This window comes from Curtobacterium sp. MCLR17_059 (genome assembly GCF_003234665.1).
Lineage (GTDB): Bacteria > Actinomycetota > Actinomycetes > Actinomycetales > Microbacteriaceae > Curtobacterium > Curtobacterium flaccumfaciens.
Genome location: NZ_QKSU01000005.1, coordinates 56,334 through 114,004, shown reverse-complemented (window position 1 = coordinate 114,004; position 57,671 = coordinate 56,334). Strand labels below are relative to the sequence as shown.

The 57,671-nt window shown below is 71.1% G+C and carries 47 protein-coding genes (2 of these 47 cut by a window edge); 13 read left to right on the top strand and 34 right to left on the bottom strand.

The window, feature by feature from the left end:
* Positions 1 to 539: the 3' portion of a UDP-N-acetylglucosamine 4,6-dehydratase family protein gene (locus DEJ12_RS08990; RefSeq protein ID WP_110864239.1), read on the top strand. It extends 496 nt beyond the left edge of the window; the window shows 539 of its 1,035 coding nt (coding positions 497-1,035); its start codon lies beyond the left edge, outside the window; its stop codon occupies positions 537 to 539.
* Positions 540 to 635: 96 nt separating this feature from the next.
* Here DEJ12_RS08990 and DEJ12_RS08985 read toward each other — a convergent pair whose 3' ends face one another.
* The 17 genes from DEJ12_RS08985 to DEJ12_RS08905 form a co-directional block, all read right to left on the bottom strand.
* Positions 636 to 2,723, bottom strand: coding sequence for a fructose-specific PTS transporter subunit EIIC (locus DEJ12_RS08985; RefSeq protein WP_111029737.1), 2,088 nt, complete (start codon positions 2,721 to 2,723; stop codon positions 636 to 638).
* 79 nt (positions 2,724 to 2,802) lie between these two features.
* Entirely contained in the window at positions 2,803 to 3,798 is a 996-nt protein-coding gene (locus DEJ12_RS08980; RefSeq protein ID WP_111029736.1) for a 1-phosphofructokinase family hexose kinase, read from the bottom strand.
* Complete coding sequence (locus tag DEJ12_RS08975; protein WP_071404329.1) at positions 3,795 to 4,583, bottom strand: DeoR/GlpR family DNA-binding transcription regulator; 789 nt, start codon at positions 4,581 to 4,583, stop codon at positions 3,795 to 3,797. Before DEJ12_RS08975 ends, DEJ12_RS08980 begins: the two co-directional genes overlap by 4 nt.
* Before the next feature lie 112 nt (positions 4,584 to 4,695).
* Complete coding sequence (locus tag DEJ12_RS08970) at positions 4,696 to 5,583, bottom strand: carbohydrate ABC transporter permease (RefSeq protein ID WP_239001397.1); 888 nt, start codon at positions 5,581 to 5,583, stop codon at positions 4,696 to 4,698.
* The gene (locus tag DEJ12_RS08965; protein WP_111029735.1) at positions 5,580 to 6,605 is read right to left on the bottom strand and encodes a carbohydrate ABC transporter permease; all 1,026 of its coding nucleotides are present in this window, start codon (positions 6,603 to 6,605) and stop codon (positions 5,580 to 5,582) included. Before DEJ12_RS08965 ends, DEJ12_RS08970 begins: the two co-directional genes overlap by 4 nt.
* A 3-nt stretch (positions 6,606 to 6,608) precedes the next feature.
* Positions 6,609 to 7,934: a sugar ABC transporter substrate-binding protein gene (locus DEJ12_RS08960; protein WP_220034809.1), complete on the bottom strand. Its 1,326-nt coding sequence runs from the start codon at positions 7,932 to 7,934 to the stop codon at positions 6,609 to 6,611.
* Between the two features lie 287 nt (positions 7,935 to 8,221).
* On the bottom strand, positions 8,222 to 9,409 hold the full coding sequence (locus tag DEJ12_RS08955) for an ABC transporter permease (protein WP_181433164.1): 1,188 nt from the start codon (positions 9,407 to 9,409) through the stop codon (positions 8,222 to 8,224).
* On the bottom strand, positions 9,406 to 10,152 hold the full coding sequence (locus DEJ12_RS08950; RefSeq protein ID WP_258370617.1) for an ABC transporter ATP-binding protein: 747 nt from the start codon (positions 10,150 to 10,152) through the stop codon (positions 9,406 to 9,408). Before DEJ12_RS08950 ends, DEJ12_RS08955 begins: the two co-directional genes overlap by 4 nt.
* A complete protein-coding gene (locus tag DEJ12_RS08945; protein ID WP_111029733.1) occupies positions 10,149 to 11,285 on the bottom strand; it encodes a peptidoglycan-binding protein in 1,137 nt (378 codons plus the stop codon). Before DEJ12_RS08945 ends, DEJ12_RS08950 begins: the two co-directional genes overlap by 4 nt.
* On the bottom strand, positions 11,282 to 11,812 hold the full coding sequence (locus DEJ12_RS08940; RefSeq protein ID WP_111029732.1) for a hypothetical protein: 531 nt from the start codon (positions 11,810 to 11,812) through the stop codon (positions 11,282 to 11,284). The genes DEJ12_RS08945 and DEJ12_RS08940 overlap by 4 nt, the downstream gene beginning before the upstream one ends.
* Positions 11,809 to 13,017: a HAMP domain-containing sensor histidine kinase gene (locus tag DEJ12_RS08935; protein ID WP_111029731.1), complete on the bottom strand. Its 1,209-nt coding sequence runs from the start codon at positions 13,015 to 13,017 to the stop codon at positions 11,809 to 11,811. Before DEJ12_RS08935 ends, DEJ12_RS08940 begins: the two co-directional genes overlap by 4 nt.
* Positions 13,014 to 13,667 (bottom strand): response regulator transcription factor, encoded by a 654-nt coding sequence (locus tag DEJ12_RS08930; RefSeq protein ID WP_111029730.1) that lies wholly within the window; start codon positions 13,665 to 13,667, stop codon positions 13,014 to 13,016. Before DEJ12_RS08930 ends, DEJ12_RS08935 begins: the two co-directional genes overlap by 4 nt.
* A gap of 45 nt (positions 13,668 to 13,712) precedes the next feature.
* On the bottom strand, positions 13,713 to 14,267 hold the full coding sequence (locus DEJ12_RS08925) for a DUF2231 domain-containing protein (RefSeq protein WP_111029729.1): 555 nt from the start codon (positions 14,265 to 14,267) through the stop codon (positions 13,713 to 13,715).
* A gap of 74 nt (positions 14,268 to 14,341) precedes the next feature.
* Positions 14,342 to 16,510, bottom strand: a complete 2,169-nt coding sequence (locus tag DEJ12_RS08920) for an ATP-dependent Clp protease ATP-binding subunit (RefSeq protein ID WP_084740532.1) — start codon at positions 16,508 to 16,510, stop codon at positions 14,342 to 14,344.
* 53 nt (positions 16,511 to 16,563) lie between these two features.
* Complete coding sequence (locus DEJ12_RS08915; RefSeq protein WP_111029728.1) at positions 16,564 to 17,982, bottom strand: MFS transporter; 1,419 nt, start codon at positions 17,980 to 17,982, stop codon at positions 16,564 to 16,566.
* A gap of 104 nt (positions 17,983 to 18,086) precedes the next feature.
* On the bottom strand, positions 18,087 to 18,371 hold the full coding sequence (gene tatA, locus DEJ12_RS08910; RefSeq protein WP_111029830.1) for a twin-arginine translocase TatA/TatE family subunit: 285 nt from the start codon (positions 18,369 to 18,371) through the stop codon (positions 18,087 to 18,089).
* Between the two features lie 151 nt (positions 18,372 to 18,522).
* Positions 18,523 to 21,237 (bottom strand): glycoside hydrolase family 2 protein, encoded by a 2,715-nt coding sequence (locus tag DEJ12_RS08905; protein WP_111029727.1) that lies wholly within the window; start codon positions 21,235 to 21,237, stop codon positions 18,523 to 18,525.
* A gap of 238 nt (positions 21,238 to 21,475) precedes the next feature.
* On the opposite strand from DEJ12_RS08905, the gene DEJ12_RS08900 reads away from it, so the two are divergent.
* Both DEJ12_RS08900 and DEJ12_RS08895 read left to right on the top strand, forming a co-directional pair.
* Positions 21,476 to 21,895, top strand: coding sequence for a hypothetical protein (locus DEJ12_RS08900; RefSeq protein WP_027464885.1), 420 nt, complete (start codon positions 21,476 to 21,478; stop codon positions 21,893 to 21,895).
* Positions 21,896 to 21,968: 73 nt separating this feature from the next.
* Complete coding sequence (locus DEJ12_RS08895; protein ID WP_111029726.1) at positions 21,969 to 22,799, top strand: aldo/keto reductase; 831 nt, start codon at positions 21,969 to 21,971, stop codon at positions 22,797 to 22,799.
* A gap of 72 nt (positions 22,800 to 22,871) precedes the next feature.
* On the opposite strand, the gene DEJ12_RS08890 is transcribed toward DEJ12_RS08895, so the two are convergent.
* Entirely contained in the window at positions 22,872 to 24,017 is a 1,146-nt protein-coding gene (locus DEJ12_RS08890; RefSeq protein WP_258370615.1) for a class I SAM-dependent methyltransferase, read from the bottom strand.
* A 121-nt stretch (positions 24,018 to 24,138) separates the two neighbouring features.
* Here DEJ12_RS08890 and DEJ12_RS08885 point away from each other — a divergent pair, with 121 nt between their 5' ends.
* A complete protein-coding gene (locus DEJ12_RS08885) occupies positions 24,139 to 26,184 on the top strand; it encodes a hypothetical protein (protein ID WP_111029724.1) in 2,046 nt (681 codons plus the stop codon).
* A gap of 76 nt (positions 26,185 to 26,260) precedes the next feature.
* On the opposite strand, the gene DEJ12_RS08880 is transcribed toward DEJ12_RS08885, so the two are convergent.
* Positions 26,261 to 27,604, bottom strand: coding sequence for a right-handed parallel beta-helix repeat-containing protein (locus tag DEJ12_RS08880; RefSeq protein WP_181433163.1), 1,344 nt, complete (start codon positions 27,602 to 27,604; stop codon positions 26,261 to 26,263).
* A 234-nt stretch (positions 27,605 to 27,838) separates the two neighbouring features.
* On the opposite strand from DEJ12_RS08880, the gene DEJ12_RS08875 reads away from it, so the two are divergent.
* Positions 27,839 to 29,764: a hypothetical protein gene (locus DEJ12_RS08875; RefSeq protein ID WP_111029722.1), complete on the top strand. Its 1,926-nt coding sequence runs from the start codon at positions 27,839 to 27,841 to the stop codon at positions 29,762 to 29,764.
* A gap of 79 nt (positions 29,765 to 29,843) precedes the next feature.
* Complete coding sequence (locus DEJ12_RS08870) at positions 29,844 to 30,368, top strand: hypothetical protein (protein WP_111029721.1); 525 nt, start codon at positions 29,844 to 29,846, stop codon at positions 30,366 to 30,368.
* Between the two features lie 77 nt (positions 30,369 to 30,445).
* On the opposite strand, the gene DEJ12_RS08865 is transcribed toward DEJ12_RS08870, so the two are convergent.
* The 4 genes from DEJ12_RS08865 to dnaK all read right to left on the bottom strand — a co-directional run bounded on the left by DEJ12_RS08865 (position 30,446) and on the right by dnaK (position 34,555).
* On the bottom strand, positions 30,446 to 30,856 hold the full coding sequence (locus DEJ12_RS08865; protein ID WP_110865490.1) for a heat shock protein transcriptional repressor HspR: 411 nt from the start codon (positions 30,854 to 30,856) through the stop codon (positions 30,446 to 30,448).
* 125 nt (positions 30,857 to 30,981) lie between these two features.
* Entirely contained in the window at positions 30,982 to 31,986 is a 1,005-nt protein-coding gene (locus tag DEJ12_RS08860; protein ID WP_017886377.1) for a DnaJ C-terminal domain-containing protein, read from the bottom strand.
* A gap of 41 nt (positions 31,987 to 32,027) precedes the next feature.
* Positions 32,028 to 32,687, bottom strand: a complete 660-nt coding sequence (locus DEJ12_RS08855; protein WP_082046895.1) for a nucleotide exchange factor GrpE — start codon at positions 32,685 to 32,687, stop codon at positions 32,028 to 32,030.
* A gap of 2 nt (positions 32,688 to 32,689) precedes the next feature.
* Complete coding sequence (gene dnaK, locus DEJ12_RS08850) at positions 32,690 to 34,555, bottom strand: molecular chaperone DnaK (RefSeq protein ID WP_071404963.1); 1,866 nt, start codon at positions 34,553 to 34,555, stop codon at positions 32,690 to 32,692.
* 400 nt (positions 34,556 to 34,955) lie between these two features.
* On the opposite strand from dnaK, the gene DEJ12_RS08845 reads away from it, so the two are divergent.
* The 6 genes from DEJ12_RS08845 (at position 34,956) to DEJ12_RS08820 (ending at position 42,589) form a co-directional block, all read left to right on the top strand.
* The gene (locus tag DEJ12_RS08845; protein WP_146245081.1) at positions 34,956 to 37,442 is read left to right on the top strand and encodes a hypothetical protein; all 2,487 of its coding nucleotides are present in this window, start codon (positions 34,956 to 34,958) and stop codon (positions 37,440 to 37,442) included.
* A 92-nt stretch (positions 37,443 to 37,534) separates the two neighbouring features.
* Positions 37,535 to 37,963 (top strand): DUF3060 domain-containing protein, encoded by a 429-nt coding sequence (locus tag DEJ12_RS08840; RefSeq protein ID WP_111029719.1) that lies wholly within the window; start codon positions 37,535 to 37,537, stop codon positions 37,961 to 37,963.
* A 122-nt stretch (positions 37,964 to 38,085) separates the two neighbouring features.
* The gene (locus DEJ12_RS08835) at positions 38,086 to 39,450 is read left to right on the top strand and encodes a polysaccharide biosynthesis tyrosine autokinase (protein ID WP_111029718.1); all 1,365 of its coding nucleotides are present in this window, start codon (positions 38,086 to 38,088) and stop codon (positions 39,448 to 39,450) included.
* 14 nt (positions 39,451 to 39,464) lie between these two features.
* Positions 39,465 to 40,106, top strand: a complete 642-nt coding sequence (locus DEJ12_RS08830) for a sugar transferase (RefSeq protein WP_111029717.1) — start codon at positions 39,465 to 39,467, stop codon at positions 40,104 to 40,106.
* A complete protein-coding gene (locus tag DEJ12_RS08825) occupies positions 40,103 to 41,389 on the top strand; it encodes a glycosyltransferase family 4 protein (RefSeq protein WP_181433162.1) in 1,287 nt (428 codons plus the stop codon). The genes DEJ12_RS08830 and DEJ12_RS08825 overlap by 4 nt, the downstream gene beginning before the upstream one ends.
* Positions 41,390 to 41,446: 57 nt before the next feature.
* Entirely contained in the window at positions 41,447 to 42,589 is a 1,143-nt protein-coding gene (locus DEJ12_RS08820; protein ID WP_111029715.1) for a glycosyltransferase, read from the top strand.
* 1,624 nt (positions 42,590 to 44,213) lie between these two features.
* On the opposite strand, the gene DEJ12_RS08815 is transcribed toward DEJ12_RS08820, so the two are convergent.
* The 7 genes from DEJ12_RS08815 to DEJ12_RS08785 all read right to left on the bottom strand — a co-directional run bounded on the left by DEJ12_RS08815 (position 44,214) and on the right by DEJ12_RS08785 (position 52,172).
* Positions 44,214 to 45,623: a right-handed parallel beta-helix repeat-containing protein gene (locus DEJ12_RS08815; protein ID WP_111029714.1), complete on the bottom strand. Its 1,410-nt coding sequence runs from the start codon at positions 45,621 to 45,623 to the stop codon at positions 44,214 to 44,216.
* On the bottom strand, positions 45,620 to 46,798 hold the full coding sequence (locus DEJ12_RS08810; RefSeq protein WP_111029713.1) for a glycosyltransferase: 1,179 nt from the start codon (positions 46,796 to 46,798) through the stop codon (positions 45,620 to 45,622). The genes DEJ12_RS08815 and DEJ12_RS08810 overlap by 4 nt, the downstream gene beginning before the upstream one ends.
* Before the next feature lie 72 nt (positions 46,799 to 46,870).
* Positions 46,871 to 48,136, bottom strand: coding sequence for a lipopolysaccharide biosynthesis protein (locus DEJ12_RS08805; protein WP_181433155.1), 1,266 nt, complete (start codon positions 48,134 to 48,136; stop codon positions 46,871 to 46,873).
* 4 nt (positions 48,137 to 48,140) lie between these two features.
* Positions 48,141 to 49,448: a nucleotide sugar dehydrogenase gene (locus DEJ12_RS08800; RefSeq protein ID WP_111029711.1), complete on the bottom strand. Its 1,308-nt coding sequence runs from the start codon at positions 49,446 to 49,448 to the stop codon at positions 48,141 to 48,143.
* Entirely contained in the window at positions 49,445 to 50,461 is a 1,017-nt protein-coding gene (locus DEJ12_RS08795; protein ID WP_111029710.1) for a Gfo/Idh/MocA family protein, read from the bottom strand. The genes DEJ12_RS08800 and DEJ12_RS08795 overlap by 4 nt, the downstream gene beginning before the upstream one ends.
* Entirely contained in the window at positions 50,458 to 51,555 is a 1,098-nt protein-coding gene (locus DEJ12_RS08790) for a DegT/DnrJ/EryC1/StrS aminotransferase family protein (protein ID WP_111029709.1), read from the bottom strand. The genes DEJ12_RS08795 and DEJ12_RS08790 overlap by 4 nt, the downstream gene beginning before the upstream one ends.
* Positions 51,552 to 52,172: an acyltransferase gene (locus DEJ12_RS08785; RefSeq protein WP_111029708.1), complete on the bottom strand. Its 621-nt coding sequence runs from the start codon at positions 52,170 to 52,172 to the stop codon at positions 51,552 to 51,554. The genes DEJ12_RS08790 and DEJ12_RS08785 overlap by 4 nt, the downstream gene beginning before the upstream one ends.
* Positions 52,173 to 52,316: 144 nt before the next feature.
* Between DEJ12_RS08785 and DEJ12_RS08780 the strand changes: the two genes are divergently transcribed.
* Complete coding sequence (locus tag DEJ12_RS08780) at positions 52,317 to 53,504, top strand: ankyrin repeat domain-containing protein (RefSeq protein ID WP_146245079.1); 1,188 nt, start codon at positions 52,317 to 52,319, stop codon at positions 53,502 to 53,504.
* Between the two features lie 107 nt (positions 53,505 to 53,611).
* Here DEJ12_RS08780 and DEJ12_RS08775 read toward each other — a convergent pair whose 3' ends face one another.
* The 4 genes in view from DEJ12_RS08775 to DEJ12_RS08760 are tightly spaced (at most 24 nt apart) and all read right to left on the bottom strand, a layout consistent with a single transcriptional unit that may run on beyond the window.
* Entirely contained in the window at positions 53,612 to 54,808 is a 1,197-nt protein-coding gene (locus DEJ12_RS08775; protein ID WP_111029706.1) for a glycoside hydrolase family 1 protein, read from the bottom strand.
* Between the two features lie 24 nt (positions 54,809 to 54,832).
* The gene (locus tag DEJ12_RS08770) at positions 54,833 to 55,705 is read right to left on the bottom strand and encodes an alpha/beta fold hydrolase (protein WP_111029705.1); all 873 of its coding nucleotides are present in this window, start codon (positions 55,703 to 55,705) and stop codon (positions 54,833 to 54,835) included.
* Complete coding sequence (locus tag DEJ12_RS08765) at positions 55,702 to 57,498, bottom strand: ABC transporter ATP-binding protein (protein WP_111029704.1); 1,797 nt, start codon at positions 57,496 to 57,498, stop codon at positions 55,702 to 55,704. The genes DEJ12_RS08770 and DEJ12_RS08765 overlap by 4 nt, the downstream gene beginning before the upstream one ends.
* Positions 57,495 to 57,671, bottom strand: partial view of an ABC transporter permease gene (locus DEJ12_RS08760; protein WP_111022713.1) — the 3' portion only. 774 nt of this gene lie beyond the right edge of the window; only the last 177 of its 951 coding nucleotides appear in the window; its start codon lies off the right edge, out of view — the gene reads right to left on this strand; its stop codon occupies positions 57,495 to 57,497. The genes DEJ12_RS08765 and DEJ12_RS08760 overlap by 4 nt, the downstream gene beginning before the upstream one ends.

Genomic DNA, 57,671 nt, shown 5'->3' with positions numbered 1-57,671 from the left:
CGAACCCGACGAGCGTGCTCGGGTCGACCAAGCGCATCGCCGAGCGGTTGACCGCCTGGACCGCCGCCGACACGGGCCACGACTACGTGTCGGTCCGGTTCGGCAACGTCCTCGGCAGCCGCGGTTCGATGCTCCCGCTCTTCGCGGAGCTGATCCGTGCCGGACGGCCCCTCACCGTCACCCACCCCGACGCCACCCGCTACTTCATGTCCATCCCCGAGGCGTGCCACCTCGTGATCCAGTCGGCTGCGATCGCCCACCCCGGCGAGGTCCTCGTGCTCGACATGGGTGCACCGGTCCGGATCCTCGACATCGCACGGCGCATGCTCCAGGCGACGGGGAGCCCGTCCGACATCGTGTTCACGGGCCTGCGGGCGGGCGAAAAGCTCCACGAGGACCTCATCGGACGCGGCGAGACCGAACGCCGCCCCGTGCACCCGAAGATCACCCACACCTCGGTCGCGCCGATCGCGCCGTGCGACGTCGACGAGTGCGTCCCCGGCCAGGTCGACCCGTCGGCACTCGCGATGGCCGCCTGACCGGCGCACGTCCGGCCCGCGACGCAACCGGACGACGGACGGGAGGCCCGGTGCCAGCTGGCACCGGGCCTCCCGTCCGTCGTGTTCTGCGGTCGACTACGCGGCGACCGGTGCGCGCTGGCCCACCGTCTCGCCTGCCACGGCAGCCTCGCTGCCCGCTGCGGCCTCGTCGACGGGGCGACGACGGACCCACTTCTTCAGGGCGACGAGCACCAGCGCGGACACCACGGTCCCCGCCAGGATCGCGACGACGAACATCAGGACGTCACCGATCGCGAAGAAGACGAAGATCCCGCCGTGCGGCGCTCGCGAGGTCACGCCGGCAGCCATCGAGATCGCACCCGTGATCGCGGCACCGACCATCGACGCCGGGATGACGCGCAGCGGGTCGGCTGCGGCGAACGGGATCGCACCCTCGGAGATGAAGGACGCGCCGAGGAGCCACGCGGCCTTGCCGTTCTCGCGCTCCGGCTTCGTGAAGCCCTTGCGGTAGAGCACGGTCGAGGCGAGCGCGAGTGCGAGCGGCGGCACCATGCCGGCCGCCATGACGGCGGCCATGATCTCGAACGGCACCACGTTCGTGGCGGTCCCGGCACCGAGCCCGGCGACGGCGAACGCGTACGCCACCTTGTTCACCGGACCACCGAGGTCGAACGCCATCATCAGCCCGAGGATGATCCCGAGCAGGACGGCCGAGGCACCCGACAGGGAGTTGAGCCAGGCGGTGAGCTCGGTCATGACCCAGGCGATCGGGCCACCGAGCACCAGGAGCATGAGGCCCGAGGCGATGATCGACGCGAACAGCGGGATGATCACGACCGGCATCAGGCCACGCAGCCAGCGCCAGGTCGGGATCCGCCCGATCCAGTACGCGGCGGCGCCGGCGATGAGGCCACCGACCAGGCCACCGAGGAACCCGGCGTTCATGAAGACCGCGATCGACCCGGCGACGAAGCCCGGCGCGATGCCCGGACGGTCGGCGATGGCGTACGCGATGTACCCGGCCAGTGCGGCGACCAGGAACCCGAGCGACACCTGTCCGATCTGGAACGCGGCGGCGCCGAGGTAGTAGCCGAGGCCCTCCGGCGGCAGGTTCAGCAGCGTCGAGTTCGTCAGCGTGTAGGCGGCGTTGCTCATGCCCGAGTCGCCGTGGTTCAGCGCGATGCCGTACCCGGAGAGCAGGAAGCCGAGCGCGATGAGCAGCCCGCCGCCGGCCACGAACGGGATCATGTAGCTGACGCCGGTGAGGAGCCAGCGCTTGAGCGACTGGCCGAAGTGCTCGTTCTTGGCGGGGGACTCGCCCTCGACGGCGGCACCACCCTGCACGCGTGCGGCGTGCGGGTCCTCCGAGGCGCGGATGGCCTCGGCGATCATCTTGTCGGGCTCGTCGACACCGCGCTTGACGGGCCCGGACACCAGCGGCTTGCCGGCGAACCGACCGCGGTCGCGGACGTCGACGTCGACCGCGAACACGACGGCGTCGGCACGGGCGATGAGGGCCGGGTCGAGGGGTTCGACCTGCGAGGACCCCTGCGTCTCGATGTGCATCTCGGCACCGGCACGCTGGGCGGCGGCGACGAGGGCGTCGGCCGCCATGTAGGTGTGCGCGATACCGGTCGGGCAGGCGGTGACGCCGACGAAGACCTTGCGGCCCGCCTCCGGCGCGGTGGCCGGTTCGGAGGCACCACTCGCCTTCCCGACGCCTGCCTCGGCCACTTCGCCGCTCACCTCGTTGTCGACCAACCGGACGATCTCGTCGGGGGTGGTCGCGGCACGGAGCGCGGCCGTGAAGTCCTCGCGGATGAGCGCGCGGGCCAGGGTCGAGAGGACCGTCAGGTGGTCCTTGTCCGCCCCCTCGGGCACGGCGATCATGAAGACGATGTCGGCGTCGCCGTCCGGGGCGCCGAACGGTACCTTCCGGGCCAGGCGCGAGAACGCCAGCGTCGGCTCGGACACCGACGCCGACCGGGCGTGCGGGATGGCGATGCCACCGGGGACGCCCGTTCCGACGCTCGCCTCGCGCTTGATGGCGTCGTCGGCGAGTGTGGCACCGTCGGCGGCGCGGCCGGTCGCGGCGACGCGGTCGGCGAGCACCCGGATGACGTCGGTCGACGTGGCGCCGAGGTCCTCGTCGAGGCCGACGAGCTGTGCGCTGATGAGGCGCGGACTCGAGTCTGCGGACATGTGCTTGCTCCTTCGCAATGGCGCTGATCGCGCGGTGGTGCAGGTGTTCGTGGGGTGGTCGGGCGGGGTGGGGAGGGGATCAGGCGGGCTCGGGGGCCGGGTGCGTGCGGAGCACCCGGACGGAGACCGCCGTCGGGTCGGTGTGGTCGAGTGCCGGCACGTCGCTGCCGGGCAGTGCTGCGGCCGCGGCACCGGTGGCGACGGCCTGTGCGAGACGCTGCTCGGGTGCGGCTCCGGCGACCTCGGCGAGCAGGTAGCCGGCGAGGGAGGAGTCCCCCGCTCCGACGGTCGACCGGGCGACGATCTTCGGTGCAGCGGCGGCGAACGCGCCCTCGTCGGAGACCAGCACGGCGCCGGCGCTGCCCAGGGTGAGCAGGACCGTGCCGACGTTCTTCCGCCGCAGCCGCTGGGCTCCGGCGACCGCGGCGTCGAGGTCGCGCTCGTACTCCTCGGGGTCGCCGCCGACGACCTCGGCGAGTTCCTCGGCGTTCGGCTTCACCAGGTCGATCCGTTCGCCGGACTGCAGCAGCGCGGTGAACGGCACCCCGGACGAGTCGACGGCGATCCGGACGTCCGCACCGTGGCGGGCACGGACGGCCCGGACGAGCACGGCGAGTGCGTCGTCGGGCAGACCGGGCGGCAGCGACCCGGCGACCACGACCCAGCGTGCGGCGGGGCCGGTGGCGGTCGCAGCGGCGGTGTCGGCGACGAGCGCAGCGAGGTCGTCGAGGCGGCCGGCGAGCGAGGGGCCGGGTTCGTTGAGCTTCGTCGTGGTGCCGGTCGGCTCGGTCACGGTGACGTTCGAGCGGAGGGGCGCCCCGATCGGCAGCGCGGCGGTCGGGATGCCGCGGGTGGCCAGGCCGAGCAGGACCGGGTCGAGCTCGTCGCCGGGCAGGACGGCGACGGTGTCCCCGCCGCTCGCGACGACCACGCGGGAGACGTTGACGCCCTTGCCGCCGGGTTCGGCGGTGGACCGGGTCGCACGTTGGACGGCGCCACGCTGCAGTTCACCGGCGAGCTCGATCGTGCGGTCGAGGGACGGGTTCGGGGTGACCGTGACGATGCGGGCGTTCATGCGACGACCACCTCGACGTCGGCGTCGGCGAGCGCGCCGGCGAGGTCGGCCGGGGGCTGTTCGTCGGTGACGAGCGTGTCGATCTCGTCCAGGCGCGCGAACCGCATCAGGGCCTCCACGCCGTGCTTGGCGGCGTCGGCGAGCACCACGGCCCGTCGGGCGGCGAGCACGTAGGCGCCCTTCACGGCGGCCTCGTACTCGTCCGGGGTGCTCAGACCGAAGCCGGCGGACAGGCCGTTCGTGCCGATGAACGCCACGTCGGGCCGGAGCGCACCGATCTGCTCGACGGTGGCCGTGCCGACGGCGGCGCTCGTGACGCCACGGACGCGGCCGCCGAGCAGGTGCAGTTCGAGGTGCTCGCTGTGCTGCAGGGTCGCGGCGATCGGCACCGAGTTCGTGATGACGGTGATGGTCGAGCCGGCGACCTCGGGCTCCCAGCGGGCGAGTTCGGAGGCGACGGCGGCGCAGGTGGTGCCGGCGTCGAGGGCGATCGAGCCGGTGAAGGTCGGCGGCACCAGGCGCATCGCGGCGCGGGCGATGGCGGACTTCGCGGTGCCGTGCTGGCCCTCGCGCTCGGCGACGCTGAGTTCGACGACGCTCGAGCGGCCGACGGGGACCGCTCCCCCGTGCACCCGGCGCAGGACCCCGGCGGACTCGAGGGCGTCGAGGTCACGGCGAACGGTCTCGGTGGTGACGTCGAAGTGCTCGGCCAGACCGGCGACCGACACGCGACCGGCGGACTGCAGCTCGGCGGCGATGGCGGTGTGCCGCTCGGTTGCGTACATGCCCGAACTCCTTCGTTCCGTTGGGTTTCGAGCACTGTACGTCTGAAACCCACAAGAACGCAACCGTTCCGTCACGCAACCAACACGTCCACAGGTGCCGGTCGTCCGAGCGCTACCCCTTCACGGCACCCGCCGTCATCCCGCTCACCAGCCGGCGCTGCACGATGAGGAAGAACACCACGACCGGGATCGAGAACAGCACGCTCGCCGCCATCAGCCCACCGAAGTCGGTCCCCTTGTTCGTCGAGAACCCGGCGAGCCAGACCGGCAGCGTGTACATCCCCTGGTCCTTGAGCATCACGTACGCGATCAGGTAGTCGTTCCACGCCGCGATGAACGCGAACACACTCGTCGCGATGACCCCGGGCATGACGAGCGGGAACAGCACGCTCCACAGGATCCGGAAGGTGCCGGCGCCGTCCACCTTCGCGGCCTCCTCGATCTCGACGGGGACGGCCACGAAGAAGCCGCGCATCACCCAGATCGAGAACGGCAGCACGCTCGCCACGTACGCCAGGATCAGCCCGACGTAGCTGTTCAGCAGCCCCAGGGTCTGGAACGACAGGAAGAGCGGGATGAGCAGTGCGCCCGACGGGATCATCTGCACGAACAGGATCGCGACCAGGATCGCCCGCCGTCCGCGGAACCGGAACCGCGACAGTGCCGCCGACGCCAGGAACCCGACGACGATCGACAGCAGCACGGCCGCCACCACGACGATGGTGGAGTTCCGCAGGTAGACGAGGAAGCCCTCCTGCGTGAGCGCCCGCGTGAAGTTGTCGAGCGTCGGGTGCAGCGGCGCCCAGATCGGGGTCATCGTGGTGACCTCGTCGGCGGGCTTGAAGGCCGTGTTCACCATCCAGTAGATCGGGAACACCCAGACCAGGCAGAACACCACGGCGATGGTGTTCGCGACGATGCGCGGCTTGCGTTTGCGCACCCGCACGGGGCCCGGCGCGGAGACGCTGCCCGCGCGGGGCGCCGTTCTCGAGACGGTCACAGGTCCTCCTCACCGCTGCGGACGAGCCGGCGGATGTAGTAGCTGGTGAGCACCCCGAGGATCAGGGTCGAGATCACGGCGATCGCCGCGCCCTGCCCGTAGGCGTTGGACACGAACGACTGCACGAAGGTCCAGATGCCGAGGGTCAGCGTGGCCTCCTCCGGTCCGCCGCGGGTGAGCAGCCAGATCTGGTTGAAGACGTTGAAGTCCCAGATCACCGACAGGATCGACACGAGCAGCAGCGTCGGCGCGAGGGCCGGCAGCGTGATCGCGCGGTACATCGTCCACACCGAGGCCCCGTCGAGCGCACCGGCCTCGTAGTACTCCGGCGCGATCTGGGACTGCGCGGCGTACAGCGTCAGCGCCACGAACGGCACGGCCTGCCAGATGACGAGCGTCAGCACGATCGTGTACGCCTGCCCCGGATGCGAGGCCCAGTTGTCCTGCGTGTGGTCGCCGAACACCCGCAGCTGCGTGATGAGCCAGTTGAGCACGCCGTAGAACGGCTGGAAGAGCCACTGCCAGACCAGGCTCGAGGCCACGTTCGGCATCGCCCAGGCCAGCACGAGCACGACACTGACGACCGTGCGCATCGCGACCCCGAGACGGGTGAGCAGCTGCGCCACCCCCATGCCGATGACGATCGTGCCGAGGACCATCGCGCCCGTCACGAGCACGGTGCGCAGGATGACCGGCCAGAACGACGCGTCGGTCAGGACGTCCGTGTAGTTCGTCAGCCCGGTGAACCCGGCCTGCCCGGTGAAGATCGCCCGCAGCCCGTAGTCCTGGAACGAGATGACGACGAGCCGGACGAGCGGGTAGACGACGAGGGCCAGGAGCAGCAGCGCCGCCGGGGCCAGCAGGACGAGCGGCGCCCGCGACCCGACCGGCGACCGACGACCCGTGCCCCGCCCGCCTCGACGGGAACCCCGCGACGGACCCTGAACCGGTCCGCCAGCCCGCCCGCCGGTGACCGGCGCGGACTGCTCCGCGTCGGTCACCGGCTCCGCAGTGGACGTCATCGCCTACGGCTGCGCGTTCAGCGCGGTCGTGAGGTGCTTCGAGAAGCCCTCGGCGGCCTGCTCCGGCGACTTCCGACCGGTGGCGACGTCGGCGAACATCGACTGGAACGAGGCGTCACCCTCGATGGTGGCCCAGCCCGGTGTGGCCGGGGTTGGTCGGCTCGTACCGGCCGCCTCGAAGTACGGCTTGTGCGGCTCGTCGACGTCGCCGGCGACCGCGTCGAGCAGCTCGGTGGAGTTCGGCTCCCAGCCGTCGACCCCGAACACCTGGTCCTGCTGGAACTCCTTCGAGGTCAGGATCTTCAGGTAGTACAGCGCGAGCTCCTGGTTCTCCGCCTTGGCCGGGACCCCCAGGTCGGAGCCGCCGAGGAACACCGGCTGCGTCTTCCCCGCCGTGGACGACGGCATCGGGAACGTGCCGATGCGGTCCGCGAGCTCCGGCTTGGCCGTGGTGATCGAGCCGATCTCCCAGGCGGACCCGAGGAACGCCGAGGTGTTGCCCTGTGCGAAGACGTCGCTCTGCGAGGGCTTGTCGGTGTTGATGTCCTGGGTGGACTTCGCCGAGTACGCGTTCTGGAAGTCCTTCCAGGCGGTCAGGCCCTTCACCGCGTCCGCGGAGTCGAGCGTGCCGGTCCACTTGCCGCCCTTGTCCGTGGCGATCTCGCCACCGGCGTCCCAGACCCACTGCAGCCCGCCGTACCAGTACTGCCCGGGCATGTAGAAGGCGGAGAAGTCACTGGCCGGGTTGGCGGCCTTGACCTTGTCGAGGTCGGCCGTGAGCTCGTCGTAGGTGGTCGGCACGTCGGTCACACCGGCGTCCTTCCAGACCTGCTTGTCGTAGACCACGGCCCGGTTGCCGGCGAACAGCGGCGCCCCGTAGAGCTTGCCGTCGACGGTGGCGGGGCCCTCGAGCCCGGTGAGCCAGGTCTGGCCGTCCTTGAGCTCGTCGCGGTACGGCGTCAGGTCGGTCAACCCGCCGGCTGCCGCGTAGACCGGCACCTGCGTGTTGCCGAGGTCGACGACGTCGGGGGCGTCGCTCTGCGCGAGCGCCGTGGTGAGCTTGGTGGTGATCCCGTCCCACTGCTGGGTCTGGATCTTCACCTTCGCCCCGGTGTCGGCGGTGAACTGCTTGCCGGCGGCGTCGAGCACCTTGTCGCTCAGGTCGCCGTTCATCATCCAGACGGTGATGGTCTTGCCCGTGCCATCGGGTGTGCCGATGGACTTCGTGCCGCCGTCGGAAGCGGCGTTGCTCCCGGCGGAGCACCCGGTGAGGGCGAGCGCGCCTGCGAGGGCGAGCGCACCGAGTGCGGCGAAACGCGTTCGTGTCACGATGACTCCCTTGGTCCGACCTTTATGAAAGGACGTTGCGTATTCGCAATAGAAGACCCTGCACGGCCCCTTGTCAACCGTTGGATCGGTCCCTGTGACCGCTTTCGATCCGCGTGTTTCCGGGGCATCACGGATGTCGAACAGATCGACGCAGATGCTTGACCAGGTGGTCATGACCAGGCATGATCTGCGACTCGCGTCCGGCGTGTGGAAGCGACCGCCTGGAGGCCCGGTGCCGGTCCGCCGGACCGGCACCGGGCCTCCCGTGCGCGCCTCCACCGCACGCGTCAGACGGCCGCCAGGGCGGACGTCGGCGGGATCCGCGCCGCGCGTGCCGCCGGGTAGAGCCCGGAGACCCCGCCGATGACGACCGTGGCACCGAGTCCCCCGACGACGGCCCACACCGGCAGTGCGACCGGCCAGCCCTGCGTGACGGCGAAGACGACCGTCACCGCGACGCCGAGCACGACGCCGGCCAAGCCGCCCAGGAACGACAGCAGCAAGGACTCGACCAGGAACTGGTCGCGGATGCTCCGACGACGGGCCCCCAGCGCACGGCGGACGCCGACCTCGGCGCGGCGTTCCAGGACGGTGATCACCATCGTGTTCGCCACCCCGATGCCCCCGACGAGCAGGGCCACCCCACCGATGCCGACCAGCAGCCCGGTGAAGGAGTCGTCCGTGGCGTCCTTCGCGGCCAGCGCGTCCGACGGCCGTGTCACGCCGACGTCCTGCGGTGCCCCGGGTCGGACCGCACCGGCGAGCAGGTCCCGCGACCGTTCGACGTGCGCCGGGTCGACGCGCGTGTAGACCGCGGTCGGGGCTCCGTCGAAGCCCAGCTGCCCGGCGAACCCGCGGGGCACGAACACCCGCGAGTCGAGGTCCTCGGCGAGCGCGACGCGGTCGAGCACCCCGACCACCTGCACCCACCGCCCGCCGATCCAGACCCGGCTGTCCGGATGCAGGTCCTCCATGCCGAGGACCGCGGCCGCCCGTGCCCCCAGCACGACCTGCGGCGGCGCCCCGGCGGCGTCGTCGATCCACCGCCCGGCTGCGAGCTGCCCGCCGAGGACCCGTGGCACGTCGCCCCACGCGGCGAGCACCCCGAGGCCCTTCGTCTCGGGCGCCGGCACGCGGTCGTTCCGGTACACGCCGGTGTCCGGCACGGTGCCGACGGCGGCGGCCGACTCGACGTCGTCCTGCCGCAGCACCGACTCGAGTGCGGTGGACGGCAACGGGACCGGTTCGCCGAGGCCCTGCGCCTGGGTGAGGGTGAGCACGTTCGTGCCGAGGGTGTCGAGCACCTGGTCGACCTTCGCCTTGCTCGACGACGAGATCCCGACGACCGCGAGCATCGCCGCGATGCCGATCGCGATGCCCAGCGCCGACAGCACGACACGTCCGGGCCGGGTCCGCAGCCCGAAGACGCCGAGGCGGAGCAGGTCGACCGCGCCCACGGACCGACGCCGGCTCATCGGGTGACCTCGGGCTCGATCACGCCGTCGCGCATCCGGACCTGTCGTGGCAGCGACGCCGCCAGGTCGAGGTCGTGCGTGATGACCACGACCGTCGTGCCCGCCGCGTTGAGCTCGCGCAGGAGCTCGACCACCGCGGCACCGGACGCCGTGTCGAGTGCACCCGTCGGTTCGTCGGCGAGCAGGATCGTCGGGTCGCCGACGACGGCCCGCGCGATGGCGACGCGTTGGCGCTCCCCGCCGGAGAGCTGGTGCGGTCGGTGGTCCACCCGGTGCGCCAGGCCCACGCGGCCCAGGGCCTCGACCGCCAGTCGGTGCCGCTCGCGCCGGGGCACGCCCTGGTAGAGCACGCCGTCGGCGACGTTCTCGGTGGCGGTCGCGCCGGCCTGCAGGTGGAAGTGCTGGAAGACGAACCCGATGTGGTCAGCACGGAGTCCGGACAGGGCGTCGTCGGACATCGTCGCGACGTCGTTGCCGGCGATCGTCACCGTGCCGGACGTGGGACGGTCGAGGGTCCCGACGACGTTGAGCATCGTCGACTTGCCCGAGCCCGACGGGCCGACGACCGCGACGAGTTCGCCGGCGGTGACCTCGAGCGACACCCCGCGCAGGGCTCCGACGTCCCCGTAGGTCTTCGTGACGTCCCGGAGCGACAGCACTGCGGCGGATGGCAGCACGGCGGCTGTGGGCCGCACGGCGGCGGATGGCAGCACGGCGGCGGACGGCAGCACGGCGGCGTTCATCCGGGCACCACCACGCGGTCGCCGGCGGCCAGGTCACCGGTGACCGCGATCCGTCCGTCCGCGCTGAAGCCGGGCTCGACCCGGACCCGCTCCGTCGTGCCGTCCCCCTGCACGACGTCGACGGCGTACCGACCACCGGCACCCGCGACGAGTGCGGCGACCGGCACGGACAGGACGTCGTGCTCGGTGGTGCCCTTCGCGTCGACCTGCGCGGACGCTGCCGCGGGCAACGTGCGCTTCCCCGGGTCGAACGACACCGAGACGTCGACGGCCGTGCCGCCGTCCTCGCTCGTCGTCGGCTGCACGCCGACGACGGAACCGGGCATCGCCGCCCCGGCACCGTTCACCCGGACCTCGACGTCGGTGCCGACCGCGAGCCGTTCCGCGTCGCGCTGGGGCACGGTCGCCGTGACGACACGCCGGGTGCTCGTGACCTGCAGGACGTCGGCCGCCGCACCCGCGCCGGCCGCCGCACCAGCGCCACCACCAGCGCCACCGGCACCCGCTCCCGCTCCGGCTCCGCCGGCGATCCGCTCCCCGAGCCGACCGTCGACCGAGGCGACCCGGACCGCGCCGTCCACGAAGGCGACGCCGTCCGCCGTCAGCACCCCGGTCACCTCGTGTCCGCGGTCCTGCTGCCACTGCCGGACGGCTCGCTCGGTCCGTGGACCGAACCGGTCGTCCACGGACACGTCGTACCCGAGCGCGGCCAGGTTCTCGTTGAGCTGCCGCACGTCGGCGCCCTGCAGTCCACGCTGAAGGTCCCGCCAGAGCGGCACGGTGCCGTACATCGACCGGACGTCCCGCTCGTCGACGGCGTACAGGGCCCCGTCGCGTTCGATGACGTCACCCGCACGGGGCAGCCAGGTGATCGTGCCGGCGGCGGCACCGGGGACCCCCCTCCCCGCGCCGTACCCGAGCGTCCCGGCGAACACCTTCGAGTCGGTCAGGTCGCCGCGCGTGACCGTGGCGGTGGCTCCGGTCGACGCGGTCCCGCCTCGGGACCCGCTGCTGGCCGAGGCTCCCGGACCGCTCGGCACCGTGGTGAGTGCCCATGCGCCGCCGCTGGCGGCCACCGCCGCGACGAGGCACACCGACACGATCACCCGGCGACGGACGCGACGGTGGGTCACGACCCGGCTCCGCCCTGGACGGCCTCGAAGGCCGCGTCGGTGCAGGTGTGGGCGGCCTCGTCGAACGCCTGCTGGTCGTCCGGCTGGAACCGGGTCTGCGCCTCCTGGTCGTCCGGGAAGTCCGGGAACCCCTGCTCCCGCAGGCACTCCGCCGTCTTCCTCGCGATCTCCTCGCTGCCCGGCATCGGCTGCGCGGCCTGCGCGTCCCCGGCCGCTGCGGAGTCGTCGAGGCAGCCCTTGAGGTCCTCCTGGTACTGCTTGGGATCGACGCCGTCGGGTGCGCTGAGCTGCATCGAGCCACCGCCGGTGCCCGGGTCGGGCATGTCGTAGCCGCGGTCGCGCATGCACTCGGCGAGGGCGACGCCGGGTGCCGCACCGCCGGACGCCGCAGTCCCGCCGGCGTCCGGTGACGCGTCCGGTGACGCGTCCGAGCAGCCGACCAGGAACAGGGGCAGCAGGACGACGGCAGCGGCCGCGCTCATCAGGGACCGGGTGCGCCGGGTGGTCGTCTTCGTGGTGTGGTTCATGCCTCCAGCACACCGGAACGGCTGTTTCGCCCCGCGTGCACGTCGGGTTGCACCGACGAAACACGGACCCGCACGAGCAGCCCGCCGATCGGCCGTGCGGTGATCGACAGCTGCCACCCGTGCGCGTGCACGATCGCGGCCACGATCGACAGCCCGAGACCGCTGTGCTGGCCGCGTGCGTCGTCCGTCCCGCCGCGGCGGAACGGTTCGACGAGCAGCTCCGCCTCGTCCGCCGCGACCACCGGCCCACCGTTCTCGACGACGAACCCGTCCGGCTCCGTGGTCACCAGGACGGCGCCGCCGGGTTCGTTGTACTCGACGGCGTTGCCGACCAGGTTGCCGAGCAGCTGCCGCAGCAGCGTCGGCTCCCCCGGGACGACCAGGCCGGGAGGCCCGGTGCGGCGCTCGTGGGTCAGCGTCACCCCCGTCTCGGCCGCGTCCCGGGCCGACCCCGCGACGACCTCGGCGGTCACCTCGTCGAGGTCGACCGCACGCGTCGCGCCCGCAAGGCCACGATCGGCCTCGGCGAGCACGAGCAACGACTCGACCAACCGCTCGGTGCGGCGGTTCTGCTCCAGCAGCTCCGCCCGGACCGCTCGGACCTCCGCGGGGTCGGCGTCGTCGTGCAGGCCGATCTGCACCGCCGCGCGCTGCACCGCCAGGGGCGTCCGGAGTTCGTGGGACGCCTGGGCGACGAACCGGCGCTGGCTCTCGAACGCGGTCTCCAGGCGGGCCAGCAGGTCGTCGACGGTGCGCGAGAGCCGCCGGAGCTCGTCGTCGGGACCGTCCAGCGCGATGCGCTCGTGCAGGTTCGACGCCGAGATGCGGTTCGTGGTCGCGGTGATCCGGTCGATGGGCCGGAGGACCCGGCGGCTGACGAGCCAGCCGATGCCCCCGGCCGCGACCCCGGCACCCGCGATCCCGATCGCGGACCACTGCCACTGCTGCACGGCCACGAGCCGGATCACCGCCACCGCACCGTCGTCGTCGGTTCCGTCGACCTCGATCGGCGCCGGAGCGGTCGTGGCACCCGGCGATCCGGACGGCGGGCGCTGCACGGCCGCGGTGTCGAGGCCGGCACCGACACCGGCCAACGACATGGTGTTCGTGAAGACGACGACCCCGGTCGCCAGGGCCATGGCCGCGAGCGCGAACGTCAGGGCCGTCCGGGTCCGGATGCTCCAGCCCCGGCCCCACCGGTTCACAGCGCGTAGCCCTGGCCGGGCACCGTGCGGATCGGGTCCGGGTCCCCGAGCTTCCGGCGGAGCTTCGACATCGTCACGCGGACCGCGGCGGTGAACGGGTCGGTGTTCACGTCCCAGACCTTCTCGAGCAGGTGCTCGGCGGAGACGATCCGACCGTCCGCGCGGAGGAGGGTCTCGAGCACCCCGAGTTCCTTCGAGGTCAGGTCGAGCGGCCGTCCGTCGCGCGTGGCCATCCGCCGGTTCGTGTCGACGACGAACCCCGCACGCTCGAGCACCGGGGCGACGGGTGCGACGCTCCGCCGACCGAGTGCGCGGACCCGGGCGACGAGTTCCGGGTACTCGAACGGCTTGGTCAGGTAGTCGTCGGCACCGAGCTCGAGCCCGTGCACACGGTCGCTCAACGTCGTCGCGGCGGTGAGCAGGAGGATCCGTGTGAGCGCGCCGCGCGCGGTGAGCCGCCGGGCGACCTCGTCGCCGTGCAGCCCGGGGACGTCACGGTCCAGCACGACGACGTCGTAGTCGTGCACCGCCAGCAGCTCGTCGGCGTCGTCGCCGCGGTAGGCGACATCCACCGCCATGTCCTGCCGGGTCAGGCCCGTCGCGACCAGGTCGGCGAGGGCCCGTTCGTCGTCCACCACGAGTACGCGCATCGATACATCACACGTGATGTACCTTTGCCGGACCTGGGAAGCGAATCAGGCGTCGAACGGCACCTCACCGTGGTCACTGACGCCGGCACGCTGCCGGTAGGACAGGTGTCCGCCGAGGTACCCGCCGACACTGACGACGGCGAGACCCGCGAAGCCGAGCAGCTTGCCGGCACCGTGGTTGCCGCGCTTCCGCTGCAGCCACGACAGGCCGTACAACGACAGGCCGGTCCAGTTCACGGCCTGGTGCACCCATCCGGTGCGCCGCTGCTCGCGGTTCAGTTCGGACCAGTCGACGTAGCCGGCGACCGACGCGCTGCTCGCCGAGACGACCCCGACACCGACCAGGGTCTTGGCGGCCTTGGCGTTGCCCTTCCCACCGACCAGGTCGAGCACCGCGGCGGAGATCCAGGCACCGAGGGGCACCTGCACCATGAGCGGGTGGATCGGGTGGCCGAACGGCACACCGTGCAACAGCTGGCGCAGCGCCTTCGGCTTGGCGAGGGCGTTCACGACGGCACGGTCGATGTCGACGGCCTTGTCGAGCACGCTCGCGTGCTCGACGGCGTCGGTGAGGCGACGGATCGCGCGGATCTCAGGCATGCCGTGGACGGTAGACGAACGGCCCGTCACCGGTCCCAGGAACCGGTGACGGGCCTCCTGTCCGTCGTGGTGGGCTACTCCTCGACGATCTCGGCCAGCTCGAAGGGCTCGACGGTCAGGCCGTCGCCGTCCGCGGCGACGTCCACCCGGACGGTGTCGCCGTCACGGACGTCACCCGACAGGATGGCGCGTGCCAACCGGTCGTCGATCTGCCGCTGCATCAGGCGGCGGAGCGGCCGCGCACCGTAGAGCGGGTCGTAACCACGCTCGGCCAGCCAGCCGCGCGCCTCCGGGGTGACGGCGAGCTCGAGTCGGCGGTCGGTCAGGCGACGAGCCAGCCGGTCGACGTAGAGCGACACGATCTGCCCGAGGTCGTCGGCCGTCAGGGCCTGGAACACCACGATGTCGTCGAGCCGGTTGATGAACTCCGGCCGGAACGCCTGCTGCACGAGTTCACGGACCGCCTCTTCCCGCTGCGCGTCGCTCAGGGACAGGTCCGTCATGAACTGCGACCCCAGGTTCGACGTCAGCACGAGGATCGTGTTCCGGAAGTCGACCGTGCGCCCCTGGCCGTCGGTCAGCCGGCCGTCGTCGAGCACCTGGAGCAGCACGTCGAACACCTCGGGGTGGGCCTTCTCGATCTCGTCGAGCAGGATCACCGAGTACGGACGGCGGCGGACCGCCTCGGTGAGCTGTCCACCGGCCTCGTACCCGACGTACCCGGGCGGAGCACCGATCAGGCGGGCGACGGAGTGCTTCTCGCCGTACTCGCTCATGTCGATGCGGACGAGGGCCTTCTCGTCGTCGAACAGGAACTCGGCGAGCGCCTTGGCCAGCTCGGTCTTGCCGACACCCGTCGGGCCGAGGAACAGGAACGAACCGGTCGGGCGGTCCGGGTCGGAGATGCCGGCGCGGGTGCGACGAACGGCCTCGGACACGGTGGTCACGGCGGTGCGCTGCCCGATGATCCGGCGGCCGAGCTCGCTCTCGAGGTGCAGGAGCTTCTCGGTCTCACCCTGCAGCAGCCGGCCGAGCGGGATGCCCGTCCACTGCGCGATGACGGCGGCGATGTCCTCGTCGGTGACGCTGTCGTTCACCATCCGGTCGGCGCTCTCGGCCTGTTCGGCGGCGGCGAGCTCGGCCTCGATTCGGGGCTTCTCGCCGTACTCCAGCCGGGAGACGAGTTCGTAGTCGGCCTCGCGCTGGGCTCGCTGCGACCGCATGTTCAGGTCGTCGAGCTGCTGCTTGAGCTCACCGATCCGGTTCAGGCTCGCGCGCTCGGCCTGCCAGCGCTGCTCGAGCTCGGCCAGCCGTTCCTCGCGGGTGCGCAGCTCGTTGCGCAGGGTCTCGAGGCGGGCCTTCGAGGCGTCGTCCTTCTCCTGCTTGAGCGCGAACTCCTCGACACGCAGACGGTCGACGTTCCGCTTCAGCTCGTCGATCTCGACGGGGCTGGAGTCGATCTCCATGCGGAGTCGGCTCGCGGCCTCGTCGATCAGGTCGATGGCCTTGTCGGGCAGCTGCCGGCCGGAGATGTACCGGTTCGACAGGCTCGCGGCCGCGACCAGCGCGGAGTCGTTGATCGTCACCTTGTGGTGCGCCTCGTAGCGTTCCTTGAGTCCGCGGAGGATCGCCACGGCGTCCTCGACGCTCGGCTCACCGACGTAGACCTGCTGGAAGCGACGCTCGAGCGCGGCGTCCTTCTCGATGTACTCGCGGTACTCGTCGAGGGTCGTCGCGCCGATGAGCCGGAGTTCCCCGCGGGCGAGCATCGGCTTGAGCATGTTCGACGCCGCGACGGAGCCCTCGCCGCCACCGGCACCCATCAGGGTGTGCAGCTCGTCGATGAACGTGATGACCTGCCCGTCGGAGTCGTTGATCTCCTTGAGCACGGCCTTGAGCCGCTCCTCGAACTCGCCGCGGTACTTGGCGCCGGCGATGAGGGCGGAGATGTCGAGCGAGATGAGCCGCTTGTCCTTGAGGGAGTCGGCGACGTCCCCGGCGACGATGCGCTGCGCGAGCCCCTCGACGACGGCGGTCTTGCCGACGCCGGGCTCGCCGATGAGCACCGGGTTGTTCTTGGTGCGGCGCGTCAGCACCTGGGAGACGCGCCGGATCTCGGAGTCGCGGCCGATCACGGGGTCGAGCTTGCCACTGCGGGCGATCGCCGTGAGGTCGATGCCGTACTGCTCGAGGGCGGTCTTCTGTCGTTCTTGGGAGTCAGGAGCGCCCTGGAGGTTCGCCATGCGTTCCGTCCTTTCGTTGCGGTGGTCCTGGAGTTGAGTCTACTCCACTCAACTTACGTGCGCTCCGGGACATTCCGGATCCCGACGGCGCAGACGACGGCACCGGCCGCCAGCAGGAGCGCCATCACCACCATGGCCCGGTGCAGCCCGTCGACGCTCACCTCACCGCCGAGCACCACGCCGGCCAGTGCCACCGTCACGAGTCCGGCGATCCGCGCGACCGCGTTGTTCACGGCCGAACCGGACCCGGCCTCGGACTGCGGCACCGACCCGAGCACCGCGCTCGTCAGGGGTGTGACCATCAGCGCGATGCCCACGCCGATCAGCACCAGCCCCGGGAACACCGACCACCAGTACCCGGTCGGGTCGTCGCCGGCGAGCAGCAGCAGGAGCGCACCGACCGCGCCCACCGCCGGCCCCGCGGCCATGAACCACCGCGGGCCGTACCGACCGGCGAAGGACCCGACGGCGGTGGACAGCGCGAGCAGCATGATCGTCGGCGGCAGCGTCGCGAGGCCGGCGAGCCAGGCCGGGAACCGCCAGACCTCCTGCAGGAACAGGGTGACGACGAAGAACACCATGCCGAGCGCCCCGTAGATGGACAGCGTCGCGAGGTTGCCGACCGTGAAGTTCCGCGCCCGGAACAGCTCGAGCGGCACGAGCGGCGACCCCGTCGTCCGGGTCACCCGCAGTTCCCACGGCACGAACGCCACCAGTGCGGCGGCGCCGAGCACGAGCGCGCCGACCACCACGGGCGCACCCCACCCCAACCGCTCCTGCTCGATGAGGCCGAGCACGACACCGCCGACACCCACCACGGCGAGCACGGCCCCGACGACGTCGATGCGCGGGCGGACGGCGGGGTGCACGTCGCCGGTGATGCGCAGGACCAGCGGGATCGTCACGGCGATCGGCACCGCGGTGAGCACGAAGACCCACCGCCACCCGATGCCGTCCACCACGAGCCCGCCGACCACGGGACCGAGGATCGTGGCTGCACTCGACCACGCCGTCCACGTGCCGATGGCCTTCGCCTGCGCCGCCCCGCGGAACGCGGCGACGATGAGGGCGAGCGCGCTCGGCATGACGAGCGCCCCGCCGACGCCCTGCAGTGCCCGGGCGACGATGAGCACCTCGCCGGTCGGGGCGATCGCACACACCACGGACGCGATGCCGAAGACCACGAGCCCCCACGTGATGATCCGGACGCGGCCGAACAGGTCGGACAGGCTGCCGGCGACCAGGATGAGCGAGCCGAGGGTGACCAGGTACGCGTCGACGACCCACTGCTGCACGACGAGTCCGCCGCCGAGCTCCTGCCGGATCGCGGGGAGTGCGACGTTCACGACGCTCGAGTCGAGCCCGACGACGAACGACGCCAGGATCGCCACCACCAGCACGATCCGCCGGTCGTCCCGGAGCGGCGCGACGCCGTGCGGCACGGGGGCCGGAACAGGAACGGGAGCGGTCATGTGCTCATCCTGCGGCACCGGGTACCCCGCGGTCGATCCCGCACGACGAAGCCCCCGCGACCGGTGTGGTCGCGGGGGCTGCCGACAGGACGGGGCTGGGTGTCCTAACGCCGGGAGTCGGTGTTCGGCTGCGCGGTCGGCCCCGGGTTCAGGACCGGACCGGCGGCGGGCTCGGCGGGGACGTTCTGGACGGTGCTGTTCTGCACGGTGCCGTCCGGAGCCGTGCCGTTGGCCTGGGCCTTCTTCTCGTCGTCGGACATCTCCTTCTTGAAGATGTTGATCGACTGGCCGAGGCCCTTGGCGAGCGCCGGGAGCTTGGTCGCGCCGAACAGCAGGATGACGATCCCGAGGATGATCAGCAGGTGAAGGCCGGTCAGGTTACCAATCATCATGACTCCTTGATCTGGAACTGGTCGCCGTCCGCTGATCGTCGTCGATCACCGCGGCGGAAGTCCGTGTCCCTCCATGGTAACTCCCCCGCCCCTGGATGCCCAGGCCGGTCCTCGGAACGGACACCGTTCGCCCAGGGAAGCGCTCCGGTCACCGCAGGACGCCGTCGATGCTCCACAGCACGGGCGCCTCGCGGAGCGCCGGGATGTCGGCCTCGGTCACACCGCCGAGCCGGAACACCACCCGCTCGCCGGGCAGCAGCGTCATGAACCCGCGGTCGACCGTGCCGTCGGTCGCGACCCGGTCCGGCTGCACCAGCAGGTCGCGGACGAGCGAGTCGGCCTCGACGGTCAGGTCCAGGCCACCGTCGACCACCGCGAACGAGGTCCGGTAGCGCGCGGGCTCCCACCGCATCGCGGCGTCGGGACCGGGGGTCCAGACCGCGCGGCGCCAGTCCATGTCCGCGATGACGAGCTCGTTGGCCGGGTCGTCCACGACACCGACCGACTCGGGCAGGGCGACGACCGCGACGCCGGCCGACGACAGCCGGACCGGCAGCGATGCCTCGGCCAGGATCGTGCCGGCCGTGGTGATCCGGCGCACCCGCACCACGCTGTCGTGCCCGGTGCGGGTCGACCGGACGGCCACCTCGACGGGCGAGGACCCGAACGCACCGGGTGAGACGCCCAGCGAGAGCGTGTCCGCGAGCTCGCCCAGGTCAGCCGTCTCGCCGACCGCAGGGGACCCACCCGGGTGATCCGGGCCTCCCGTCCGCTCCGCACCCGACGCACCCGACGCACCCGACGCGGCGACCGCGCCCGACGCACCAGCGGTACCGGCCGCACCCGGCGTCACCGTCACCGACGACACCGGACGGATCGTCAGCAGCACGTCGTCGTACAGGCGGCGCAGCTCGTGCGCCAGCGGCTTCAGGCGCCCCGCCGAGTCGATCGCCGACCACGACGACACCGGCCACAGGTCGTTCAACTGCCACACCACCACGCCGGTGTTGCGCGGCCAGTGCGTGCGCCAGTGCTCGATGCCGGTCGCGATCGCCCGCGCCTGCTGCAGCTGCGTCAGGTAGTGCCACGCGTCGAACGCGGCCGGGTCGACCGCGCCGAAGCGCGGCTCCAGCCCGCGGGCCAGCTTGGCCATCCCGTCCGCCGCCTTCTGGTGGTGGACCACACCGGGCGAGTCGACCCGCAGCGGCGCGTCCGTGACCGCCTCGCGCAGCGTGCGCCAGGCGGGCGGCGCCTGCCAACCGAACTCCGACACGAACCGCGGCACCGACTCGCGGTAGGCGGTGTCGGGCAGCCGGTTCCAGACGTCCCACGAGTGGTGCGTCTCGTGGTCGACCTCGTTCGCGGGCAGCGACTCGGAGCCGGACCACGGCGACGCGACCGTGTAGAAGCGCGACGGGTCGACCGCGTCGACGATGGTCGGCAGCAGGTCGAGGTAGTAGTCGAGTCCCCAGCCACGATCGCCCAGCTCCGCACCCCAGCCGTCGGCGTCGTGCAGCCAGATGTTCTCGTTGTTGCCGTTCCAGACCACCAGCGAGGGGTGGCGGGCGAGCCGGGCGACGTTGTCGCGTGCCTCGGCGATGACCTCGCTGCGGATCGGCTCGACCTCGGGGTAGGCCGAGCACGCGAACGGGAAGTCCTGCCAGACGAGCAGACCGAGTTCGTCGCAGACCTCGTAGAAGTCGCGCGATTCGTACACTCCGCCGCCCCAGACGCGCACGAGGTTCGTGCCGAGCGAGGCCGCGGCACCCAGCCGGGACTCCAGTCGGACGCGGTCGACGCGCGAGACGATGACGTCGTCGGGGATCCAGTTGACGCCCCGGACGTCGATGAGCGTGCCGTTGACGTGCACGGCGAAGGGGCGGCCGATGCCGTCGACCTGGGTCTCGATGCGGGTGGACCGGAACCCGGTGCGGAACGTGTCGCGGTCGAGCACCTCGCCGTCGACGGTCTGCAGCTCGACCACGACGTCGTACTGCGGCTGCGCACCGTAGCCGCGCGGCCACCAGCGCCGCGCCTCGGGGACGCGCACGGTGACGACGGTCTCGTCGTCCTTCGGCGTCAGTTGCGCGCGGGACCGCTGGCGCGTGGTGCCGCCGTCCTCGGTCTCGCCGCTGACGGTGACGACGAGCACGAGGTCGTCGTCCTCGCCGTCCTGGTCCAGGTCGTTCATGCCCGAGCGCTCGACGGTGATGTGCGCGTCGAGCACGCCCTCGCCGGCCTCGACGTCCACGAGCGGGCGGACCTCGCGCAGGCGCGCGGTCGACCAGCGCTCGATCGCGACGGGCCGCCAGGGGCCGCTCGTGACCGCCGTCAGCCCCCAGTCCCAGCCGAAGTTCGACGCCATCTTGCGGACGTACGGGAACGGCTCGTCGTACGGCCCCGGCATGCTGCCGGCCTTCGCGGCGACCCGGCCGGCCTCGCGGTAGGGCGACTCGAACAGGATCTCGAGGTCCTTCGTGGTGCCGCCCGACCCCGTCTGCACGCGGGCGTCGAACCGGTACCGGCGGTGCATGTTGCGGGTCGTGCCCACGACGACGCCGTCCAGGCTGAGTTCCGCGACCGTGTCCAGGCCGTCGCAGACCAGGTCGACGCGCTCGTGGCCCCGCGGGTCGACGTCGACCGTGCGGCGGTAGGCCCAGTCGGCGCGGCCGACCCACTTCGCGGCCTGCTCGTTCAGGTGGAACGTCGGGTCCGGCAGCAGGCCCTCCCGCTCCAGGTCGGTGTGGACCTGGCCCGGCACCGTCGCCGGGATGGTGCGGCCCGCGACGCCGTCCGGCGCACCGGTTCCTCCGGCCATCGTCACGGTCCAGTCGTCGCGGAGTTCCTCGCGTTCGAGGGTCATGCGGGTCCTTCTCTTCGGCGGCAGGGTGTCCGTCAGCCTCGGTCGGGGACGTCGACCGGCGGTCCGACCCGCGGCCGGTTCCCACGGCCTGGAGGCTCGGCACCGGTTGCCCGGGCGTCGTCACGTCGCGCGCACGAACGGGTTGCGCTCGCGCGAGGGGTGCTCGGCGATGCTAGTACGGGATGCTTTCGGCAACCTAGGTGGTGACAGGGGCGGGTCGCGCGGGCAAGGTGGGAACGTGATCACCGTCGAACTCGCCAGGTCCCTCCGTGACGCCGGCCTCCGCTGGCACCCCGAGACCGGGGACCGGTTCGTGATCGACAAGCCCGGCATCGACGACGACGTCTACACGGTGTCCGAGATGACCGTCGAGCGGCACGACTCCCCCACCGGCACGATCCTCGGCTTCAACGGCACCACCGAGTGGGCGCTCGACTCGGTCACCGCCACCGAGTCGCTCTGGCTCCCCCGTGAGGACCAGCTGCGCGAACTGCTCGGGCCGTCGTTCATCGGACTGACCCGCGTGCAGGTCGGCGGTCGCGTGGTCTTCACCGTGACGGCGACGATCGGCGGGGCCGACCGCAGCTTCGCGTCCGAGGTGCCGGCGATCGCGTACGGCCAGGCCCTCCAGGCCTACATCACGGCTGCACTCGCCTGAACGGCACGCCCGGGGTCGCCGTTCCTGGGTGTTGGCGGAATGGGCGCTGAGGGGCGTTTGGTTGCATGACACCATGACCGTTCCGAACATCACCCTGAACGACGGCAAGACCATCCCGCAGCTCGGCTTCGGTGTCTTCCAGATCGACCCCTCCGAGACGAAGGCCGCCACACTGGCCGCGCTCGAGGTCGGCTACCGCCACATCGACACCGCCGAGATGTACGGCAACGAGAAGGAGGTCGGCGAGGCGATCGCCGAGTCCGGCATCGACCGTTCCGAGATCTTCGTCACCTCGAAGCTCAACAACGGCTTCCACGCCCCCGAGGCGGCGCTGGAGAACGGCAAGAAGTCGGCCGACCTGCTCGGCGGCTACACCGACCTGTTCCTCATCCACTGGCCGCTGCCCACCGTCTCGGACTTCGTCCCGACGTGGAAGGCCCTCGAGGAGCTGTACCACGCCGGCACCGCCCGCTCGATCGGTGTCTCGAACTTCCAGGCGCACCACCTGCACCGCCTGCGTGCCGAGACCGACGTCCCGCCGTCGGTCAACCAGATCGAGGTGCACCCGTACCTCGCGCAGGACGACCTCCGCGCCGTGAACCGCGAGCTCGGCATCGCGACCGAGGCCTGGTCCCCGATCGCGCAGGGCCTCGTCCTCGACGACGAGACCATCACCCGCGTCGCCTCGTCGGTCGGCAAGTCCCCGGCCCAGGTCGTCCTCCGCTGGCACATCCAGCGCGGCGACATCGTGTTCCCGAAGTCGGTCACGCGTGCCCGCGTCGAGGAGAACTTCGCGATCTTCGACTTCGAGCTCTCGGACGAGGACATGACGGACATCACCGCCCTCGACAAGGGTCACCGCACGGGCCCCGACCCCGACACGTTCGACTACGTGCCGGCCTGATCGGTCCCCCACCGCACCACGTCGCGAGAGCCGTCCGGGTCAGCCCGGGCGGCTCTCGCCGTCCGTGGCCGGTCAGCGGTTGGTCGCGACCGAGGCCGTCACCGTGAACTTGGGGGTCCGGACGACCTCCCGGGTCGGACCGACCAGGCGCGAGAGCACCGGCCGGTAGCGCAGGTGCGTGTTCCAGACGCACCACAGTTCACCACCGGCCTGGAGGATCGTGGCCGCGTTCCGGAACATCGCCTCGGCCGTGTCCGTGGTCACCGTGGTGTCCGCGTGGAACGGCGGGTTGCAGAGCACGAGCTGTGCGGACCCCTCAGCGAGCTCGTCGCCCGCGTCGGTCCGCAGCACCGTCACCCGGTCGGCCACGCCGTTGGCCTCCGCCGTCGCGCGCGTCGACTCGACCGCGATGCGGGACACGTCGGTGGCGGTCACCCGCACCGACGGTCGCCGACGAGCGACTGCAGCCGCGATCACGCCGTTGCCGCTCCCCAGGTCGACGATCGTGCGTGCGGTCGGGACCGCCTGGTCCATCGCGTCGAGCAGCACCCGCGTGCCCTGGTCGAGCGACGTCCCGGCGAACACACCGCCGTGGGCGACCAGGGTCATGCCGAGGTCGTCGACGTGCACCGACCGGGGCCAGGGGTTCGTCGTCGCGGCGCGGTTCGCCTGTGCGCGGAGCGGGTCCTGCGCGATGAGCAGTCGCGACTTGCCACGGCCTCGTGATGCCGTGACCTCGCCGAACGAGCGCCGGAGCACGTCGTTCTGCGTCACGTGCATGTACTTCACGTTGCCGCCGCAGAGCAGCACCACGTCGGGCGCGGCGAACCGGGCGACGGCGCGGGCGATCTCGTCGAGGCGATCGTGCGACTTCGACAGCCGCAGCACCACGAGCCGCACGTCGCGGAACGCGTCCTCGAGCGAGTCGGGGTGGTGGAAGCCGCGCAGCCCGAACGTGCCGGCGTTGGCCTCGAGCGCTCGCTCCCCCACCAGGGAGTCCTGCACGACGCGGATGTCGCTCGCCCCGTACTGCGTGATGAGGCCGAGCGTCAGCACCCCGTACCGGTCGTCGACGACCGCGACCTCGCCGGGTTGGCGGAGTGCGTCCCCGTGCACGTGCGGGGCTTCGTCGAGCAGGAAGCGGTCGGTGCCGTCGATCGCGATGAGGTCGGGCGCGTCGTCGTCGCGTCGGCGGAAGAGGTCGGCGAAGTCTGGCACCGCGTCAGCGTACCCGGCGGCGGCCCGCACCGGAGCGAGTGGTGATCGCACTCGCGATATCAACAGGCTGCGTATTTCACATGTCAATACACTGGGAATCCCCCACCAGAAGGAGCCCCCCATGGCATCCACCTCGTTCCGGAGCGCCGCAGTCGTCTGCGGTGTCCTCACCGCCTCCCTCGGCTTCGGCCTGCTGACGCCAGCCGTCGCCACCGCTGCCACCACCACTCCCGCGTCATCGTCGGGCTCCACCGTGCAGGAGGACAATCCCGACTTCGACGCCGTTCCCGTCGATCCCTCGCTGACAGCCCCGAAGTTCTACCAGGACTGGAGCACGCCGTTCGGGTCCCGCACCGTCGCCGGGGACGCTGGCGGCGACGACGTCTGGCTCGTCATCGGCAACAAGGCCTACGACCGCTCGACCGGGGGCGGCCTGTTCTTCCTGACCGTGCAGGACCGTCACCAGGATGCCGGGCTCGAGGTGATCCGGGTCCACACTGCCGCGGACGGCACGCAGACCCGCGGCGAGCGGGTCCCGATGCCGCGGAGCATCCGTGTCGACGGACTGCAGGAGCAGAACACGTTCACGCCGGGCACCACCCACTTCGCCGGCAGCGCGACGGCAGGAGCCACGATCGTCGCGAAGGACACCGCGTCCGGTGACACCCTGTTCACGGCCAAGGCCAGCGGCTCGCGCGCCGGCACCGGCACCTGGAGTGCCGACGCCGACCTCGCCGACGCCGACCACGTGATCACCCTCACGCAGACGACGCCCGACGGTCGGACCAACGAGCTGCGCGACGTCCGGTTCGCACCGTCTGCGAGCGACGCCCCGGCCGCACCCACCCTCGAGACCACGGAACGGCGCCTGGACGGCTCGTTCGTGGTGACCGGTCAGTACGCGGAGTCCGTCGGCTCGGTCGTCGTCGAAGACGCATCGGGAGCGACGATCGCCGAAGCGACCCTCACCCAGTCCGGCTACGTCGCACAGGTCCCGCAGGAACGCATCGGCTCGACGGTCTACGTCGTCGCGAAGGCGGCAGACGGGACACCCTCGAGCCGCACCGCAGCCCCGCTCGCGCAGCTCCCGACGGACGCGTCCGTGCCGAAGCCGACACTGCGCTCGGTCTACGTCCACACCGACGGCCGGGTCCAGGTCGTCGGCGAACCGGACGGCGCTCCGGGCCTGTGGATCCTCGACGGCGACCGTGTCATCGACGGCTTCTCGCGCAGCGATCTCTGGAGCTACGTCATCCGCGCGCAGGAGACCGGCAAGCAGCTCGAGATCGCGAACCTCGGGTTCGACGGGCAGGGGTTCTCGTCCCTGTCGGAGCGCGTGGCCCTCCCCCGTCTCCTGCAGGTCGACGGCATCACGGACGACAACACCTACAAGCCGGGGGCACGCGCGTTCGAGGGGACGGCCGAGGCCGGTGCGACGATCACCGCCACCGACCAGCGCGGCCGTGAGCTCTTCAAGACGCCCGTGACCGGTGCGCGCTCCGGCGTGGGGACATGGAAGGCCTCGGCCGCCCTGACCAGCACGGCCGGGTACGAGCTCACCTTCACGCAGACGACCACCGACGGCCGCACGTCCGTGATGCGGGACATCGCCTTCGAAGCCGAGGCGCAGACCGTCGCCCCGGTGACGGTCACCACCAAGACGGTGACCGCCGGCGTCTCGAACCACATCGCCGGCACCGCCACCCCCGGCGCGACATTCCGGGTCCTCAACCCCAGCGGGACCCAGATCGTCCCCGGCACCCACCAGGTCACCGCCGACGGCACCTGGTCGTTCGACCGCGTCGTCTCCAAGGGCGCCACCAAGCTCGACATCGTCATCGAACAGACCGTCAACGGCACCCCGAAGAAGTCCGGCGTCTTCTCCCTCGCCGCGTCCGCGGAACGGAACGTCACGGTCACGACGAAGACGGTGACCGCTGGCGTCTCGAACCACATCGCCGGCACCGCCACCCCCGGCGCGACATTCCGGGTCCTCAACCCCAGCGGGACCCAGATCGTCCCCGGCACCCACCAGGTCACCGCCGACGGCACCTGGTCGTTCGACCGCGTCGTCTCCAAGGGCGCCACCAAGCTCGACATCGTCATCGAACAGACCGTCAACGGCACCCCGAAGAAGTCCGGCACCTTCTCCCTCGCCGCGAGCTGATCGCCGCTCCACCGCTGAACCAGAACACCCCCGGGCCCACGAGGCTCCGGGGGTGCTCTGCGTCGGGGGCGAGAGGTCAGCCGGTCGTCACCGTCGCTCCGCCGTGGGCGATCCGGACCCGTGCCGTCCCCCAGGTGTTGTGCCGGACGGCGAACCGGTTGTCCGCGTCCCCGAACCGGACCGCCACGGCCAGCGCGTGCGGTGCGGACTCGAAGTGGTTCCGCGTGACCACGCCGTGGTTCGCTCCCGCACGGACGTTCACCCCGACCCCGGTGCCACCGACCCCCACGATGCGGTTCCCACGGACCGCGACCGACGCGTTCGAGTGCGCGAGGCAGACGGCGTTGTCGACGCTCGCCTCGATCCGGTTGCGGGCGACCACCATCCCCCGAGTCAGCTTGAGCAGGATGCCCGCCTCACCCGAGGACCCGCCGCCACCGGTCACGACGTTGCCCGAGACCACTCCCGTTGCCCGTGGCCGAGTGGAACCGACGGTCGTTCCGGCACCGCTCACGATGATGGCGGACCCCGGTGCGAGACCCGGTGACCTGGTCACGGTGTTGTCCGCGATGACCAGTCCGATCGGCGCCACGCTCGTCTGTTCCCGATCGGCGGGGTCCTTCGACGGCACGGCGGCGATGCCGACCCGGCAGCCCGTCACGACGTTGCCGCGGATCTCGATGTCCTCGCCGGCGTGCGTGTCGATGCCCTCCCAAGCGGGGACGCCGTCGATCCGGTTGCCCGTCACCCGGACCCGAGCCGACCGGCGGGCCTCCGAGGGGGCGTACCGGGCGTCACGCGTCAGGGAGATGCCGTAGGAATTGACTCGACGCGCGGGCTGCCGGACATCTCGCACCGTGTTGCCGTCGATGGCCCCGTCGACGACGCCGACCCCGACGATGCCCGCGTACCCGAGGCGCTCCATGGTCGTCCCGGTGATCTCGAATCGGTCGCAGTACTCCAGGTGCACACCGTCGTGCGGGATGTCCCGGAAGTGCCCGCGTCGCACGGCGATCCCGTGCAGCGGAGCACCGTGAAGCCCCATCACCGCGATCCCGTGGCCGAGGGCCCCGCTGTCGGCACCGGCGCCCGTGATCACGGCGTCCACGATCTCGACGTCGGACACCTGCACCAGGAGGGCACTCGACCCCGTCGTCATGTGGAGGGCACCGGTGCCGGTGAACCGCAACCGCAGTGGACGCCGGACGACGAGGCTCCGCGAACGCGTCCAGGCCCGGTCGATCACGTACTCCCCTCCGGAGGGCACCGCGTCCAGTGCCGTCTGCAGGTCGTCGTCAGCGTCGCCCACCGCTTCGGTGGATCCGGGGCGTTGCCCCAGGACCACGGCCGCCGCCAGCCCGAGTCCGCCGACCACGGCAGCGACCAGCACACGACGCCGACTCCGTTCCTCTGGCCGCACCCGATCGTCCATCCTTGCCCCTGTCGTCGAGCCGATCACCCGGCCTTGCGCCGCAACACTACGGCGCGCCAGGCGCCGTGTCGAGACGTCGGAATTTCAGAATACGGAAGGCATTCTGTATCTCGCGTTGCCGCATAGTCGATGGGTTTTCAGCTCTGATATGTTGCGTTCCGATCAGGTCACACGGACCCGATCGGTACCGCCCATCCACCCTCAGAGACGAGAGAGACATCGATGACGAGACACCCCCGCAGGACCACCGCTCGCACGGCAATCGGCCTGACGGTCCTGACGATCGCCGCGACCGCCGGGCTGTCCCCGGCCGCCGCCGCTGAGCTCGACGAGTCGGAGCTGACCATGGTCGGCCCGCTCGTCACCGAGACCTCGGCGTTCGCCGGCGACCCGTCCACCCCGCGGTACAGCGCCCCCTCGGCGGCGGCGGCGGCCGGCGCAGAGATCCCGGCGAACCGAGCGAGCACCCTGGCTGCCGCTCGGGCTGCAGCCGTGCGGTGGTCCGTCCCGGCCCCGGGAGCGGTCACCACCGTGCGGCCCCTCTCCGCCCCTGATCTCTGCCTGACGGCCGGGACCGCGTCGATCACGAGCTACTCGCCCGTCACCCTCGAGACGTGCGTCGACGGTGACGCCAAGCAGCGGTTCCGCACCGCGGCGAACACCGGCTCGAACAACCCGATCGGCACCGGCCTGCAGTCGACCTACAACCGCGGGTTCCTCGGGCTGTTCAACACCGACCGGGTGATGCGCCTGCAGTCCCAGAACGTCGCCGACCGACTGCCGAACACCGAGGACTTCACGCCCTCGTTCACCGCACGGGTCGACTCCACGGACGTCACGACGCGGAGCGCCCAGGTCTCCGGCACGGGGACCCCCGACGCGACGGTCCTCATCGACGGTCGGAACCCGCAGGTCGTCGGGCCCGACGGTCGCTGGACGGCCCGCGTCACGAACCTGCCCCTCGGCACCAGCACCCTCGAGCTCGAGCAGTACGAGGGAACCGAACGCACCGGCGCCGCAGAGCTCGAGATCACGCTGACGGTGGCACCGCTCACGTTCGAGACGACCTTCGCCGACGCCCTGTCCGATCCGGTGACGGCCAGTGGGAGCGCGCAGCCCGAGGCCGCGGTCCGCCTCTACGACTCCGCGGGGAACCAGCTCGGCGACACGGTCACGGCAGGTCCGGACGGAGCGTGGGAGACGACGATCCCCGCACCCGATGCCGGCGGTGTCCTGCGGGTCACTGCCGCACAGTTCGTCGACGGCGTCCGCGACACCGCGAACGAGGTGACCCGCAACGTCGACTACGGGGCCGCGGTGAGCATCGCCACCCCGGCCGAGGGCGCCGCCCACGCTGGCGGTTCGGTCTCGATGTCGGGTAGTGGCGAACCGGGGTCCACCATCGAGGTGGTCGAGGTGACCGCCGACGGCGAGCGCACGGTCGGACGCAGCACCGAGGGGGTCCTGCCCAGCGGCCGCTGGTTCGTCGACACCGACTCGCTGGACCGAGCCGAGCACGTCCTCCGCGTGGTCCAGGGCTCGAAGGGCGACAACACGACCACCGCACAGGTCACGATCAACCCCGGCGAGACCGGCCGCCTGACCGAGGTCCGACTCTCGGGGCCGGCGACCGTCACCCCCGGGGTGTCGAACCGGATCTCCGGGACCGGCGAACCCGGCGCGAGCTACCGCGTCCTGAACGTCTCGGGCACGCAGATCGTGCCCAGCACGCACCAGGTCGACGACGAGGGCAAGTGGTCCTTCGACCGGGTGGTGACGAGCGGTTCCGCGAGCTTCCAGTTCGTCATCGAGCAGACGAAGGGCGAACAGGGACCAGAGCCGTCCGAGCTCTTCACGATCGCTGCCAACGAAGGCTTCGCGCCGGTCGAGATCACCACACGCGCCGTCGACCCCGGCGTCCTGAACACCTTCGAGGGCACCGGACCGGCCGGGGCGACGATGGTCGTGCTCAACGCATCGGGCACACAGATCGTGCGCGGCACCGTCACGGTCGACCCCGAGGGCAACTGGAGCTTCGAGCGGGTCGTCTCCCGCGGCGCCACGAAGTTCCAGTTCATGTTCCGGGTGTCGATCTCGGGGACCACCTACGAGACGGCGCTGACTGAAATCTTCGCGAACACCCGGTGACCGCCTGTTGAGAGAGGGGCGCGCGGCTCTGCCCGGGCGCCCCTTTTGTATTTCACATTGATACACATATGCTGGAGAGATGAACAAGCTCAAGCATGCTCGGCCCCTCCGCGGCCTGTCCATCATCCTCGCCGCCATCGCAGCGATCACCCTCGTCCCCACGGCGGCACACGCCGCCACCGGCGACGCGCCCGACACCACGGAACGCATCCCTCTTGTGGTGGAACGGCAGGCCGACGTCTACATGCCGTTCGACCTCCGATCGGACGGCGCGGTGGTCGCGTCGGCAGGCATCCTCACCTCGTTCGAGGGCGCCGCATCGCGCGCGGCGACGGTCACCGCTCCCGCCGTCGGCAAGACAGGTCAGGTGACGTTCGAGAACGGGAAGTGCCTACAGGCCTTCGGTCCGAACGGCAACGGGTGGACCATCGTCTCGAACTCGTGCGACTCCGCGCGCACACTATGGACTCGAACCGATTCGGGGGCCCTGCGGATCACGGGGACTCCCGCTCGAGCACTCGAGTACTTCGGCAACGCGAACACGATCACGGCTCGGGCCGTCACCGGCTTCGAGTACCCGGTCGGCGTCGCTCCCACTCGCTGAGAACTCCCACGAACGGACAGCGGACGCCTCCGAGCAGGAGGCGTCCGCGCTGTCCGCCGTCGGCACGAACACCCGTGTCAGCGCGGTCCGCGGTACAGCACGATCTGAGTGTTCCGCTGCGGCCGCGACCCCGCCTTGAGCGAGATCGCCGCACCGCTGGCGGTGGCGGCGAAGACCCGCGCGCCTGGCCGGTTGATGAGCTGGTCGGCCAGCGCCGACTCGAGTTCGCGCACCCGGTCGCGCAGCGCCTTGTTCTCGTTCTCCAGGTCGAGCACCCGCCGGATCCCCTCCAGCGACACTCCCTCGGAGCCGAGCCGCGCGATCTCGCGCAGCTGCGCGACGTCACGCATCGAGTACCGCCGCGATCCACCCCGGGTGCGGCCCGGCACGACCAGGCCGAGCCGGTCGTACTGCCGCAGCGTCTGCGGGTGCATCTCGGCGAGCTCCGCAGCGACCGCGATCGCGAAGACGGGCGAGTTCTCGTCCATGTCGGTCATGGCGCGTTCCTTTCCGTAGTCCGCGTGGGGTGGAAACCAGCCTGGAGGCTCGGTGCGGCTTCCTGACGGAGCCGCGCCGGGCCTCCAGACCGGTCTACTGCTGTGGTTGCGCGACGCTAGTCACGCGCCTTGGCGAGGAGGTCCTCGCGGGGGTTCTCGTCGGGCAGCGCAGCCGCGAGTGCCTCGACGGCCTCGCGCTGCTTGTCCGACAGGTGCGACGGCACCGCGACCTGGACGGTCGCGAGCAGGTCGCCCGTGCCGTTCTTCGTCGTGACGCCGCGACCCTTGACGCGCAGGACGCGACCCGACGGCGTGCCGGGCGCGACCTTGAGCTTCACGGGCGAACCGCCGAGCGTCGGGACCTCGATCGTCGCGCCGAGCGCTGCCTCGGTGAACGTCACGGGGACGTCCACGCGCAGGTTGAGCCCGTCGCGCTCGAACACCGGGTGCTTCCGCACCGACACGGCGACCACGAGGTCACCGGCCTCACCGCCGTCGGGCGAGGGCTCGCCGCGGCCGCGCAGACGGATCTTCTGACCGTCGGCGACACCCGCGGGGATGCGGACGTTCACCGGTCGACCGTTGCCCTGCGAGAGCTTGACGGTGTCACCGGCGATCGCGGTCGTGAAGTCGAGGGTCGTCGACGCCGTGACGTCGCGGCCCTTCGTCGGCCCACCGAAGCCGCGGTAGCCGCCGGAGGTCTGACCGAAGCCGCCACCCCCGCCGAACATCCCGCCGAGGATGTCCTCGAAACCGCCGGCACCGCCGGGGCCGCCCTGGCCGAAGCGGACGCGCTGTCCGCCACCGCCCTGCTGCCCGAACATCCCGCCGAAGACGTCCTCGAAGCCGCCCTGGCCCCCGCCGCCCGCCGTGAAGCGAGCGCCGGAGCCCATGGCGCGGACCTGGTCGTACTCCTGGCGCTGCTCCTTGTCGGAGAGCACCGAGTACGCCTCACTGATCTCCTTGAAGCGGTTCTCGGCGGCGGCGTCACCCGGGTTGGAGTCCGGGTGGAACTGCCGCGCGAGCTTCCGGTACGTCTTCTTCAGCTCGGCGTCGGAGGCGTCCTTGGACACGCCGAGGACCTTGTAGAAGTCCTTGTCGAACCAATCCTGACTGGCCATGGATCACCTGCCTTCTTCTGTCGTCACCGTGGGGACCCGGCTCAGGCCGGGACCGCCACCGCGACCTTGGCCGCGCGGAGGACCCGCTCACCGAGCTTGTAGCCCGGCTCGACGACGTCCGCGACGGTCTGTCCGGTGGCACCCGGGGTGGGGAGCTGGACGATCGCCTCGTGGATGTTCGGGTCGAACGCCTCGCCCTTCTCGCCGATCTGCACGAGCTTGAACTTCTCGAAGCCCCCGCGGATCTTCTGGCCGATGACCTGCATCGGGCCCTCGGCGAGGTCACCGTGGGCCTCGGCCCGGGTGAGGTCGTCGAGCGCCGGCAGCAGGGCCCGCACCACTTCAGCGATGGCGACCTCGCGGTTGGCCTCACGGTCACGCTCGACGCGCTTCCGGAAGTTCACCAGCTCGGCCTGCGCTCGGAGCATGTCCGCGCGCATCTCGGCGACGAGGTCGCGGTCCTCGGTGCTCAGCTTGTCCTCGGCGATGCCGCGGGCGGCGTCGGCGAGCAGCGCTTCGTCCTCCGGGGAGAGGTCGTTCGCTGCATCGGCCGCCGGGCCCCCGGCTGCGGGGCCGTCCGTCGGTACTTCGACGTCGGGCCCCTCCGCCTCGATGAGGTCCTCGGGCTCGGCAGCGTTCGTGGCGTCGCCCTCGACCTGGGGCTCGTCCTCGTGGGGCGCGTTGTCCTTGGGATCCGTCATCGTTACTTCTTGTCCTTGTCGTCCTCGTCGTCCACGACCTCGGCGTCGACGATGTCCTCGTCGTCGGCCGGCTGCTCACCCGCGGGCTGCTCGCCACCGGCGGTGCCGGCTGCTGCGTCCTGCTGGCTGTAGATGGCCTGGCCGAGCTTGCCCTGCGACTCGTTGAGCTTGTCGAAGGCGGACTTCACGGCGTCGTCGTCCTCGCCCGCGAGAGCAGACTTGAGCGCGTCGACGTCGGCCTGCACCTCGGACTTGACGTCCGCGGGGAGCTTCTCGTCGTTCTCCTTGATCAGCTTCTCGATCGAGTAGACGAGCTGCTCGGCCTGGTTGCGACGCTCGTTGGCCTCGCGACGGGCCTTGTCCTCGGCAGCGTGCTCCTCGGCCTCGCGGACCATGCGCTCGATGTCCTCCTTCGGCAGCGAAGAACCGCCGGAGATGACCATCGACTGCTCCTTGCCGGTGCCCTTGTCCTTCGCGGACACGTGCACGATCCCGTTGGCGTCGATGTCGAAGGTGACCTCGACCTGCGGGACGCCACGGGGAGCCGGTGCGATACCGGTGAGCTCGAAGGTGCCGAGCGGCTTGTTGTCACGGGTGAACTCACGCTCGCCCTGGAAGACCTGGATCGCGACCGACGGCTGGTTGTCGTCCGCGGTCGTGAAGGTCTCGCTCCGCTTGGTCGGGATCGCGGTGTTGCGGTCGATGAGCTTCGTCATCAGGCCGCCCTTGGTCTCGATGCCGAGCGACAGCGGCGTGACGTCGATGAGCAGGACGTCCTTGCGCTCACCCTTCAGGACACCGGCCTGCAGTGCGGCGCCGACAGCGACGACCTCGTCCGGGTTGACGCCCTGGTTCGGGGACTTGCCACCGGTCAGCGACTTGACGACCTCGGCCACGGCGGGCATGCGGGTCGAGCCACCGACGAGCACCACGTGGGCGATGTCGTTGACCGAGACACCGGCTTCCTTGATGACGTCGTTGAACGGCTTCTTGGTGCGGTCGAGCAGGTCGGAGGTCATCTGCTCGAACTGTGCGCGCGAGATGGTCTCGTCCAGGTTCAGCGGGCCCTCGGCGGTGAGCGTCAGGTACGGGAGCTGGATGTTCGCCGACATCTGCGACGACAGCTCCTTCTTGGCCTGCTCAGCCGCTTCCTTCAGGCGCTGCTTGGCGATCTTGTCCGTGGACAGGTCGACGCCGTGCTCGTCCTTGAACTTCTTGACCAGGTAGTCGACGATGCGCTGGTCCCAGTCGTCGCCACCGAGGCGGTTGTCACCGGAGGTCGCGCGGACCTGGATCGTCGAGAAGTCGTCGTCCTTGCCCACCTCGAGGAGGGAGACGTCGAACGTGCCGCCACCGAGGTCGAAGACCAGGATGAGCTCGTCTTCCTTGCCCTTGTCGAGGCCGTAGGCCAGAGCGGCCGCGGTCGGCTCGTTGATGATGCGGAGGACGTTGAGGCCGGCGATCTCACCGGCGTCCTTCGTGGCCTGGCGCTCGGCGTCGTTGAAGTACGCCGGAACGGTGATGACCGCGTCCGTGACGTCTTCGCCGAGGTACTGCTCGGCGTCGCGCTTGAGCTTGCCGAGGGTGCGGGCCGAGATCTCCTGCGGCGTGTACTTCTTGCCGTCGATCTCGGTGGTCCAGTCGGTGCCGACGTGACGCTTGACCGACGCGATGGTGCGGTCGACGTTCGTCACGGCCTGGCGCTTGGCGGTCTCGCCGACCAGGACCTCGCCGTCCTTGGTGAACGCCACGATCGAGGGCGTCGTGCGCATGCCCTCGGCGTTGGCGATGACGGTGGGCTCGCCACCTTCGAGAACTGCGACGACGGAGTTGGTGGTTCCGAGGTCGATGCCTACTGCACGTCCCATGTGTTGCTCCTCTTGCTTGGGGTAAGTCGTTGGACTTGCGTCCGATGGGCTCAATTCTACTCCTGAGTCGACTGGAGTCAACTTCAGGGAGAGCGAACCTGCGTCAGTCCCACTCAACTCCCAGCCCGGCTTGACGCTCGAGCGAGGCCGTATGTTGGTATTTCACATGATATTCTGGATGTACATGCGCCGTTGGAGTACCTCGACGGGCGTGTCCCTTCCCGCACAGCCGCCGTCGCGCGGCCTGTCCTGAAAGATGCACATGTCTCACAAGAAGAGGGCTTCCTTCGCTCTCAAGTCCATGGGTGCCGCCGGCCTGGTCGCAGCCACCATCGTCAGCGGCCTTTCCTTCGGCGCCACCGCATCCTCCGCTACCACGTCCTCCCCCATGGAGACGCCGGTGAACATCGGAACTGTCGCCAACTACTACAAGAGCGGATCGGGCTTCGCAGCTCTCGTATCTTCCACATATGGCGGCTTCTACGGGACACCCCAGACCTACAGCACCGAGGCGCAGGCGATCGCTTCCGCTTCGAAGGTCACGATCTACCGGTGGGCCGACGGTACGCTGAACTTCAAGAGCGCCTCGAGCAACTGTGTATTCATTGCTCAGTGGGACGACTCTTACTCGTTCGGTGCCGGGTACGGCTTCTCTCGATCCAACCCGACGTCCGGAACCTGCACACACGAGTCAGGGCGCTTCCGCCTCGACTCGAGCGGGCGCTTGATCCAGGTGCAACGGAACACCGTGCTCGGGTCCACGCGTGGATCGAATGCCGGTGGCACGGGACGCCTCATGTTTCTCGGAGGGTCAGGCTTCCAGTTCGCCGGAATCGCGGAACAGGTCAGGAAGTCTGAGCAGCACGACCTCGTCGCGGCAGTGAAGGCCGTGAACAACATCGCGAAGAGTGCGGTCGTCTCCGGGACAGCGACGCCGGGCGCGAAGGTGTCGATTGGCGGCCAAGAGGTCGAGGCCGACAAGACCACCGGCGCATGGTCGATGACGGTTACTGAACTTGCCGCGGGCATGAACGACCTGGTCGTGATCCAGAAGATCGACGGCACGGAGTTCGACCGGAAGCCCGTCTCAGTCACGATCGTCGAGGGCGGCGGCCTCTTCGCCGTCGACCAGGGCCCGGTCGAACTCGAGCGCGGCGAGACCACGAAGGTCCCGTTCGTCGTCGAGAACCGCGTCTCGCGCACGGACACCAAGGGCACCGTGGTGCTGACCGCTCCGGATGGTGCGACCTTCTCCGAGCAGGACACCGTCCAGGGCTCGTGGCGTCGCGTCGGCAACACCGCGTGGAACGCCTCCACGTCGATCCCGCTCACCAACGGCCGCCTGTCGAACGACAACACCACCCTGACGTTCGACGCGGACTGGGCCAGCGAGCGTCCGGCCGACCAGCAGTACCGCTTCATGGTCGACGTCACCGCTGCGGCAGATGCGCCCGAGGCGCCGAGCGCGATGGAATTCGACTTCAGCGGAACGAGCAGCACGAACGACTTCCGTGCACAGGGCTCGACGTCCACCACGATCGGGACCTCCGTCGTGGACCTGACCGCCGAGGTCGCGTCGGTCGACAACGAGGCCCGCTCGGCCGTGGTGACCGGTACCGCCACCCCCGGTGCCGACATCTCGATCGGCGACGAGACCGCCAAGGCCGACGCCACCACCGGCGCCTGGTCCATCACGGTCGACGACCTCGAGGTCGGCGACAACGCCCTCGTCGTGGTCCAGAAGATCAACGACCGCGAGATCGACCGCAAGACCGTCACCGCGACGGTCGAGGGTCGCACGGAGCTGGCCCCGATCACGCTGTCCGGTCCGGCCTCGGTCACCCCGGGTCGCTCGAACACCTTCACCGGTACGGCCGAGCCCGGCGCCACCTTCCGCGTGCTCAACGTCTCCGGCACCCAGATCGTCCCTGGGACCTTCGAGGTCGGCGCCGATGGCCGCTGGAGCTTCGACCGCGTCGTCTCCAACGGCGCGTCGAACTTCCGCTTCGTGATCGAGCAGACCAAGAACGGCCAGGTCGCCAAGTCCGAGCTGTTCACGGTGAACGCGTCGGCCCTCGCACCGGTGACCGTCACCACGCCGGCCGCCGTCCGTCCGGGGCTCTCGAACACCTTCACCGGCACGGCGGAGCCCGGCGCCACGTTCCGCGTCCTCAACGTTTCCGGCACCCAGATCGTCCCCGGCACGTTCGAGGTCGACGCGCAGGGCAACTGGACGTTCGACCGGGTCGTCTCCGCTGGTGCGTCGAACTTCCGCTTCGTGATCGAGCAGACCAAGAACGGCCAGGTCGAGAAGTCCGAGCTGTTCACGATCAACGCCGCGGCACTCGCCCCGGTGACCGTCACCACGCCGGAGCGCGTCACCCCGGGCCGCTCGAACACCTTCACCGGGACCGGTGAGCCCGGCGCGACGTTCCGCGTCCTGAACATCTCGGGCACGCAGATCGTCCCCGGCACCCACGACGTCGACGCCCAGGGCAACTGGACGTTCGACCGCGTCGTCTCCAACGGTGCGTCGAACTTCCGCTTCGTGATCGAGCAGACCAAGAACGGCCAGGTCGAGAAGTCCGAGCTGTTCACGATCAACGCCGCAGACTTCGCTCCGGTCACCGTCGCCAACCGTTCCGTCACTCCCGGTGCCGTGAACACCTTCACCGGTACCGGTGAGCCCGGCGCGAGCTACCGCGTGCTGAACATCACCGGCACGCAGATCGTCCCCGGCACCTTCGAGGTCGACGCCGAGGGCAACTGGACCTTCGACCGTGCGGTCTCGCGCGGCGCGACCGAGTTCCGGTTCGCCCTCGAGCAGACCAAGAACGGCAAGGTCGAGCTCAGCGAGCTCTTCACCCTGCCGGCCGACACCAAGTAGCACCCTGGCCCCTCCCGTCCACGCGACGGGAGGGGCCTCCCCTTCTTCCGCACGGCGCCACCGCCGAACGAACTCCTCGGAGAGGAAACCCGATGAACACCACGATCCGCCGCGGTCTCGCCGCCGCATCCATCGCCCTCGTCGCCGCACTCGGCGTCACGGCGTGCAGCTCGTCCGACGCGAAGGACCCCGCCCCGACCGCCTCGAGCACCACGAAGGCGGCCCAGACCACCTACAACGAGTGCATCGACGGGGCCGTGCAGCTCTGGGATGACGACGAGGACTCCGACAAGACGATCACGACCGAGGACTGCGCAGCGGCGAACCTCATCAGTTCCGACCGCACCTACGACCTCGGCACGATCGACACCATCACCGTCGAGGCGAGCAACGCCACGATCTCGGTCTCCTCGACGAAGAAGGTCTACTTCAGCGGGTCGAACAACACGCTCACCTACAAGGGGGAAGCGCCCAAGGTCGACGACCAGGGCAGGGGGAACACCATCACGGCAGCCGGCTGAGTCCGACCGCCGACGGAGTCAGGAGGGGACGGGAGCATCACTTCCGTCCCCTTCTGCGCGCCGTATTGTTCTTTCAGATGTGATGTTTTACACTGGTCCAGCAACCCGACCGGAGGCTCCTCTTGAACTACCTCGCCGTCATCCGCGCCCTCCTCTCAGGCTGGTGGATCATCGCCGGTGCAACGCTCCTCGGAGCCGGTGCATCCCTCGTCATCACGAGCGTCACCCCACCCACCTACGAGGCGTCGACCTCGTACTACGTCTCGGTCGCCGGCGACACCTCGGCGACCGCGGGCGAGATCGCACAGGGGTCGACCGCCGCGCAGCAGAAGATCAAGTCGTACATGCAACTCGCGACCTCTCCCCGCGTGCTGCAGGGCGTGATCGACGAGCTCGACCTCGACACCACCCCCGCGGCACTCGCCTCCCAGGTCACCACCTCGGTCGACGCCGGCACCGTGATCATCAAGATCGCCGTGCAGGACGGGTCCGCCAAGGCAGCGGCCACGATCGCCGAGCAGATCGGCAAGAGCCTCGCCACGGTCGTGCAGGAGATCGAGCCCGCCGGCGCCGACCAAGCGCCGTCCGTCAGGCTCGAAGAGGTCACACCCGCGTCCCGACCGCTGAGTCCCATCGCCCCGCGCAAGGCCGCCGACCTCGCACTCGGTCTGCTCGGCGGTCTCGCAGCGGGCGCGGCACTCGCGCTGCTCCGCGCTGCGGTCGACACGCGCGTCCGCTCCAGTGAGGACCTGGACGGCGACGTCCCCGTGGTCGGCGACATCGCGTTCGACGCCGACGCTGCCCGGCACCCGCTGATCATCCGCGACGAGGTGAACTCGGCGCGGTCCGAGGCCTTCCGCAGCCTCCGCACGAACATCCAGTTCCTCCGGACCAGCGGCGCACCGACCATCGCCGTGACCAGCGCCAGGCCGTCCGAGGGCAAGACGACCACCACCGCCAACCTCGGGATCGCCCTGAGCAAGAGCGGCATGCGGACCGTCATCATCGACGCCGACCTCCGTCGCCCGAACGTCGCCGCCGTGATGAGCCTCGAAGGCGCCGGCGGGCTCACCGATCTGCTCGTCGGCCGCGTCGAACTCGACGACGTCCTGCAGGACTGGGGCCTGGACGGCCTCTCGGTCCTGCCCGCCGGCACGATCCCCCCGAACCCCAGCGAGCTGATCGGGTCCGAGGCGATGGCACGGGTCCTCGCCGAGCTGGCCGCCAACTACGACGTCGTCCTGGTCGACACACCGCCGGTCCTCGCGGTCACCGACTCGGCGCTCGTCAGCACGCTCGTGTCGACGACCCTGCTGGTCACCGCCGCCAACCAGACGAAGCGTTCCGACGTCCGACTCGCGATCGAGGCACTGGCCCGCGTCGGCCAGCAGGTCGCCGGCATCGTCCTGACCAAGACCAAGCACAAGGCCTCCCGGAGCGCGTACTACCGCTCTGAGTACAAGAGCGCTCGCCCTTCTGACCGATGACAAGGACACGTCCCATGCAGTCCCCCCGCCGCACGCGCACGCTCCGCGCCAAGCGCTGCTCCGACATCGTCGGCGCCTCCCTCGCGCTCGTCGCACTCGCTCCGGTGCTCGCCGTCGTCGCCGTCCTGGTCGCGGCTCGGCTCGGTCGTCCCGTGCTGTTCCGGCAGCCCCGCCCCGGGCTCCACGGCAAGACGTTCACCATCCTGAAGTTCCGCACGATGCTCGAGCCGGACCCCGCGGCCGGACTGGTGAGCGACAGCGACCGCCTCACGCCGTTCGGTTCGTTCCTGCGGTCGACGAGCCTGGACGAACTCCCCAGCCTGTGGAACATCCTGCGGGGCGACATGAGCTTCGTCGGGCCCCGCCCGACCCTCTGCCGGTACCTCGACCTCTACACCGCCGAGGAGTCCCGCCGACACGACGTCCTGCCCGGTCTGACCGGTCTCGCTCAGGTCCGTGGCCGCAACGCGCTCCCGTGGCCCGAGCGGCTCCGGTCGGACGTCGAGTACGTCGACACCGTTTCGCTCGGTCTCGACCTCCGCATCCTGCTCCGCACGGTCGTCGTCGTGCTCCGACGCGAGGGCATCGCCGCGCCGGGCCACGTCAGTTCCGACGTCTTCGAGGGGACCGCGGCGATGACGGGTGGATCACGGTGAGGACCGTCTGGATCGTCAACCACTACGCGCACCACCGCGAGCGGGACGGCCGCGCGACCCGGCACCAGCACCTCGCCGCGGGTCTGACCGAGCACGGGTGGCGCACGGTGGTCATCGCTGCCGGCACGGACCACCCGTCCGGCCGCTCCCACCTGCACGGGAGGACCCTGCGCGAGCGCTGGACGGGCGACGGGTACGAGTTCTGCTGGCTCCGCGGAGTCGACCACCGTGGTGCGGGCGCCCGCCGGGCGATCCGTCGCATCGCCGACATCGGCCTGTTCACCGCGCTGCTGCTCCGACCGGGCTCGCTCCGAGGGCTCCCCCGACCGGACGTCGTGATCGGCGGGTCCTTCCATCCCCTGGCCGCGTGGGGCGCCTCGGTGCTCGCTCGACGGATGGGCGTGCCGTTCGTCTTCGAGCCGCGCGACCTCTGGCCGGAGTCAGCCCTCGGGCTGGCGGGCATGACCGAACGGCACCCGGTGGTCCGGCTGCTCCGACGGCTGGAACGGACCGTCGTCCGTCGGGCAGCGCACATCGTCTCCCCGCTCGAGGGTGTCGGCCGGTACTATGCCGTCCGCGGCCAACCCACGCCCTTCACCTGGGTCCCGAACGGTGTCGCGCTCGACGAGCAAGCCGGCGAGCCCGATGAGCCCTCGGACGAGCCCGACGCACCCGACGCTGGCAAGAACGAGCCCGCTGACGACCGCTTCACGGTCACCTACATCGGCTCGATGGGGCCGGCGAACGCGCTCGAAGCCGTCCTCGACGGCTTCGACCTCGCCGCCCGCCGGGCAGCCGCGAGCGGCGGCCGGCGTCTGGTGCTCCGCATGGTCGGGGACGGATCGGACGTCAGCGCGCTCCGGGAACGCGCGTCGCGCCTCCAGGCCGGCGTGGACGTGATCTGGGACGGACGGGTGCCGCAGGACGACGCCCGCCGCATCGGACGCCGAGCGGACTGCCTGGTCGTCAACATGCACGACCTGCCGCTCTACCGACACGGCGTCTCGATGAACAAGCAGTACGAGTACATGCTGCTCGGCCGCCCGCTGCTCGTCGGAGCACCCGTCACGCTCGAACCGGTGGTCGCTTCGGCCAGCGGCCTGCACGTCCGGCCGGACGACCCCGAGGCGATCGCCGAGGGCATCCTCGCGCTCGCGGCGATGCCCGCCGCCGAACGCGAGGCCATGGGTGCCCGCGGCCGCGACCACGTCGTCCGCGAGCACGACTACCGCCGGCTGGCCGGCGTCCTGGCCGGCGTCCTCGACGACACCGTCGCCGCCTGACCCTCCCCTGTCCCGTCCCGTCCCGTCCCGTCCCGTCCCGTCCGAGGAAACCCGAGCATGCTCCCCGACATCGTCCACGTCTCCAGCGCCCACCCCTGGGTCGACAACCGCGTCCACCTGCGGGAAGCCGCGGCAGCCGCCGACGCCGGCTACCGCGTCCGCCTCATCGCGGTCGAGTCCGACCTCGGCGCCCCACCCACGGCCGTCGAGGTGGTGCGGATCCCACGGCGAGCGCGTGTCCGACGCATGGTCGTGTCGACGACGCAGGCACTCGCCCTCGCGCTGCGGTCGCGTGCCCGGGTGGTGCACCTGCACGATCCCGAGCTCATCTGGACCATCCCGGTGCTCCGGCTTGCCGGTCGCACCGTCGTCTACGACGCGCACGAGGACCTGCCCGACCAGGTCTGGGGCAAGGACTACCTGACCCACCGGCAGCGTGCCGTGTTCGCGTGGCTCTCGCACGGGCTGCTCCGCGTGGCCGGGACCGCGAACCGGGTGGTCACCGCGACCGAGTGGACCGGACGCCGGTTCCCGGCACCGCGCCGGATCGCGATCCACAACTTCCCCTTCGCGCGTCCGGAAGACGACGCCCAGGTCGGCCTGGAGGCGCGGCCCGCCCTGGTCGCGCACGTCGGCGTCCTGAGTCACGACCGTGGCATCGACGTGCTCGCGTCCGTCGTCGAGGAACCGTCGTTCCCGGCCGGATGGCGGGTCGAGATGGTCGGCTCGATCGACCGGGCGACGTCGACGGAGCGGTTGCGTGCCGCCGAGGCCACCGGCCGTGCTTTGCACGGCGGCGTCGTCGGTCCGATGGAGGCGCGCGACCTGCTCCTCCGCGCCCGGATCGGCGTGGTCCCCTTCCGTCGGACGCCCGTCACCGACCAGATCTTCCCGACGAAGCTGTTCGAGTACCTCGCGGCCGGACTCGCCGTCATCGCCACCGACATCCCCCTGTGGCGGCACCTGTTGCGCGGGGTCGAGTGCGTGACCTTCGTCCCCGCTGACGACCCCACGGCCATCGCCGAGGCGATCCGCCGGTACGCGGACGACCCCGCGCTCCTCGAGCGGCACGGTGCCGAGGCCCGGCGGGCGGCCGCGCGGTTCACCTGGGCTCCGGAGGCCGAGCGGTTGGTCGAGATGTACGACGAACTCCTGCCCGGCGTCCGCGCAGCGCGACCGACGCCGACGGCCACCCGGTGACGCGGGCGACGATCGACCGGGCCGAGCTCGCACGTCCGGTCGGACGGGTGACGGGCGTGTTCGTCGCGGTCGGGCTCCTCGGCCTCACGATGAACTGGATCTCGGCGAACCTCGTCGCACCGATCTTCTCGTACCTGGGGTACGGCTACGTCCCCGCACCCTGGCAGGCACTGCTCGTCGTCATCGTGCTGACGACCGGGGTGGCACTGACGCTCCCCCGGGTGCTCGTCCGGCCGTCGCACGTCGTGCTCTGGACGATCTTCGTGGTGTGCGTGAGCCCGACGATGATCATGAGCATCTCGACCGGGTACGTGTCCACCGCCACGGCGATCGCGCTGAGTGCCGCGGTCGGGACGGCGTTCGCACTGGTCAGCCTGGCCACGCCGAGCGTCGCGACTGCTCCGGCAGCCCGGGTCGAGCCGGCGGACGACGTGCTGGCCATCGGCGCGCGGCGGATCGACCGTGGCACGCTCACCTGGCTGGTGTGCGGCCTCTACTCCCTCGTCACCTACGGCCTGATGGCGGCCACGGTCGGCATCCACATCCGGTTCCTGGCGCTCGACGACATCTACGAGGTGCGTGCCGACTACTCGGCCGACGTCGGGACCGGCGGGGCCCTCGGGTACCTGTTGACCGGTCAGGCGTACGTGATCAACCCGCTGGTCCTTGCGCGCGGCATCTTCCGTCGCCGCCCGTCCCTGGTGGTCCTCGCCCTGGCCGGGCAGTTCCTGCTGTACTCGAGCACCGGGTTCAAGGCGGTCCTGTTCTCGTTCATCGCCGTCCTCGGGATGGCGGTGCTGTTCCGGGGCGCGAAGCCGGCGCGGTCGCTCGCATTCCTCGGCGCGCCCCTCGCGATCATGATCGTCTCCGCGGTCGCCGACGAGGTGCAGGGCGGCATCACCTGGACGTCGGTGTTCACCCGCCGCTTCATGCTGACGCCGGGGCTGCTGTCCTCGGTGTACGTCGACTACTTCTCCGACAACCCTGTCGCCCGGTACGGGTACTCGTTCCTCAGCCCCTGGATCGAGTACCCGTACGATCTGCCGCCGCCGAAACGGATCTCCGACTACCTGGTGCCCGGGTCGGTGGGCTACGCGAACGCCAACCTGTTCGCCGACGGCTTCGCGAACCTGGGGTGGATCGGGATCTTCGTCGCGGCGGCCGCGCTGTTCGTCTGGCTGCGGTTCCTCGACGGCGCGAGCCGGGGACTCCCGATGCGGGTCGCGGCGATGGCAGTGGTGATGCCGAGCATCATGCTGTCCAACACCTCCATCTTCACGGCGATGCTCTCGCACGGGCTGCTGATGGGGACGCTGATCCTGCTGATCGCCCCGCGCAGCGGCTGGGAGCGGGCCTCGCCCAGACGGCGGCCCACCGCTCCGGGCGACGATCGGCTGCGAGCACGGTCCCGGGGCGGACGCCGTTCGGCACTCGTGGGCGGAGCACCCGCGCCCGCGCTGACACAGGCAGCGGCACCGGCACCGGCACCGGCACCGGCACCGGCACCGGCACCGATGCTGCTCCGCGCGGCGCCGGTGCAGGGTGCTGGGCGCCGCGATGCTGCAGCACGTGCGCGGACCGCTGGCCGGACCGACCGGCGGAAGGTGCCCGGCCGTCGGGCAGCTCAGCCCTCGCGGACCCGGAGCACCGCGCCGGCACCGGCCACGACCGCGGTCGTCGCCGCGGCCCAGTCGTTGTCCACGAGCACCAGGTCGTTGGCCGTCTGGCGGCACAGCACCCCGTAGACGGCACCGCTCTCGACGCTGCCCTCGTACCGGTTGCCCACCAGGTGCCCGCGGTTCTCGGTGGCGCGGACGTCGATCGCGACCGACGTCGCCGTGCCCTGTCGCCGCAGCCCCGCGATCCGGTTGCCGACGAGCGTGATGCCGTCGTTCGAGTGGTACAGGGAGAGCCCGCGACGGACTCCGCCCGGGCAGTGGTTGTGCGCGACGATCAGGTGCCGCGTCAGGTAGACGAGGACGGCCCCGTCGCGGTCGCCGTCCCCGTACCCCGTCACGGTGTTGCGGAGGACGATGCCGTTCGCCCGTTCGGCGGGGTCACCGACGGTCTCGCCCGCGCCGCGGATGACGATGCCGGACCCGGGGCCGGACGTCGTGCGGCGGACGACGTTGTCGATGACCGAGCAGTCGAGGGGCGCGTACTTCGTGGCGCCGGCGTTCGCCTCGTCCTTCGAGGGGACGATGGCGATCCCGACCCGGCAGTTCTCGACGAGGTTGCGGAGGATCGCGATGGACTGCCCGCCGTGGGTGTCGATGCCTTCCCACGCGGGGACGTCGGAGACGTGGTTGTCCGCGATGACGATCCGGGCCGAACGTGGTGCGCCGAGGAGCCCGGTGGTGGTCACGCGGACCGCCTCGATGCCGTACGAGTTCAGGTACGGCGCAGGCTGGGTCACCCGGGCGATGCGGTTGCCGCGCACCGTGCCGTCGATGCAAGAGAACATGAGCACCCCGGCGTAGCCGACGTCGGCGATGACGCAGTCCGCGACGGTGAACGCCGCGCAGTGGTCGAGCAGGACACCGTCGTGGGAGAAGTCGCGGATGTCGGCGCCGAGGATCCGGACGTCGCGGAACGGCCGGGTGACGGTGCCGACGACGTGGACACCCCGACCGAGCCCGGAGTGGTCCGCCCCGGAACCCCGGAGGACCGCGTCGATGATGGTGACGTCCGACGCGGCGACGACGACCAGGTCGATGTCGCGCGTGGTGGAGAGCGATCCGCCGACGAACCGGATCGTCATCGCGCGGTCGATCCGCAGCGGCTCGGACAGCGCCCAGTGCCGGGTCACGACGAGCACGGCACCGGCGTCGGTGGCCGCGACGGCGTCCTGCAACCGGGCGACCCCGGCGTCGGTCACCGTCCGGGCCGTGTCTGCTGGCGCGGGACTCGAGCGCCCGGACGCGGCAGCCGGCCGGGTCCCGGTGGCGAGCAGCGCGGCGGGGATCGCTCCGGCCGCGCCGAACAGCGCACCCCGTCGGCTGACGACCGACCGGGGTGTCCTGAGCGGCGTCACCGCCCGACTGCTTCCGGCATCGGCGAGGCGCCGGACAGGGAGCGGTACAGGTCGAGCAGCACGTGCTCTTCGTGGTCCCACCGGAAGCGTTCGAGCACCAGGGCGCGGCCGGCTTCGGCGTGCCGTCGCAGCAGGTCAGGATCGCCGTCGTACCGGCGGAGTGCGTCCACGACGGCTTGCGGGTCGCCCGGTGGGACCCACGTCGCGCAGTCGGCGCCGTCGAGCAGCTCCCGCCAGAGCGGGACGTCGGTGGCGACGACCGCCAGTCCGGCCGCCAGGTACTCGAAGAGCTTCGTGGGGATCGACGCCGCGTAGGCCGGCGTCGGCAGGAGTGGGAGGAGCCCGACGCGAGCCGTCACCAACAGGTCGCGGGCCGAGTGCGGTGCCAGGACGCCCCGGTGGTCGATGCGCCCGGTGTCGACCAGTGCGTCGAACGCACCGCGGTCGACCGCCGAGTCGATCGGACCGGCGGTGACCACACGCCAGCCGTCCGGGAGCCCGGGTGAGGCCGCGACGCCGGTCAGGACGTCGATCCCCCGGTCGCGGCTCATCGACCCGAGGTAGACAGCCACCTGACCACGAGCAGCGGCCGGCGGGGCGTCGGTGTCCTGGGCACGGAGCCGTGGGACGTTCCGGACCAGGACGGTCCGGTCGGCGCGGAAGCGGCGCGCGATGGTGGGCGTCGCGGCCACCACGGTGCGTGACCGGCGTGCGAGGGCCACTGCCGCGTGCGCCGCCACCGTGCTGCCACGGCGGGCGACGGGGCCGAGGTACTCCTTGCCCCGCACCTGCTCCGGCAGGTCTTCGTGGGCGTCGTACACCACCGTCCGGTGCAGCACGCGCAGGAGCGGGAGCGCCCACAACAGTTCGGGGTCGTGCAGGTGCACGATCGGCGCCCGGGACGACAGTGCCGCCCCGATGACCTGGACCGAGGACACCAGGACCCGTCGCCCGCGACGCCGAGCCGGGATGCGTCGGACGTACACCCCCGTCTCGGGATCGGGCAGGTGCCAGTCCGGATCGGCACCGACGCCTGCGGCAGCGACGGCGACCAACGCCGTGCGGTACCCGGCACGCGCTGCGCTCGCCGCAGCACGGAGGTGCACTCGGTTGTCGGTCCATGGGTGCGCACTCGAGACGTGGACGATGTCGAACGGACGCGGTCGAGAAGCCATGCACCGAAACTATGGGGCGTTTCTGCCCCCGAGCGAGTTATCTACATGTTGCATTCCAGCAGCCAGGCCCGCTCACGGCATCGCGCCGAGCAGATCATCGTCGTGGTGGCGGGCCGCCCGCACCACGAGCAGCAGGACCGCCGCGTAGGAGACCGTCATCGCCGAGGCGAGCGCAACGAGCACGACCGGCATCGGGGCCCCGAGCACGGACGGCACGAGCACCGCGGCGGCGCACACCACGAGACGCGATGCGTCCCACGTCAGCTGTGCCCCCTGCCGCTGCAGCATCGACAGCACCTGCGTGACCGGCGATGCGGCGACCTGGACCGCGAACGCCGGCACGAGGACCTGGGCGTAGGTTCCGGAGACCGCCCACTCCGCACCGAACACGGTCGAGAACACGACGGGTCCGAGCAGCACGACGACGAGCACCGCGACCGCACCCGCGGTGGCGAGACGCACGACGAGCCGCAGGACGAGTCGGCGCACGGGATCGCCGGACCGGATGCGGAGCCCGAACGCCCCCGCGGCGTACTGCGCGGTCGCGTCGGCGACCATGCCGACGGGCGCACCGAGCACCCGCATCGTGAGGGCGACGAAGCCCGCGGCGACGCTGCCGTGCAGCGCCGCGATGAGCAGACCCGGAGCCTGCTGGCCGACGACGTTCAGCATCGAGGACCACGGCGTGATGACGAGGAACCGCCGGTGGTGACGGGCGGCGGCCGAGAGCGACCGAGGGGTGATCCGCTCGCCGTCACCCCGCCGGAACCGAACCATCCCGAGCACGGCCGCGATCCGGCCGACCGCCAGGCCACCCACCAGCCCGACCGGACCGGCCGCGGCCATCGCCAGGTTCCAGACGGACTGGCCGATGCCCTGGCAGGCGTTGCGCACGGCGATGGACCGGTGCTGCTGCCGCCGCGCGAGCACGGCGGAGGCGATTCGTTGCGCCCCCACCGCGACGACCGTCACGGGGACGGTCCACCACAGGTCTTCGAGGGCCGGTGCGGTGAACCACCGTGCCGCGTGTCCGCGGAGGACCCAAGCGACCCCGGCGGTGCCGACGCCGACGACCAGCGTCGAGAGCAGACCGAGTGCGACCAGCGCGCTGCTCGTCGCCCGGTCGTGTGCGACGACCAGCGCACGGTCGGTGCCGAGCGTCGCACCGGCTCCGAGGATGCTCGCGACCGCCGTGACGACCGCGAGCGTACCGAAGTCCGCCGGGGTGTACAGCCGCGTCAGCAGCGGCGAGATCGCCACGACGAGCCCCTGCCCGAGGACCGTGCCGACGAGGATCGTCGCGATCGCCGGGAGGCGCCGTCGGGGCGAGGACCGCACGGTGTCAGGCCACGGGGACCACGGGCGGAGCACCGATCGCGGTCACCGTGGTGGACGCCCACCGTTCGACGTCGAGGACCCGTCGGCCGTCGACGACCGTGCGGACGCCGGGGACCCGGGACTCGTCCCACGTCGCGTACTCGGCGTGGTCGGCCTGCACGACCGCGGCGTCGACGGGCTCGCCGTCGGTGTGGGGCTCGAAGCCGAGACGGCGGAGTTCGTCGTCGGAGTAGAGCGGGTCGGAGACCGTCACGAGCGCGCCGTGCGCCAGGAGTGCGTCGACCGTGCCGAACACTCCGGAGAAGGCGGTCTCCTTCACGCCGCCACGGTAGGCGGCACCGAGGACCACGACCCGCTGCCCCCGCAGGTCCCCGTGCAGGCGCTCGAGGAGGTCGACCGCGTGGGCCGGCATCGCGGCGTTCCTGGCACGTGCGGCACGGACGACCGTGGCCTCCGGGTCGTTCCAGAGGTACAGCCTCGGGTACACCGGGATGCAGTGACCGCCGACCGCGATCCCGGGGCGGTGGATGTGGCTGTACGGCTGGGAGTTGCAGGCGTCGATGACCGCGGCGATGTCGATGGACTGCCGTTCGGCGAACCGGGCGAACTCGTTCGCCAGCGCGATGTTGACGTCGCGGTAGGTGGTCTCGGCGAGCTTCGCGAGCTCGGCGGCCTCGGCGGTACGGAGGTCCCAGACGCCGTTCGGACGACCGAGGTCGTCGCGCTCGTCGAACTGCAGCACCGCTTCGTAGAAGGCCCGGCCGCGCGCCGAGCCCTGGTCGGAGAGACCACCGACGAGCTTCGGGTAGCGCCGGAGGTCGGCGAACACCCGGCCGGTCAGGACCCGCTCCGGCGAGAAGACGACATGGAAGTCCTGCCCCTCGACGAGTCCGGAGCGGGCCTCGAGCCGGGGCGCCCAGCGGCCACGGGTCGTCCCGACCGGCAGCGTCGTCTCGTACGCGACCAGGGTGCCGGGTCGCAGGTGGTCGCCGATCGTGTCGGTGGCGGCGTCCATCCAGCCGAAGTCGGGGATGCCGTCGGCATCGACGAAGAGCGGCACGACGACCACGACGACGTCGGCGTCGGGGATCGCTGCCGCGGCGTCCGTGGTCGCGCGGAGCAGCCCCGCGGGGACGACCTCACGCAGGCCGTCGGCGAGCCCGTGCTCGCCGGGGAATGGCTCGGTCGCAGCGTTCACGGCGTCGACCACCCCGCTCGCGACGTCGAGGCCGGTGACGTGTGCACCGGATCGTGCGTACTGGACGGCCAGCGGGAGCCCGATCTTGCCGAGACCGACGACGACGACGTTCATGCTGCTGCTCCTTCGGCGTCCGTGCCGAGCTGCACGGTCTGCTGGATCCGCGAGGACTCGAGGACGGCCTCGGCGACGAGCACCGTCCGGAGGCCGTCGCGGAGGGTGACGATGTCCGACGGCCGCCCGAGCACGGCGTCGCGGAACGCCTCGTGCTCGACCAGGAGCGGCTCGCGCTTGGTGATGGCGAACCGGGTGCTGGCCCCCTCGGACACACCCCGGAACGCGGCGACCTGGTCCCACTCGGTCTGGACGGTGCCGTTCTCGTGGAAGGTCAGGTCGGCGGTCAGGGTGTCGGCGACGAACGTGCCGCGGTCACCGGTGACGACCAACAGGCGCTCCTTGTACGGGGTGAGCCAGTTCACGAGGTGCGAGGTCAGGGTGCCGTCGGCCAGGCGTCCGGTGACGGTGACGAGGTCCTCGTGGGGACGCCCGCTCTTGGTGCCCGCGAGCGCTCCGACGTGGACGAACGGTGACCGGGCGATCCACGAAGTCGAATCGATGTCATGCGTGGCGAGGTCCTTCACCACACCGACGTCGGCGATCCGTGCGGGGAAGGGCCCCTGGCGACGCGTGACGATCTGGTACACGTCGCCGAGCTCACCGGCGTCGAGCCGCTGTCGCAGCGCCTGCAACGCCGGGTTGTAGCGCTCGATGTGGCCCACCGCGCCGACGAGTCCGGCGCGGTCGAAGGCGGCCACGAGGCGCGCGGCAGCCGGACCGTCGACCGCGACGGGCTTCTCGATCAGGGCGTGCACCCCCGCCGCGGCGAGTTCCAGACCGACGGTTTCGTGGTGCGCCGTGGGGACCGCGACGACCGCGGTGTCGAGGCCGAGTGCGACGAGCTCACCGACGGACCGGACGACCGGCACGCCCTGGGCGACGTCGTGCGGGTCACCGAGGGCATCGGCGACGCCGATGAGCTCGACCCCCTCGAGCGACCGGAGGACCCGGGCGTGGTGCCGCCCCATCATCCCGAGGCCGATGACCCCGGCCCGCAGCACGCCGCTCATCGTCCGGCCCCGGCGAGGGTGTTGACGGCCTCGACGACGCGGTCGAGCTGCGAGAGCGTCAGGGTCGGGTAGACGGGGAGCGCGAGGACCTCGGACGCGGCACGCTCGGTCTCGGGCAGGTCGAGGTCGTGTGCGAACGACGGGAGGCGGTGGACGGGCGTCGGGTAGTAGACCCCGGTCCCGATGCCGAACTCGGAGCGCAGTGCGGCCGCGCAGCCGTCGCGGTCGGACGGCACCCGCACGACGTACTGGTGGAAGACGTGCTCGGCTCGGGGGTCGGTCGTCGGTGTCACCACCCCGTCGAGTTCACGGCTGAAGTAGGCCGCGTTCGCCTGCCGCTGTGCGGTCCACCCGAGCACCTTGCGGAGCTGCACACGCCCGATCGCGGCGTGGATGTCGGTCATCCGCGCGTTGAAGCCGATGACCTCGTTCGCGTAGCGCTGCTCCATGCCCTGGTTCCGCAGCAGCCGGAGCATGCGGTCCACCGCGGCGTCGCGGGTCGAGACCATGCCCCCTTCGCCCGCGGTCATGTTCTTGGTGGGGTAGAGGCTGAACGCCGCGGCGTCGGACGAGCTGCCGACGCGCGTGCCGGCCCACCGGGCACCGTGCGCCTGCGCAGCGTCCTCGACGACGAGCAGGTCGTGCTCCTCGGCGATCCGGGCGATCGCGGTCATGTCGGCCGGGTGCCCGTAGAGGTGCACCGGCATGACCGCGCGGGTCGCCGGGGTGACGGCGGCCCGGACAGCCGCCGGGTCCACGCAGTAGGTCAGGGGATCGATGTCGACGAACACCGGCTCGGCGCCGACGAGTCGGACCGCGTTCGCCGTGGCCGCGAAGGTGAACGAGGGGACGATGACCTCGTCACCAGGACCGATGCCGAGCGCGACGAGCGCCAGGTGCAGTGCAGCGGTGCCGCTGTTGACCGCGGTGACCGAGGCTCCGGCGACGAGGACGTCGCCGAACTCGCGCTCGAAGGCGGCGACCTCGGGGCCCTGCGCAAGACCACCCCCCTCGAGGACGGCATCGACGGCGCGGCGTTCCTCGAGGCCGATGAGGGGCTTCGCCGCGGGGATGAGTTCGAGTGTGGTGGTCAACGGATCGCCTCGATCGTGTCGGTGGTCTCGGAGTGGAGGAAGCGGTCGCCGGTCTCGGTGCAGACCAGCGTTCGGTCGTCGACCTGCGCCAGCCGTCGGCCGGTCCGGCTCACCCAGCCGATGCGGCGGGCGGGGACCCCGGCGACGAGCGCGTGGTCCGGGACGTCGTGGACGACGACGGCGCCGGCCGCGACCATCGCCCACCGGCCGATGCGGATGGGGGCGACGCAGAGCGCCCCGGCGCCGATCGACGCGCCGTGCTCGACGACGACGGCCGTGGGCCTCCAGTCGTCGGCGTCCTGCACGGAGCCGTCCGGGTTGATCGCCCGCGGCGTGTTGTCGTTGGTGAGGACGGCACCGGGGCCGATGAAGACTCCGTCGCCGACGACCGCCGGTCCGTAGACGAGGGCGCCGTTCTGGATCTTGCAGCGTGCACCGATCTGGACGCCGGCGCCGATCGTGACGCCGCGGCCGACGAGGGTCTCGCTGCCGACGGACGCGTGCGCCTCGACGTGGGAGTCGTCCCAGATGCGGACCCCGGGAGCGACGGCCGCCGAGGGCGACACGACGGCTGCCGGGGCGATGAACGCCGTCGGGAGGGTGGGACTGGGGGTCATGGGTGCGCTTCCGGATCAGGCGCGGCGGGACCTCCGCTGCCGCACCACCATACGATATACCGGTACGACATATCAAGTGTGATGATCGCGAGTGCGATGGGTTCTCACCGCAGCCCCGCCGCCGGACGCCGGTAGTGTCGTCCCGTGCGATGGAGTCGAGTGAACTGGCCCTCCGTTGGCTACGTCTCCCTCGAGGACTTCGACGGCCAGCGCGAACACGTGACCCGGTTGCTCGAGGACGCCCCACCCACGGTCGCCGCGCTCCTGACCGTCAAGTGGACCGACTCGAGGATCGAACGCTGGGTCGTGGAGTCCGCCGACGCCGTCGTCGACCCGGACGCCGACGAGGACGACGTGACGACCCCCGTCGACCTGCCGGGACACGGTGTGCCCGACCCGGTCGTCGTGCACGCCGACATCGTGGTGCGCAACGACGAGGTCCTCGACACCCCGAGCGGCCTGTGGCGCCGCTGGAACCACGCCAGGGTGTCGCTCCGGCTCCGGGACGCCGTCATCGACCCGCCGGGTGTCGATCCCGCAGCACTGCTCGCCGGTGACGCCCACGTCGCCCGGGGCGAACTCGAGTACCTGAACGAGCACGACGCCTGGGAACTCCGCCTGCTGATCTCCCCCGTCGGCGAGGTCGCGATCCGGTTCCGGGGCGTCCGGGTGGCGATCCGGAGCGTCGCCGAGAGCGTGTACGCCGACCTCGAGGCGCGCCCGGCACGCGGCTGGCACGGCCCGGTGCCGGACGGCTGGGTCGAGTGGACGACCGAGGTGGTGCGGGCAGCGGCCTACGGCGACCTCGGCGGACTGCACCTGGCCGACGACGCGAGCGACGTCGACGACGTCGACCCCCGCTGGGGCTTCGCCCCGCTGCACGCCGCCGCGTGGTTCGACCACCCCGAGATGCTCGAGGAACTCCTGCGCCGCGGCGCGACCCTGCAGCTGGAGGACACCGAGGGGCGGACGCCGCTGACGCTGGCGATCGACCGCGACGCGCGACGGGCGGTCGACGTGCTGGTCGGAGCGGGTGCCGACCTGGAGGCCCGTGACGGCGACGGCAACACCCCGATCGTCCGCGCTGCGTGGGGTGGGCACGCCGCGATCGTGCGTGCGCTCGCCACCGCGGGTGCGGACACCAGGGCGCGCGGGTCACGGGGCGCGACGCTGCTGATCGCGGCCGTCGACTCCGGCGACCTCGACACGGTCCGGGTCGTGCTGTCGCTCGACGTCGACCGGGACGCCGTCGACGACGAGGGCTCGAGCGCCGCGGACAGGGCGGAACTGCTCCGCGAGACGGCCGTCGCCGACCTGCTCGCCGCCGCCTGAGCGCTGTCCGCACCACGGCCCGTGGGCCGACCCGTGCCGGACGTGACGAAGCGCGGCGGACGGGAGCAGGGCCTCCCGTCCGCCGCGCGCCTGCGGGGTCGACCGTCCTAGACGGTGACCGACTCGAGGGCGTTCGCCTGCGCGACCCGCCCGTACCAGCGGGCGGAGTCCTTCGGCGTGCGCTCGAAGGTCTCGCGGTCCCACGCGACCAACCCGAACGTCGGGCGGAAGCCGGAGGCCCACTCGTAGTTGTCCAGGAGCGACCAGTGCTGGTAGCCCAGGACCTCGATGCCGTCCTCGATGCAGCGGTGGATGCCCTCGAGGGCGCCCTGCGTGTACGCCTGCCGGCGGGAGTCGTCGGCGGTGGCGATGCCGTTCTCGGTGATCATCAGCGGGACGCCGCCGGAGAGCTCCCACGCGCTGCGGAGCCCGTCGGCCGAGGCCTCGGGGTAGAACTCCCAGCCGGTGAGGGTCGTCTCGACGTCGTCCGTCACTGGCAGGGGCCCGTCCGGACCGATGAACGTGCGGGTGTAGGCCTGCACGCCCAGGAAGTCGTCGCCGGCGGCCTGCTCGAGGTACCAGTCGTCGCGCGGGTACCCGTACTCGCGGAGCATGGCGTCCGCCCCGGGCTCGCCGGACGACTTGAAGGCCTGCGTCGCGATGGTCCACCCCGACTGGAGGCCCGACACCTGTGACAGGACCTCGCGCGACCGCTTGTGGCTGGCCAGCAGGGCGTCGGCGACCCCCAGGTCCGGGTTCGGCAGGCCGAACGCCACCAGGTTGGCCGCGTCCTCGCCGCCGGCGAGCATCGCCGCGATGTTCGGCTCGTTGATCGTGCAGACGTAGCGGACACCGTCCTGCACCACGGGGAGCGCGGCCTCGGTGTAGCGGGCGAACAGGTCGGCGGCGTCGGGTGCCCGCCAGAAGCCGTCGCGTTCGAACCAGCGCGGCACGGTGAAGTGCATGAGGGTGACGATCGGCTCGATGCCGAATTCGTGGCAGGCGTCGACCATGCGGCGGTAGTGGTCGACCTCGGCACGGCTGACGAACCCGCGCTCGGGCTCGATGCGGGCCCACTCGATGCTGAACCGGTAGGAGTTCAGCCCGAGCTCGGCCGCGATGCGGATGTCCTCGCGGTACCGGTGGTAGCTGTCCGCCGCGTCACCCGAGGGCTCGACGATGGTGGTGTCCGGCTCGTGCTCGTGCACCCACCAGTTGCTGTTGACGTTGTTGCCCTCGATCTGGTGGGCGGCGGTGGCGGCACCCCAGAGGAAGCCGTCGGGGAACTGCAGCGTGGAGATGATGGTGCCTTTCAGTGCTTGTTCGAGTCAGTGCTGGCTCAGGAATGCGTCGAAGACGGCGACCGTCCCGAGCGGGTTCTCGACCTGGGGGCCGTGGTAGCTCGCGGGGATGACGACGTACTCGGCGCCGGTCTGCTCGGCCATCGCCCGCTGCCACGGGATCGGCCAGGCGTTGTCCCACTCGCCGTGGGCGACGAGGACCGGCAGGCCGGTGGCGCGCAGGGCGTCGGAGGCGTCGGTGTGGTCCTCGAGGATGTGACCACCGGCGACGACGCTGAGCGGGCTCGTCGCGTCGAACCGGTCGCGCACCATCCGGACGTCGTCGGGCAGCTCCTCGTCGGGCCGGTACGCCCAGAGCGGGTTCGTCGAGTCGAACAGCTGCCGGAGGTTCCCGCCGGTGTCGTGCAGGATCGTCAGCTCGGCGACCTTGCGGTACGGCCACCCGTGCGGCCCGGAGCAGAACTGCACGACGTCGCGGAACGCCGTCGGGTCCTGGAGCGCGGCGGCCCGGACGATCACACCGCCGAGCGAGTGCCCGATCAAGTGCACGGGGGCACCGTCGTCGAGCAGGCGCGCGACCCGGACGACGTCGGCGGCTTCTTCGTCGAGGGAGTAGTCACGGGGTTCGGTCGGCGCTGCCGAGTCGGCCTGACCACGCCGGCTGATCGCGACCGCGGTCCAGCCGGCGTCGCGGAGGACGGGCAGGAAGGTCCGCCAGTCCTCCTTCGAGCCGGTGTACCCGGGGACGATGAGCACGGTGCCCTTCGACACCCCCTCGGGCACGATCCGGTAGGCCGTGAGCCGCCCGACCGGGACGTCGATCCCGACGACGTCGACGCCGTCCGGGGTGGGCAGGTGCCCGAACGGCGGGACCGTCGGGAAGTCGTGCAGGTTCGTCATGTGCGCAGGGTCCTCCGCGGGTTGGGAACGGCGTCGAGGAGGGCGATCGTGTACGGGTCCTGCGGGTCCTGCAGCACCTGGGCCGTGTGACCCCGCTCGACCACGGCGCCCTCGTGGAGCACCATGATGTCGTCCGTGATGAGCCGCGCACTCAGCAGGTCGTGCGTGATGTAGAGGAGCGAGACGCCCCACTGCTCGCGGAGGTCCTCGAGCAGTGCGAGCACACCGGCGCGCAGCGTCACGTCGAGCATGGACACCGGCTCGTCGGCGATGATCACCTGCGGGTCGCTCGCGAGCGCCCGGGCGATCACCACGCGCTGCCGCTGCCCGCCGGAGAGCTGGTGCGGGAGCTTCTGCGCGAACTGCTCGACGGGGGTGAGCCCGACCGTCTCGAGCAGCTCGAGCACCCGGCGCCGGGCATCGCGGCCGGTCAGCCCGGTGTAGTTCGCGATCGGCCGGGACAGCGTGTACTCGACCGTGTGCAGCGGGTTGAGCGCCGAGTACGGGTCCTGGAACACCATCTGCACCTCGGAGCGCAAGTCCCGCAGACCGCGCTTGCCGAGGCGGGCGACGTCGAGGTCCCCGAACCGGACCGTGCCGGTGGTCGGCTTCTCGACGCCGGTGAGCAGCTTCGCGATGGTCGACTTGCCCGAACCGGACTGGCCGACCAGGGCGAGCGACTGCCCGGGCTCCAGGGTGAACGACACGTCGCGCACGGCCTGCACCGGCTGCTCACCGCGGCGGGGAGCCGGGTAGGTCTTCACGATGTGGTCGACGACGATCGGGTTGCGGGCGGCACTGCGCTCGCGGGAGCCGACGGTGCTGAACGACGAGGTCGTCTCCTGCCGCTTCTCGCCGGCCTCGGCGCGGAGCGAGCGGTCCGGGAAGCCCGGCAGCGACACCACCTCGGCGCGGGGGTCGGCGTAGTGCGACAGGAGCATCTGCGTGTACTCGTCCTGCGGGTCGCGGAGGATCTCGCGGGAGCCGCCGTCCTCGACGATCCGGCCCTCGTGCATCACGAGGACGCGCTCGGTGGCCTCGAGGACGATGCCGAGGTCGTGGCTGATCAGGATCGCCGTGAAGCCCTCGGTGCGCTGCAGCTCGATGATCGTGTCCATCACGGCGTGCTGCACGAGGACGTCGAGCGCCGTCGTCGGCTCGTCGAACACCATGAGCTGCGGCTCGAGCGAGAGTGCCAGGGCGATGGAGACGCGCTGCCGCATGCCGCCGGAGAGCTCCCCGGGGAACCGGGCGAGCATCGAGGTCGGCAGCTTCACCTTCTCGATGAGCTCCTTCATCCGGGCGTCCCAGCGGTCGCGCGACACGTGGCCGTGCGCCTTGAAGACGTCGATGAAGTGGTTCCGGACGGTGCGCACCGGGTTGAGCGCGTTCATGCCGGACTGCAGCACCATCGCGAAGCCGCCCTGCCGCTGCTGGCGCAGGGCTTCGTCGTCGAGGTCGCGGATGTCCTTGCCCGCGAAGACGATGCTGCCGCCGTTCGTGCGCGCCGGCGGCTTCTGCAGCCGGGTCAGCGCGTAGCCGAGCGTCGACTTGCCGGAACCGGACTCGCCGACCAGGCCGACGAACTCGCCCTTCTTGAGCTGGAACGACACGTGGTCGACGGCCTGGACGGCGCTCTGGCCGGCCGATTCGTAGACGACCGACAGGTCGCGGACGTCGAGCAGGACGGAGGCGTCGCCCTGGTCGTGACGGGCGTCGGACTGGAGGCTCGTGGCGGCGCCGGTGGGCGCCTCCAGGCCGTCTGCCGGGTGCGTTTCTGGCAAGCCGCTCATGCGCGCTTCTCCTTACGGGGCCGTGCGCCGTCGCGCAGCCGCGGGTTGGACACGGCGTCGACGCCGAAGTTGATCAGGGTGAGGCTCATCGCGAGCAGCGCGATGCAGAGACCCGGCGCGAAGAGCAGGATCCACTGCCCGGTGAGGAGCGCGTTCGAGTTCTGCGCCCAGTA

Coding starts and splice junctions, on each gene's coding strand:
- DEJ12_RS08985 (WP_111029737.1), bottom strand. CDS start 2,723: ATGTCCGCAGACTCGAGTCCGCGCCTCATCAGCGCACAGCTCGTCGGC.
- DEJ12_RS08980 (WP_111029736.1), bottom strand. CDS start 3,798: ATGAACGCCCGCATCGTCACGGTCACCCCGAACCCGTCCCTCGACCGC.
- DEJ12_RS08975 (WP_071404329.1), bottom strand. CDS start 4,583: ATGTACGCAACCGAGCGGCACACCGCCATCGCCGCCGAGCTGCAGTCC.
- DEJ12_RS08965 (WP_111029735.1), bottom strand. CDS start 6,605: ATGACGTCCACTGCGGAGCCGGTGACCGACGCGGAGCAGTCCGCGCCG.
- DEJ12_RS08955 (WP_181433164.1), bottom strand. CDS start 9,409: ATGAGCCGGCGTCGGTCCGTGGGCGCGGTCGACCTGCTCCGCCTCGGC.
- DEJ12_RS08950 (WP_258370617.1), bottom strand. CDS start 10,152: ATGAACGCCGCCGTGCTGCCGTCCGCCGCCGTGCTGCCATCCGCCGCC.
- DEJ12_RS08940 (WP_111029732.1), bottom strand. CDS start 11,812: ATGAACCACACCACGAAGACGACCACCCGGCGCACCCGGTCCCTGATG.
- DEJ12_RS08930 (WP_111029730.1), bottom strand. CDS start 13,667: ATGCGCGTACTCGTGGTGGACGACGAACGGGCCCTCGCCGACCTGGTC.
- DEJ12_RS08925 (WP_111029729.1), bottom strand. CDS start 14,267: ATGCCTGAGATCCGCGCGATCCGTCGCCTCACCGACGCCGTCGAGCAC.
- DEJ12_RS08920 (WP_084740532.1), bottom strand. CDS start 16,510: ATGGCGAACCTCCAGGGCGCTCCTGACTCCCAAGAACGACAGAAGACC.
- DEJ12_RS08915 (WP_111029728.1), bottom strand. CDS start 17,982: ATGACCGCTCCCGTTCCTGTTCCGGCCCCCGTGCCGCACGGCGTCGCG.
- tatA (WP_111029830.1), bottom strand. CDS start 18,371: ATGATTGGTAACCTGACCGGCCTTCACCTGCTGATCATCCTCGGGATC.
- DEJ12_RS08905 (WP_111029727.1), bottom strand. CDS start 21,237: ATGACCCTCGAACGCGAGGAACTCCGCGACGACTGGACCGTGACGATG.
- DEJ12_RS08895 (WP_111029726.1), top strand. CDS start 21,969: ATGACCGTTCCGAACATCACCCTGAACGACGGCAAGACCATCCCGCAG.
- DEJ12_RS08885 (WP_111029724.1), top strand. CDS start 24,139: ATGGCATCCACCTCGTTCCGGAGCGCCGCAGTCGTCTGCGGTGTCCTC.
- DEJ12_RS08875 (WP_111029722.1), top strand. CDS start 27,839: ATGACGAGACACCCCCGCAGGACCACCGCTCGCACGGCAATCGGCCTG.
- DEJ12_RS08870 (WP_111029721.1), top strand. CDS start 29,844: ATGAACAAGCTCAAGCATGCTCGGCCCCTCCGCGGCCTGTCCATCATC.
- DEJ12_RS08865 (WP_110865490.1), bottom strand. CDS start 30,856: ATGGACGAGAACTCGCCCGTCTTCGCGATCGCGGTCGCTGCGGAGCTC.
- DEJ12_RS08860 (WP_017886377.1), bottom strand. CDS start 31,986: ATGGCCAGTCAGGATTGGTTCGACAAGGACTTCTACAAGGTCCTCGGC.
- DEJ12_RS08855 (WP_082046895.1), bottom strand. CDS start 32,687: ATGACGGATCCCAAGGACAACGCGCCCCACGAGGACGAGCCCCAGGTC.
- dnaK (WP_071404963.1), bottom strand. CDS start 34,555: ATGGGACGTGCAGTAGGCATCGACCTCGGAACCACCAACTCCGTCGTC.
- DEJ12_RS08840 (WP_111029719.1), top strand. CDS start 37,535: ATGAACACCACGATCCGCCGCGGTCTCGCCGCCGCATCCATCGCCCTC.
- DEJ12_RS08830 (WP_111029717.1), top strand. CDS start 39,465: ATGCAGTCCCCCCGCCGCACGCGCACGCTCCGCGCCAAGCGCTGCTCC.
- DEJ12_RS08820 (WP_111029715.1), top strand. CDS start 41,447: ATGCTCCCCGACATCGTCCACGTCTCCAGCGCCCACCCCTGGGTCGAC.
- DEJ12_RS08810 (WP_111029713.1), bottom strand. CDS start 46,798: ATGGCTTCTCGACCGCGTCCGTTCGACATCGTCCACGTCTCGAGTGCG.
- DEJ12_RS08800 (WP_111029711.1), bottom strand. CDS start 49,448: ATGAACGTCGTCGTCGTCGGTCTCGGCAAGATCGGGCTCCCGCTGGCC.
- DEJ12_RS08795 (WP_111029710.1), bottom strand. CDS start 50,461: ATGAGCGGCGTGCTGCGGGCCGGGGTCATCGGCCTCGGGATGATGGGG.
- DEJ12_RS08785 (WP_111029708.1), bottom strand. CDS start 52,172: ATGACCCCCAGTCCCACCCTCCCGACGGCGTTCATCGCCCCGGCAGCC.
- DEJ12_RS08770 (WP_111029705.1), bottom strand. CDS start 55,705: ATGACGAACCTGCACGACTTCCCGACGGTCCCGCCGTTCGGGCACCTG.
- DEJ12_RS08765 (WP_111029704.1), bottom strand. CDS start 57,498: ATGAGCGGCTTGCCAGAAACGCACCCGGCAGACGGCCTGGAGGCGCCC.